We start from the raw sequence: 57,671 nt of genomic DNA on the forward strand, positions 1-57,671 counted from the left end.
CTCCAGCAGCGAAGCGATGCGTCTGCCCACAGCGCTGCGTCCGGCCGTCAGCAGCGCCACGCCGACCGCGAACAGCGTCGCGATGACCCCGGCGGCGACCGCCAGCTGCACCGTCGGCCAGAGTTGCGAGTGCAGCACACTACTGACCGACTGACGCATGACGTAGGACGTGCCCAGGTCGCCGTGCAACAGGCGCGCGATGAAATCCAGATATTGCTCGGGCAGGGACTTGTCGAGCCCCCATTCAGCCGCGATGGCCTCGCGCAAGCCGGGGTATTCATTGTCGCCAGCGAGGATGTCGGCAATCTTGCCGGGCAAAGAGTGAAGCGCCACGAAGGCGGCGCTCACGCTCAACCAGAGCACCAGCAGGCTGCTGCCCAACCGGACCAGCACGTTTCGCCACATAAGGAAGATCCATCCCAAAGTCTCGTCAAGGTCATGACGAGGGTTGATGATTATTCAATAAATGAATATTGGGAGGATCCTATATGCAGGAAAGTCAGGACGTCCAAGTCCGTTTAAGCATATTTTTAGAATGAGAAACGAGGACGCCAGACGTCAAGGCAGGGACTTTGACGATTCTGGCGTCCTCTTCAGGAGGGCTTCGGTGAGCAGAAAGGGTGGATCAAGGCGCTGCGGGTCGCAGCGCCTGGCCAATCGGTTACAGGGCTTCCAGCGTCTTCAGCAGCACCCGGACCTTGGTCATGGATTCCTGGTATTCGGCTTCCCACTGCGAGTCGGCCACGATGCCGCCGCCACCCCAGCAGGCGATCTGACCGTCTTGAGCCAGCAGGCTGCGGATGGCGATCGAACTGTCCATCTCGCCGCGCACGTCCAGGTACATCAGTGAGCCGCAGTACAGCGCGCGGCGGGTGGGCTCCAGTTCATCGATGATCTGCATTGACCGGATCTTCGGCGCGCCGGTGATCGAGCCTCCCGGAAAGCTGCCTGCGATCAGGTCCAGCGCGTCGTGGGCATCGGCCAGTTCGCCCGTCACGGCGCTGACCAGATGGTGCACGTTGGGGTAGGTTTCCAGGCTGAACAACTCCGGTACTTTCACCGAGCCAATGCGGCAACTGCGGCCCAGATCGTTACGCAGCAGGTCGACGATCATCAGGTTTTCCGCACGGTCTTTCGGGCTGCGCAGCAGCTCTTGCGCGTAAGCGGCATCTTCGGCGGCGTCCCGGCCCCGTGGCCGCGTGCCCTTGATGGGGCGCGTTTCGACCTGACGCTGGCTGACCCTGACGAAGCGTTCGGGCGACAGGCTCAGCACCGCATTACCCTCCGGCAACGCGAGGTAACCGGCGAATGGCGTCGGGCAGGCCTTGCGCAGCGCGCCGTAGGCCGACCAGGGATCGCCCTGGTACGCGGCCCGAAAGCGTTGCGCGAAATTCACCTGATAACAGTCGCCCGCCTGAATGTAGGCGTGAATGCGCTCGATGGCACGACGATACTGATCGGCGTCGATATCGGCCGCAAACCGGGCGCTCAGCTTGAATGAAGCATCGTGTTCAGCCGCAGGGCCGGTAAACAGGCCGATCAGTCGCTGGCGCTCGGCGGCATCGAGGGCCGGATGGAAGACCAACTGGCTGGTGCGCGTCTGGTGATCGCTTATCAGCGCCCACGGGTAAAGACCGAGCCGGGCGCCTGGCAGATGCAGGTCATCGCTGGCGAGCGCCGGAAGCGGTTCGAGCAAACGGCCAAAATCATAGGCGAGATAGCCGATCAGGCCACCTGCGAATGGCAGCGGGCTGGAGTCTGGCAACGCCGCGTCTCCCAAGCCTGCCAGTGCGGTGCGCAGGCGCTGGAGAAAGGCGTCACCGTTCTCACCGTCGGTGGGCACGAACGTCTCCAGCGGCCAGGCACTGAGGATATCGAAGCGCCCGCGATCGGCCTCGGGGCGCCCGCTGTCGAGCAGCACGGCGCCGGGAGCATGCCGGATCAACGCAAAATAACCGGTCGGATCGACCTGATAAGTGATCGGGTATAAGGAACAGGTTTGCATGTGTGGCAGATCAGTCGTGGTGCGCGGAGGGCGATTGTAGTCCTGCGGCGGTTGCAGTCCTAGGGGCTTGTCGGCGCCCGGCAGGCGGAGGGCGCCTGCCGGGCACTGTCCTCAGACGTGCCCGAACAGATCCTGAACGAACTTCACGCGTTGCTCGGGGCTTTCATGACGACCTTCAGCCGCCAGTTGCTCCAGGCGTTGCTCGACAGCGACGGTGCGGTGGGTCAGGCCGCAGTCGTTGGCGATCTGGATGTTCAGCCCCGGACGGGCATTCAGTTCGAGAATCAAGGGGCCGCGCTCCTGATCGAGCACCATGTCCACCCCGATGTAGCCCAGACCGCACAGCTCGTAGCATTCCGCCGCAAGCTTCATGAAACCGTCCCAGTTGGGCAGTTGCACGCCGTCCACCGCATTGGTGGTGTCAGGGTGCTTGCTGATGATGTTGTTCAGCCAGGTACCACGCAGGGTCAGGCCCGTCGCCAGATCGACGCCCACACCGATGGCGCCCTGGTGCAGGTTGGCCTTGCCGCCGGACTGGCGGGTGGGCAAGCGCAACATGGCCATGACCGGGTAGCCCATCAGCACGATGACGCGAATGTCCGGAACGCCTTCGTAGCTGATGCTTTTGAAGATCTGGTCGGGGGTGACGCGGTATTCGATCAGCGCCCGGTCGCGGTGTCCCCCCAGCGAGTACAGGCCGGTGAGAATGCTGGAGATCTGATGCTCGATTTCATCGTGACTGATGATCCGCCCGGACACCGTACGAAAGCGCTCTTCGAAGCGGTCGGCGATGACCAGAATGCCGTCGCCGCCAGCGCCTTTTGCCGGTTTGATCACGAAGTCGCTGCGACCACCGATGATCTCGTCGAGCTTGTCGATTTCCTTTTCGGTGGAAATGATGCCGTACATCTCGGGCACGTGAATGCCCGCAGCGATCGCCCGCTCCTTGGTGATGATCTTGTCATCGACGATGGGGTAGAGGCTGCGCTTGTTGTACTTGAGCACGTAGTCGGCATTGCGCCGGTTGATGCCCATGATCCCTTTGGCTTCCAGTGCTTTCCAGGTTTTCCACCAGCCGATCATCTGACGTTTTCCCGTTCGGCGTCTTCCTTGAGAAAGGCCTTGAAGCGGATCAACTCGGTCAGTCGATAGCCGCGATAACGCCCCATCGCCAGCATGAAGCCCACCAGAATCAGCAGGATGGCCGGGAAGGTAAAGACGAAATAGATGAACTCCGGCACGCTCATGATGATGTGGGCCAGAGACGCTGCGAACAGCGTGCCGATGGCGACTTTCATCGCGTGGCCGCCGCCGCGCTCTTCCCAGGTGATCGACAGGCGTTCGATGGTCATGGTCAGAATCACCATCGGGAACAGCGCCACCGACAGGCCGCGCTCGAGCCCCAGCTTGTGGCTGAACAGGCTGATGGCCGCGATCAGCACGACGACGAAGGTCAGCACCACCGACAATCGTGGGAGCATCTGCAGCTTCAGGTGTTCCAGGTACGAACGCAGCGAAAGGCCCAGTGCGGTGATGATGGTGAACAGGACGATGCCGAACCCCAGCTGGGTTTCGCGAAAGGCCAGGGCGATCAGCACCGGCGTGAAGGTGCCCAGTGTCTGCAGGCCGATGAGGTTGCGCAGAATCAGGATGACCAGTACGCCGATGGGGATCATGACCATGATCATGAAGGTCTGCTGAGTCTGCAGGGGCAGGCCGTAAAGCGAGTATTCGAGGAAGTCGGCGTCAGTGCTTTCGTCGGTCAGCTTGGCCAGCCGGATGGCGTTCATTTCGCTGTTGTTCAGGCTGAAATTGACCGTGGCTTTCTTGCCGCCTTCCACCGTGATCAGGTTGTCGTCGCCGATCCACCACAGCAGGCGGTCCTGAGGCAGGCCGGCCTCGCCGGTTTCCGGGTTGAAATACAGCCAGTCCTTGCCATTGAAACTGCGCAACCAGAGTTCCGGGGTCTGCGGCTGGTCCGCCACCAGACGGATTGTGTGGACTTTCTCTACCGGGACGTGGGCAATGGACAGCAGGATTTCGGTGATGCGCGCCTTGTTCTGCACCGAGGTGTCGCCTGCCAGCAGCAGCTTGACGTTGTCGTCACTCAGATTGTTGACACGCTTGATGGCTTCGCTGACGAAGGTTTCGACGTCGGCCGAATGCTGGCGGATCGGCGCGAGCAGGGCGTCGGCGGCAATCTTCTCAGGCCCTTCGACGGCGATGCTGTCGCGAAAGATCGGCCCTTTGACCTTGGCTTTTTCGCCGCTGTAGCGCTTGGTCAGCACCAGGCGATAGTAAAGCGTCTGGTTGCCGGTGGCGCGTCGGGCCGACCAGGTCACCTTGCGGTTGCCGTCGGCGCGGTTGACGTTCACGCCGTAATTATTGGAGATGAAGCTCTCGTTGAGGCTGATGTAGTCGCGCGACAGTGGCGGCACGTACATCTGGATTTTCACGGAGTCCTTGGGATTGGCGATGAACTCGACTTTGGCGTCGATGTTCCAGAGGTCGTCGGTTTCGTCTTCGGTCACCGGGATGCCGAGCACCAATATCTGATAGGCCGTGATCGCAATGCCCAGTGTCACGAGGGTCGCGATCAGGATTTTCAGATGGAGGGTAAGAGAGCGCATGTCGTTACTCTGCGGTTTGAGCATCAGTGACGCAGGCAGGCTTGCCGGCTGCGTATTTCAGGCTTGGGTCGACCAGTGCATTGAAGTGCCTGAGGGCGTCGGCGCCAATCAAAAGCGGATATTGGAATGCACTTCGGTCGGTCAAGTTCACTTCTATGTTTCGTAAAGCAGCGCCCATGCACACATCCAGGCTGATGACCGGCCTTGAGGTGTACTTCTTCTCGTCATCGGGGTCGATGTCGCCGGCGCGGCGCTTGATCTTGCTGACCCGCGCCAGTGGTCGCTCGATGGGGTGCTCATGAGCGTCGTCGATGGCCAGATAAAAACGCACCCACGATTCTCCGTTGCGCTTGAAGCGCTTGATGTCGCGGGCACTGAGGGAGGCGGTTTTTGCACCAGTGTCCAGTTTGGCGGCCACTTGCAGGTCGATGTCGGCCAGCTCGGCGTACTCGTTCAGGCCGTAGACGGTCTTGTCGGCGGCAAGGCTCAGACCCGGCAGGTACAGGCATAAAAGGAAGAGAAGAGGGTGACGGCTCATAGGTCCTGGCACGATGAAGGTAAACGAGGAGCGGATTGAACGTCGGCTCGGGGTTCTGATTGGGCTCAGGGCCGCGGCCTGCAACGACGTCGTGTGCTGCGTGCAATGGCAGGCGGTGCGGTCGGCATTCTAGCATGATGGTTTCATGGCGCCAGTGAAGGGGCTTGCGGACGAGATGGGTAGGAAGGGACGACATATGCTGTGGTTATTAGACGATTGTCGACAATCCATAAAATCACTTTGACGATAGGGTGCTTATTCGCTAGCTTTGGCGCCATTCATTCAAAAGGTGTCGACAATGTCAGATGCGCTCGAGGTCGTCACGGAATCTTCGCTGGACACGGAAACGCTGTCGGAGAACGTCTTCCGGCGCATTCAGGCGGCCATCGTCAGGGGCGACATTGCGCCGGGCAGCAAGATTTCCGAGCCTGAGCTGGCGCGCACTTACGGCATCAGTCGCGGGCCATTGCGCGAAGCGATTCACCGGCTGGAAGGGCAGCGCCTGCTGGTGCGTGTTCCCCATGTCGGCGCACGCGTTGTTTCGTTGAGCCATGCCGAACTGGTGGAGCTCTACGAAATCCGCGAATCCCTCGAAGGCATGGCGTGCCGACTCGCTGCGCAGCGCATGACCGCCGAGGAGGTCGACGAGCTGCGTCGGGTGCTGGAGACCCACGAACGCGACAGCGCTTTTCAGGCCGGTGTCGGCTATTACCAGCAGGAAGGGGATTTCGATTTCCATTACCGGATCATCCAGGGCGCACGCAACAGCACCCTGACGCAGATGCTGTGCGGCGAGCTGTATCAGCTGGTGCGGATGTACCGCATCCAGTTCTCGACGACGCCCAATCGTCCGCGACAGGCATTCACCGAGCACCATCGCATTCTCGACGCCATCGCCGACCGAGACGGCGAGCTGGCTGAACTGTTGATGCGCCGCCATATCGGCGCCTCCAAACGCAACATCGAACAGCACTATCAAGCGGCTACCGCCCGAGGTGAACAATGACTTCAAGAACGACTCCCGGCCAACGCTTCCGTGACGCCGTTGCCAGCGAGCATCCGCTGCAAGTGGTTGGCGCGATCAACGCCAATCATGCGCTGCTGGCCCAACGCGCGGGCTTCAAGGCGATTTATCTGTCCGGCGGCGGGGTCGCTGCAGGTTCGCTGGGGTTGCCGGACCTGGGGATCACCGGGCTTGATGACGTGCTCACCGATGTGCGCCGGATCACCGACGTCTGTGATCTGCCCCTGCTGGTGGACGTGGACACCGGTTTCGGAGCGTCGGCGTTCAACGTCGCGCGCACAGTGAAATCGATGATCAAATTCGGCGCCGCGGCGATGCACATCGAGGACCAGGTCGGCGCCAAGCGTTGCGGACATCGTCCCGGCAAGGAAATCGTGTCGCAGCAGGAGATGGTCGATCGCATCAAGGCTGCCGTGGATGCGCGCACCGACGACAGCTTCGTGATCATGGCGCGTACCGATGCGCTGGCCGTTGAAGGGCTGGAGTCGGCGCTGGACCGTGCTGCGGCATGCATCGAAGCGGGCGCCGACATGGTCTTCCCCGAAGCCATCACCGAGCTTGAGATGTACAAACTGTTCGCCTCACGGGTCAAGGCGCCGATTCTGGCGAACATCACCGAATTCGGTTCGACACCGCTGTTCACCACCGACGAGCTGAAGTCGGCTGAAGTGGCGCTGGTGCTCTATCCGCTGTCGGCTTTCCGGGCCATGAACAAAGCCGCGGAAAACGTCTACAACGCGATCCGTCGCGACGGCACGCAGAAGAATGTCGTCGACACCATGCAAACCCGCATGGAGCTGTATGAGCGCATCGACTATCACGCGTTCGAGCAGAAGCTCGATGCACTGTTTGCGCAGAAGAAGGGCTGAATGTATGTCCCGTTTCTGTAGGCGTGAGCTTGCTCGCAATGGCGGTTGTTCAGTTGGCATCCATGTCACCTGGCGAGACCCCAAAGCGAGCAAGCTCACTCCTGCAAGGGACCGTGATCATCAGCACCGAATTGCCGATTCCCTGAACAACTACAAGACTGGAGACAGCAATGGCTGAAGGAAAAGTATTGAGTGGCGCTGGCCTGCGTGGCCAGGTTGCCGGACAGACTGCCCTGTCCACCGTGGGTCAGGCCGGAGCCGGGCTGACGTATCGCGGCTACGACGTTCGCGAGCTGGCCGCGGATGCGCGTTTCGAGGAAGTCGCCTGGCTGCTGCTGTACGGTGAATTGCCGACCCGCGCCGAGCTCGACGGTTATCTGAAAAAACTGCAGGGCCTGCGCGATCTGCCCCAGGCACTCAAGGAAGTGCTGGAGCGCATTCCCGCCAATACCCACCCGATGGATGTCATGCGCACCGGTTGCTCGATGCTGGGAACGCTGGAGCCTGAAACCGGCTTCGATCAGCAGCGCGAGGCGACTGACCGGCTGCTGGCCGCGTTTCCGGCGATCATGTGCTACTGGTATCGCTTCAGTCACGATGGCAAGCGCATCGACTGCGTCACCGATGAGGTCTCCATCGCCGGCCACTTCCTTAAACTCTTGCTGGACAAGAGCCCGAGCGAACTGCACCGCAAGGTCATGGACGTTTCGCTGATTCTGTACGCAGAGCACGAATTCAACGCCTCGACGTTCACCGCGCGGGTGTGCGCTTCGACGCTGTCGGACCTGTTTTCCTGCATCACCGCAGCCATCGGCACGCTGCGCGGCCCGCTGCATGGCGGCGCGAACGAAGCGGCGATGGACATGATCGAGAAGTTCTCGTCTGCCGAGGAGGCGACCCAAGGCACGCTGTCGATGCTGCAGCGCAAGGACAAGATCATGGGCTTCGGCCACGCGATCTATAAGGACAACGACCCGCGCAACGAGGTGATCAAGGGCTGGGCGAAGCAGCTCGCCGATGAAGTGGGCGACACCGTTCTGTTTCCGGTCTCCGAGGCCATTGACAAGACCATGTGGGAGCAGAAGAAGCTGTTCCCCAACGCTGATTTCTACCACGCCTCGGCCTATCACTTCATGGGCATCCCGACCAAGCTGTTCACGCCGATTTTCGTCTGCTCACGCCTCACCGGCTGGGCGTCCCACGTGTTCGAGCAGCGTGCCAACAACCGCATCATCCGCCCGAGCGCCGAATACATTGGCGTCGAACAGCGCAAGTTCGTGCCAATCGAACAACGCTGAGAATGGTGCAAGCGCCTGCCTCGACCCTACAGAGGGCGGCATCAGGCTTCCGCCCTTTGAAACAAACCGTGACCGAGTCCTGACAATGAACACTGAATATCGCAAACAGCTGCCCGGCACCTCGCTCGACTTTTTCGACGCCCGCGAGGCGGTCGATGCGATCAGGCCAGGCGCCTACGCCACATTGCCTTACACCTCCCGCGTGCTCGCCGAAAACCTGGTGCGGCGCTGCGCCCCGGCGACCCTCGACGCCTCGCTCAGCCAACTGATAGAACGTCGTCGCGATCTGGACTTTCCCTGGTTTCCGGCGCGCGTGGTGTGCCACGACATCCTCGGTCAGACCGCGCTGGTGGACCTCGCCGGGCTGCGTGACGCCATCGCCGACAAGGGTGGCGACCCGGCCCAGGTCAATCCAGTGGTGCCGGTGCAGTTGATCGTCGATCATTCGCTGGCGGTCGAATGCGGCGGTTATGACCCGGATGCGTTCAGCAAGAACCGGGCGATCGAAGACCGTCGCAATGAAGACCGCTTTCACTTCATCAACTGGACCAAGCAGGCGTTCAAGAACGTCGAAGTGATCCCGCCGGGCAACGGCATCATGCACCAGATCAATCTGGAGCGGATGTCGCCGGTGATCCAGACCCTCAATGGCGTCGCGTTCCCGGATACGCTGGTCGGCACCGACAGTCACACGCCCCACGTCGACGCGCTGGGCGTGATCGCCATCGGCGTCGGAGGGCTGGAAGCGGAGAACGTCATGCTCGGGCGCGCCTCCTGGATGCGCCTGCCGGACATCATCGGTGTCGAACTGAGCGGCCGCCCTCAGCCAGGCATTACCGCCACTGACGTGGTGCTGGCGCTGACCGAATACCTGCGTCAACAGAAAGTCGTGGGGGCCTACCTCGAGTTCTACGGGGAAGGTGCCCACGCATTGACCCTGGGCGACCGCGCCACCATTTCCAACATGGCGCCGGAGTACGGCGCAACCGCGGCGATGTTTTCCATCGATCAGCAGACCATCGACTACCTCAGGCTCACCGGTCGTGACGAGGCGCAGGTCAGGCTGGTCGAGACCTACGCCAGAGAAACCGGGCTGTGGGCCGATGCCCTGAGCAGCGCCGAGTACGAACGCGTGCTGCATTTCGATCTTTCCAGTGCCGTGCGCAACATGGCCGGGCCGTCCAATCCCCATGCCCGCGTTGCCACCGCGGACCTTGCCGCCAAAGGCATCGCCAGCGCCTGGGAACAGACCCCGGGGCTGATGCCGGATGGAGCCGTGATCATCGCCGCCATCACCAGCTGCACCAATACCAGCAATCCGCGCAACGTCATCGCCGCCGGTCTGCTGGCACGCAATGCCAACCGGCTGGGGCTGACCCGCAAACCCTGGGTGAAGTCGTCGCTGGCGCCAGGTTCCAAGACCGTGGCGCTGTACCTGGACGAAGCGGGGCTCACTGCCGAACTCGAGCAGTTGGGCTTCGGCGTCGTGGCCTTCGCCTGCACGACCTGCAACGGCATGTCCGGTGCGCTGGATCCGGTGATTCAGCAGGAAATCATCGACCGTGATCTCTACGCGACCGCCGTGCTGTCGGGCAACCGTAACTTCGACGGGCGCATTCATCCTTACGCCAAACAGGCGTTTCTCGCCTCACCGCCACTGGTGGTGGCCTACGCGATTGCGGGGACTATTCGCTTCGATATCGAGAAAGATGTGCTGGGTGTCGGCGCCAATGGCGAAGAAATCCGCTTGAAGGACATCTGGCCAACCGACGAAGAAATCGACGCGGTGGTCAAGGCCTCGGTCAAGCCTGAGCAGTTCCGTCAGGTCTACATCCCGATGTTTGCCATCCACGAAGACACCGGTCCGAAAGTCGAGCCGTTGTATGACTGGCGGCCGATGAGCACCTATATCCGTCGTCCGCCGTACTGGGAAGGCGCGCTGGCCGGCGAGCGTACACTGCAGGGCATGCGGCCGCTGGCAGTCTTGCCGGACAACATCACCACCGATCACCTGTCGCCATCCAACGCGATCATGCTCGACAGCGCGGCGGGCGAGTACCTGGCGAAAATGGGCCTGCCCGAGGAGGACTTCAACTCCTACGCCACTCACCGGGGCGATCACCTGACCGCGCAACGCGCGACGTTCGCCAACCCGAAACTGTTCAATGAAATGGTGGTGGAAGGCGGCAAGGTCCGGCAGGGCTCGCTGGCACGCATCGAGCCTGAGGGCAAGGTCACGCGGATGTGGGAGGCCATCGAAACCTACATGGAGCGCAAGCAGCCGCTGATCATCGTGGCCGGTGCCGACTACGGTCAGGGCTCCTCGCGGGACTGGGCGGCCAAGGGCGTACGGCTGGCAGGCGTCGAGGCGATAGTCGCCGAAGGTTTCGAACGTATCCATCGCACCAACCTGGTCGGAATGGGCGTGTTGCCGCTGGAGTTCAAGCCGGGCACCAATCGCACCACGCTGAACATCGACGGCAGCGAAACCTTCGATGTAATCGGGGAGCGCACGCCGCGTGCCACCTTGACGCTGGTGATTCATCGCAAGAGCGGTGAGCGCCTGGAAGTGCCGGTCACTTGTCGTCTGGACACCGGCGAGGAAGTCTCGATCTACGAAGCGGGCGGTGTGTTGCAGCGTTTCGCCCAGGATTTCCTCGAATCTTCCGCGGTGGCCTGACCGGATTGCCGACATCCCCCGAGGCGATGTCGGCGGCCTTTATATAGGAAAAAAGTTCATGGCTCATACAGCGCAAATCAGGATACCCGCGACGTACCTGCGCGGCGGCACCAGCAAAGGCGTGTTCTTCCGGCTGCAAGACCTGCCCGAGGCGGCTCAGGTGCCCGGCCCGGCCCGCGATGCCTTGTTGCTGCGAGTGATTGGCAGTCCCGACCCATACGCCAAACAGATCGACGGCATGGGCGGCGCGACGTCGAGCACCAGCAAAACGGTGATCCTGTCCAGAAGCACGAAGCCTGATCACGACGTCGATTACCTGTTCGGTCAGGTGTCGATAGACAAGCCTTTCGTCGACTGGAGCGGCAATTGCGGCAACCTGTCGGCCGCGGTCGGCCCCTTCGCGATCAGTAACGGCCTGGTCGATGCAGCACGCGTGCCGCAAAACGGCGTGGCCATCGTGAGGATCTGGCAGGCAAACATCGGCAAGACGATCATTGCCCACGTGCCGGTCACTGAGGGCGCGGTGCAGGAAACCGGCGATTTCGAGCTGGACGGCGTGACCTTTCCGGCGGCTGAAGTGCAGTTGGAATTCATGGACCCTGCGGCGGAAGAAGAGGGCGGCGGTGGTTCGATGTTCCCCACGGGTAATCTGGTCGACGATCTTGAGGTGCCAGGCCTGGGCACGTTCAAGGCGACGATGATCAACGCGGGGATTCCAACGATCTTCGTCAATGCCAGTGACATCGGCTACACCGGCACTGAGTTGCAGGACGCGATCAACGCTGATCCTGACGCCCTGGCCAGGTTCGAAACCATCCGCGCCTACGGGGCTGTGCGCATGGGGCTGATCGGCCATGTCGATGAAGCCGCCAGACGGCAACACACGCCCAAGGTCGCGTTCGTGGCGCCGCCCAGGGATTACCTGTCCTCCAGCGGCAAGGCAGTGACGAAGCAGGACACCGACCTGCTGGTGCGGGCGATGTCGATGGGCAAGTTGCACCACGCAATGATGGGCACCGCAGCGGTGGCGATCGGCACCGCGGCCGCCATCCCCGGGACGCTGGTCAACCTGGCCGCCGGTGGCGGCGAACGCGGCGCCGTGCGTTTCGGGCACCCGTCCGGCACCTTGCGCGTTGGCGCCGAAGCGGCGCTGGCCGAGGGTCAATGGCAGGTGAAGAAAGCCATCATGAGCCGCAGCGCGCGGGTGTTGATGGAGGGGTGGGTTCGCGTGCCAGGCGATAGCTTCTGAGTTTTGCTTTTTTTGCAGGGCGCGCTTGCCCGCGAAAGCGTTCTGTCAATCACAAATGCGTGACTGACACGACGCATTCGCGGGTAAGCGCGCTCCCAAGATTTGGAAAGAGCTATTTAAACCGTCGCTCGACGCCTTTCTCCACCAGCACCTTCGCCGAGATTTCTTCGACCGAAAAATGGGTGGAATTGATGTTAGGAATGTTTTCCCGGCGGAACAGGTTCTCCACTTCACGCACTTCGAATTCGCACTGGGCGAAGCTCGAATAGCGGCTGTTGGGTTTGCGTTCGTGGCGGATCGCGGTCAGGCGGTCCGGGTCGATGGTCAGGCCGAACAGCTTGTTGCGGTGCTGCTTGAGCGCGGCCGGCAACTGCAGGCGCTCCATGTCGTCTTCGGTGAGCGGGTAGTTGGCCGCGCGAATGCCGAATTGCATGGCCATGTATAGACAGGTAGGCGTCTTGCCGCAGCGCGACACGCCCACCAGAATGATGTCTGCCTTGTCGTAATAATGGGTTCTGGCACCGTCGTCGTTGTCCAGCGCGAAGTTCACCGCCTCGATCCGCTCCATGTAATTGGAGTTGTGACCGATGGAGTGAGATTTGCCCACCGAATAGGAAGAGTGTGAACTAAGCTCCTGCTCCAGCGGGGCCAGGAACGTCGAGAAGATGTCGATCATGAAGCCGTCGGAGGTCGCCAGGATCTCGCGGATGTCCTGATTGACGATGGTGTCGAAGATGATCGGACGCACCTCATCCTTCTCGGCCGCCTTGTTGATCTGCTGGACCATGGCCCGGGCCTTCTCGACGCTGTCGATATAGGGCCTCGTGAACTTGTTGAACGTTATGTTTTCAAACTGCGCTAGCAGGCTCTGGCCAAGGGTTTCGGCAGTGATGCCGGTGCCGTCGGAGATAAAGAAAGCGGATCGTTTCATTTGCGCCCTGGGCCTTAAGCTGGTGACGATTCTTGGATATCATAGGCGGGCTTGCGAGCCATGACTGGCCGCATTCTACCTTTTTTCAGGGTACTGTTTTCAAAGGTACGGATGTCAAAGGTACAGATGTTCAGGATCCAGACCACCCGTGCGCAGAATCCGCTTTTCCTGTGGTTCCAGCACCAAAGCTTTTCCCAACAACAAATCGGTTAGTGGAGAGATCACCTTGGTAGAGTACGTAGTTTCCCTCGATAAGCTCGGCAAACATGATGTTGAGCACGTGGGGGGCAAGAACGCATCCCTCGGCGAGATGATCAGCAACCTGGCGGGCGCAGGCGTTTCCGTTCCCGGTGGCTTCGCCACTACAGCTCAGGCCTATCGTGATTTTCTTGAGCAGAGTGGTCTGAACGATCAGATTCACAAGGCACTCGATGCCCTTGATGTCGACGACGTCAACGCGCTGGCAAAGACCGGTGCGCAGATTCGTCAGTGGATCATGGAGGCCGAATTCCCCGAGAAGCTCAATGCCGAAATCCGTACCGCCTTCGCCGAATTGTCGGCGGGCAACCCGGACATCGCCGTTGCCGTGCGTTCTTCCGCCACCGCAGAAGACCTGCCGGACGCCTCGTTCGCCGGCCAGCAGGAAACCTTCCTGAACATTCGCGGCGTCGACAACGTGATCCGCGCGGCGAAAGAAGTATTCGCCTCGCTGTTCAACGACCGCGCCATTTCCTACCGCGTGCATCAGGGCTTCGATCACAAGCTGGTCGCCCTGTCTGCCGGCGTGCAGCGCATGGTGCGCTCCGAAACCGGCACTGCCGGCGTGATGTTCACGCTGGACACCGAATCGGGTTTCCGTGACGTGGTATTCATCACCGGCGCCTACGGCCTGGGCGAAACCGTCGTTCAGGGCGCGGTGAACCCTGACGAGTTCTACGTTCACAAGAACACCCTTGAAGCCGGTCGTCCCGCGATCCTGCGCCGCAACCTGGGCAGTAAGGCGATCAAGATGATCTACGGCGAAGAAGCCAAGGCCGGCAAATCGGTCAAGGTCATCGACGTCGACGCCGTCGACCGTGCGCGTTTCTGCCTGACCGATGAAGAAGTCAGCAACCTGGCGCGCCAGGCAATGATCATCGAAAAACACTACCAGTGCCCGATGGACATCGAATGGGCCAAAGACGGTGACGACGGCAAGCTTTACATCGTTCAGGCCCGTCCTGAAACCGTGAAGAGCCGCACCTCGGCCAACGTCATGGAACGCTACCTGCTCAAAGAGAAAGGCACCGTTCTGGCGGAAGGTCGCGCCATCGGTCAGCGCATCGGCGCCGGCAAGGTACGCATCATCAAGGACGTGTCCGAGATGGACAAGGTTCAGGCCGGCGATGTGCTGGTCTCCGACATGACCGACCCGGACTGGGAACCGGTGATGAAACGCGCCAGCGCCATCGTCACCAACCGTGGCGGGCGCACCTGCCACGCGGCGATCATCGCCCGTGAACTGGGCATTCCCGCCGTCGTCGGCTGCGGCAATGCCACAGAGCTGTTGAAAGACGGCCAGGGCGTCACCGTGTCCTGCGCCGAAGGCGACACCGGTTACATCTTCGAAGGCGAGTTGGGCTTCGACATCAAGCAGAACTCCGTCGACGCCATGCCTGAACTGCCGTTCAAGATCATGATGAACGTTGGCAACCCTGACCGTGCCTTCGACTTCGCTCAGCTGCCAAACGCCGGCATTGGCCTGGCGCGTCTGGAATTCATCATTAACCGCATGATCGGCGTGCACCCCAAAGCGCTGCTGAACTACCCGAACCTGCCGCTGGACATCAAGGAAAGCGTCGACAAGCGCATTGCCGGGTACAACGATCCGGTCGGGTTCTATGTCGAGAAGCTGGTGGAAGGGATCAGTACGCTGGCCGCAGCGTTCGCGCCGAAGAAAGTCATCGTGCGTCTGTCGGACTTCAAGTCCAACGAGTACGCCAACCTGATCGGCGGCAAGCTCTACGAGCCGGAAGAAGAGAACCCGATGCTGGGCTTCCGCGGTGCGTCGCGTTACATCAGCGAAAACTTCCGCGACTGCTTCGAACTCGAGTGCCGCGCCCTCAAGCGCGTGCGCAACGAGATGGGCCTGACCAACGTCGAGATCATGGTGCCGTTCGTGCGCACCCTGGGCGAGGCCAGTCAGGTGGTCGATCTGCTGGCCGAAAATGGTCTGGCCCGTGGCGACAACGGTCTGCGCGTCATCATGATGTGCGAATTGCCATCCAACGCCCTGATGGCCGAGGAGTTCCTCGAGTTCTTCGACGGTTTCTCCATCGGTTCCAACGACCTGACCCAGTTGACCCTGGGCCTGGATCGCGACTCCGGGATCATCGCGCACCTGTTCGATGAGCGTAACCCGGCGGTCAAGAAGCTGTTGTCCAACGCCATTCAGGCCTGTAACAAGGCTGGCAAGTACATCGGCATCTGCGGTCAGGGCCCGTCCGACCACCCGGATCTGGCGCGCTGGCTGATGGAGCAGGGCATCGAAAGCGTTTCGCTCAACCCCGACTCGGTGCTGGAGACCTGGTTCTTCCTCTCCGAAGAGGAAGCTCCAACGTGATGTAAATCGAGTAAGATGCTGGCCCGTTTTGCCGGGCCGGTTTCTTGAAAAGGGCGGTCTTGATGAGTCCGCCCTTTTTCATGCCCTTTTTTTACCTGACAGGTTCAGCCCGCGGACAGCCCTGGCGTGCTATTGCGGGCGTGACCTTCTCCGAATCAAGCAAGAGCAATATGCAAAGCAGCAGTCACCTCTTTCCAGTGGCCCTGATCAGCGCCGAACGACGCGGCGATCTGATCGAGGACGTTTATCGCCTCAAACCCGGCAACAGCATGGATTTCACGGTCGAGCTGGCCGTGACGCGTCTGGGTCTGGTCGCCGATCCGGATGTGCGCGGCGTGCCCGTGATCCTGCTGCACGGCAGTTTCTCCAACCGGCGCTTCTGGTATTCGCCCAAAGGCATCGGTCTGGGCGCCTACCTGGCGCGGGCAGGATACGACGTGTGGATCCCCGAGATGCGCGGGCATGGCCTGTCGGCGCGCAACGAAGCGTACCGGCATAACCGCGTCGCCGATTACGCGCGCTACGACTTGCCCGCCATCGCCGCCTTCGTCGCCGAGCAAAGTGGTCAGACGCCGCACTGGATCGGCCACTCGATGGGTGGCACGACGTTGGCGGCCGCGCTGGGCGGGCATTACATCGGCGTCGATCAGGTTGCGTCTGCCGCATTGTTCGGCAGTCAGATTACTCGCAGCTACTGGCCGCTGAAAGTGCCGCCCATGCAATGGGGCGCGCGGCTGTTGCTCAAACGCTTCGAGCACGTCTCGGGGCCGCGTTTCAAGCGCGGGCCCGAAGACGAGCCGATGGGTGTCGTGCTGGAGAACATGCGTTGGCATGGCCTGTTCGGGCGCTTCGGTGACAAGAAGGAAGACTGGTGGTCAGGCCTTCGTCATGTGCAGGTCCCGCTGCTTTGCGTGGCCGGGGCAGGTGATCATCAGGATCCGGAGTGGGCCTGTCGCGAGTTGTTCGAGCAGTTCGGCTCGCCCGACAAGACATTTCTGAGCCTGGGGCGCGCGCACGATTTCAGCGAGGATTTCGGTCATGTGCAGATGCTGGTCAGCAAAGCGGCGCAGGCTCAGGTCTGGCCGCGCGTGGCGGACTGGCTGAGCCGCAACGTTCCGCAGGCGCAGGCTGAATCAACGCTGAACGTTTCGCTGACTTCCTGAATCCTGACGAGCAAAGCGTTTCTATACGCGGGCGTTGCCGCTAAGCTACCTCCAGTTGAGTGGTTATACGGCGTGATTCGGGACAAAAACTCGTCGGTCAGGTTTTTGTTCTATATAAGGAAGCATTGTGGGCCTGGCCGCGGTCACAGCAGCGTGCCGGTCGAACCCGCTGCGATGGCAATCCTTGAGAACCAAGCCCTTCACTGACAGGAGTTACCCCATGCACTACATCACTCCGGATTTGTGCGACGCCTATCCTGATCTCGTTCAGGTGGTTGAGCCGATGTTCAGCAACTTTGGTGGTCGCGATTCATTCGGGGGCGAGATCGTCACCCTCAAATGTTTCGAAGACAACTCACTGGTGCGTGAGCAGGCCGAACAGGATGGCACGGGCAAGGTGCTGGTGGTCGATGGTGGAGGCTCGCTGCGCTGCGCGCTGTTGGGCGACATGCTGGCGGAAAAAGCCGCCAGAAACGGCTGGGAAGGCATGGTCATCTATGGCTGCGTGCGCGATGTGGATGTACTGGCACAGACCGATCTGGGTGTGCAGGCGCTGGCCAGCCATCCGCTCAAGACCGACAAGCGCGGGCTGGGCGATCTGAACAAAGTGGTGACGTTCGGTGGCGTCACGTTCCGCCCCGGCGAATACCTGTATGCCGACAACAACGGCATCATCGTATCGCCCAGCCCATTGAAAATGCCGGACTGACCGGCGTGCTCGTTCAACGCATGGCAAGGACAGTGAATGTTCGATGAAACAAACGCGCAGTGGGGGCTGGTGCATGCCCTGGTGCTGGATGGAAAAGGCGGGGCGCGTTCTATCGCACGAACCGAACTGGATTGCCTGCAACTGGAGCCACAGGAAAGCGTGTGGCTTCACTGGGACCGCAGTCACCCGCAGACCCAGACGTGGCTGCGTACCGCCAGCGGTCTGAGCGAGTTCGTCTGCGACCTGATGCTCGAGGAGAACACCCGGCCGCGACTGTTGCCATTGCCGAACAATGAGTTGCTGCTGTTTTTGCGTGGCGTGAACCTCAACCCCGGCGCCGAGCCTGAAGACATGGTCTCGGTGCGCATCTTTGCCGCCGCCCAGCAGGTCATTTCGCTGCGGCTTCGCTCGCTGCGCGCCACCGATGAACTGATCGACCTGCTCAATGAAGGCAAAGGGCCGAGAACCGCTTCCGAACTGCTGGTTTATCTGGCCCAGCTGCTCACTGACAAGGTCCAGGCCGTCGTCAGCGAACTGACCGAACTGGTCGATGACATGGAAGAGCGCATCGATGCCGACGAGCGGTACATGCCGGAACATGGCAACATGGTGCACATCCGCCGAAGGGCTGCGGGCATGCGTCGCTTTCTGGCGCCGCAGCGCGAGATTTACGCCCAGCTCACGCGGAGCAAGATTCCCTGGTTCGTCGAAGATGACGCGGACTACTGGAACGAGTTGAACAACAGCCTCACACGTTACCTCGAAGAACTGGAACTGACCCGCGAGCGAGTGGGGCTGGTGCTCGAGGCCGAAGACAGGCGCTTGAACGAGCGCATGAACCGCACGATGTACCGCTTCGGAATCATCACCGGCATCTTCCTGCCGATGAGTTTTCTGACCGGCTTGCTGGGCATTAACGTCGGCGGCATTCCGGGCTCGGACAATCCTTACGGATTTCTGTTTGCCTGTGCATTGATGGTCGTCGTCGCGCTGGGGCAAATGTGGCTGTTCAAACGGCTGCGCTGGGTGTGAGGCATAAAAAAGCTGCGCCGTCCTGCATCGAGTGTGTGACTCATGCAGACTGGCCTGCGTCTTCCAGTGACATTACGTGAGGTGCCTATGCACGACCCGTTTGAAGAATCACTGCGAGACATGCTCAATTCTTCGTCCTCCAGCCGGGACGATGACGCGGTTCTGGGACGCGTGTTGAAAACCGCGAACCGCCAGGTCGGAGCAGGTGACCTGTTCGGCCTGCTTGGTCGCTGCACCCAGGCATTGATGATTGCCGTGAATAACGGCTCGGCTCACGTTTCACCTGTTTCCCGTCGCAAGACGATTGCCGGTACTGCTTTCTCCGGTGCTAAAGACAAGGCTGACTGAATATGGAATTGGATCTCTGGACACAGAGCCTGGTTACCGCAATGACTGCGTTGTGGACCAAAGTCGCGAACTTCATCCCGAATCTTTTCGGCGCGCTGGTGGTGGTTCTTCTGGGTTTCGTCGTGGCAAAACTGCTCGACACCCTGTTGTCTAAGCTGTTGGCAAAACTGGGTCTGGATCGCCTGATGGGCGGCACCGGCCTGACTAAACTGATCAGTCGCGCGGGCATTCAGGTCCCGATTTCGACGTTGATCGGCAAGATCGTCTACTGGTTTGTGCTGTTGATTTTTCTGGTTTCAGCGGCAGAATCGCTGGGGCTTGAGCGCGTATCTGCGACACTGGACATGCTCGCGCTGTACTTGCCGAAAGTGTTCGGCGCGGCGCTGGTGCTGCTGGTGGGCGTACTGCTCGCGCAGTTGGTCAATGGCATCGTGCGCGGCGCTGCTGAAGGCGTCGGGTTGGACTATTCGGCGGGCCTTGGGCGTATTGCCCAGTGGCTGGTCATTATCATCAGTATTTCCGTGGCCATCAGCCAGCTGGAGGTCAAGACTGACCTGCTGAATCACGTGATCGTGATCGGATTGATTACCGTTGGTCTGGCCGTTGCGCTGGCGATGGGCCTGGGCAGTCGTGAAATCGCGAGCCAGATTCTGGCGGGTATTTATGTGCGGGAGCTGTATCAGGTAGGGCAACAGGTGCGTATTGGAGAGGTCGAAGGGCAGATCGAAGAGATTGGCACGGTGAAGACCACCCTGCTGACCGATGAAGGCGAGTTGGTGTCATTGTCCAACCGGATCCTTCTCGAGCAGCGAGTGAGCAGCCGCTGAACCGGCAAATCTGCTAATGTATGCCGCCGCAAAATCCCGGGACGCTCGGGACGCGGCGGACATTTATCCGACTGTCGGCACGACTTGTTTTGAATAAACCCCAATCGCTCTCTCTGCGTTACGACCCCCGCGAGCTCTCTGACGAGGAGTTGGTCGCGCGCTCGCACGCCGAGCTGTTCCATGTAACGCGCGCCTACGAAGAGCTGATGCGGCGCTACCAGCGGACACTTTTTAACGTCTGCGCGCGCTATTTAGGGAACGATCGCGATGCTGACGATGTCTGTCAGGAGGTGATGCTTAAGGTGTTGTATGGATTGAAAAATTTCGAGGGAAAATCGAAATTCAAGACCTGGCTTTACAGCATCACCTACAACGAATGCATCACGCAGTACAGGAAGGAGCGGCGAAAGCGTAGATTGATGGACGCTTTGAGCCTGGACCCTCTCGAGGAAGCGTCAGAAGAAAAGGCGCCAAAACCCGAAGAGAAGGGCGGACTCGATCGCTGGCTCGTGCATGTGAACCCGATCGACAGGGAGATTCTGGTGCTTCGATTCGTCGCAGAGCTGGAATTTCAGGAGATCGCAGACATAATGCATATGGGCCTGAGTGCCACGAAAATGCGTTACAAACGGGCACTCGATAAATTACGTGAGAAATTTGCAGGCGTTACCGAAACTTAACTCGGAGCAAATATCTCTAACGGGCAGGCAAGTTCTGATAGACTTGCCGATGAGTTGTCCCTCGATAAGTGGGACTGCTTTACAATCACCAGATGGGGATTTAACGGATGAAACTGAAAAACACCTTGGGCTTGGCCATTGGTACTATTGTTGCCGCAACTTCGTTCGGCGCGCTGGCACAAGGCCAAGGCGCAGTCGAAATCGAAGGCTTCGCCAAGAAAGAACAGTTCGACAGCGCTCGTAATTTCAAGAATGACGGCAACCTGTTCGGCGGTTCTGTTGGCTACTTCCTGACCGACGACGTTGAATTGCGTCTGGGCTATGACGAAGTGCACAACGTCCGTAGCGACGATGGCAAGAACATCAAGGGCGCGAACACCGCTCTGGACGCTCTGTACCACTTCAACAACCCGGGCGACATGCTGCGTCCGTACGTCTCGGCTGGTTTCTCCGATCAGAGCATCGGTCAGAACGGCAGCGGCGGTCGTAACCGTTCCACCTTCGCCAACATCGGCGGCGGTGCCAAGCTGTACTTCACCGACAACTTCTACGCCCGTGCTGGCGTTGAAGCTCAGTACAACATCGACCAGGGCGACACCGAGTGGGCGCCTAGCGTCGGTATCGGTGTGAACTTCGGCGGCGGCTCCAAGAAAGTCGAAGCAGCACCAGCCCCAGTTGCTGAAGTGTGCTCCGACAGCGACAACGACGGCGTTTGCGACAACGTCGACAAGTGCCCTGACACCCCGGCCAACGTTACCGTTGACGCCAACGGTTGCCCGGCTGTTGCTGAAGTCGTTCGTGTTGAGCTGGACGTGAAATTCGACTTCGACAAGTCGGTCGTCAAGCCAAACAGCTACGGTGACATCAAAAACCTGGCTGACTTCATGAAGCAGTACCCACAGACCACCACCACTGTTGAAGGTCACACTGACTCCGTCGGTCCTGACGCTTACAACCAGAAACTGTCCGAGCGTCGTGCAAACGCCGTTAAGCAAGTTCTGGTTAACCAGTACGGTGTTGGCGCTAACCGCGTAAACTCGGTTGGCTACGGCGAATCCCGCCCAGTTGCTGACAACGCAACTGAAGCTGGCCGCGCTGTTAACCGTCGCGTAGAAGCACAAGTAGAAGCTCAAGCTAAGTAATTAGCCCTCGCTTCACGAAAAACCCGGCTCAGGCCGGGTTTTTCTTTTTCCGAGTTTCGTAAAAGCTGTTGCGTTGGATCGACAGTGTTGTAAGTCCAACTGCTCTAGATCAACGCTCTCGGCGTTCACTGCCCTTATTCAGGGGTGGGTCAGGACGATGCGCGGATGTAAGCCTCGCCTATCGGCCCGACGCTCTCCTCAGCAAGCAAACGGTCCGCTGTCAGTGCTTGAGCAACCACACCCACAGCAGCATATTCAGCAACAGCGATAACAGCGCCACGGTGCGCCAGACCTTGACGGGTTCGCGTTCCAGCAATGGTTTGGGCCGAGGGCTGGCAGTCGCAAGTTCGCCATCACGCAGTTCCAGCAGCCAATGCTCGGCGGTCTCGAAACGTTTCTCGGGATTGGCCTGAAGGGCCCGATCCAGATGATTCTCCAGCCAGAAGGGGATGTCCGGGCGATAGCGGCTGACGGGCACTGGATGACCGAAGCGACGGTGCTGAAAGGCCTCGATTTCGCCGTATGGATAGTGTCCGGTAAGCAAGAAGTACAACGTCACGCTTGCCGCATACAGATCAAGCGCCGCAGACGGTTCCGCGTTCTCGAACGCTTCCGGGGCAATGTAGCTGGGTGTGCCAGGCACTTCGCCCTCGACGCGGACGGATAGCCCTGGGCAATACGCCAGGCCGAAGTCCAGGATGCGCAGGCCCGCGCTCTCTTCGAGCAACAGATTCTCCGGCTTTATATCCCGATGGACGATGTTTCGACGGTGCAGCAGCGCGACTGCCCCGAACAGGTCCCGGGCCAGACTGAGCCAGCGCGACACTTCCATCGGGCCTTGTTGCCCCCAGGTTTGCGCCAGCGTCTGACCCGGGTATTCGCGCATAACGTAATACAGGTGCTGCCTGTCGGGCAGTGGATGAACGTCCGGAAAAAAACGTCCCGCGACCCGGCGCAGAAACCACTCTTCGAGCAGCAGCGCCTGGCCGGCATTGTCCTCGTCAACGCGGCGCTGCGGCAGGGTCTTGAGCAGCCAGCGTTGCTGCTGGCTGTCACGCACGCGATAAATCAGCGATTGCCGCGAATCGCCCAGCCGCTCCTCAATGTGCCAGCCCTCAAAGAACTGGCCCGGTTTCAGGGTGGGCGGCGCTGGCCATTGCTGCAGTTGAAGCAGGGTATCGCCCAATCCGTCACTGCCCAGTCGGTCGACCTGGATCAGCAGGGCGGTGGCATTGTCCGGGCTGCCGGCAAGGTGCGCGGCGCTGACCAGCGTGCGCGCGGCCATGTCGAGGTCATCCTGCTCGCGGAGAATCGAGGCAATCCGCTGATCATTCAGCGTGGACCACACGCCATCGCTGAGCAGCAACAGCCGCTCGCCTTCGCGCAGTTCGCCGTCCAGATAATCCATGACCACGAATTGATCCAGGCCCAGCGCGCGCTTGAGAACATGCTGCATGTCGGGTTGCTCCCAGACATGATCTTCAGTGATGCGCTGCAGATGGCCCTGATGCCACCGGTAAACCCGGCAGTCACCGACGTGGGCGAGGGTGAAGCGCCGACCGCGCAGCACCAGCGCGCTGACCGTGGTCATCAGCCCGTTGGCCAGCAACCAGCGATTTTGCGCCAGCAACAGACGGTCCAGCGCCTGGGCGATGCCCCAGGTTTCCGGGGTCGCGTAGTAATCCAGCGCGAGCGCCTGCAGGGTCGAACGCGAGGCCAGGCCGCCGTCTGCGCACTGGCTGACGCCGTCAGCGAGGGCGAACAGATAACCCTTGCTGGCGGCGAGGGCCGGAACCGGCGTCACCACCCGGGTGGCGTCCTGGTTTTCCGACCGCGGACCGCGGCTGCTGAACTCCGCGCAGCGTACTGTCAGACCACTGCGGGCGGCGTCGAGGGCGACAGGCTGGTTCATCTCAGGCGGCCTCTGATCACACCCGTGCGGCGGTCACGGCCGCCGATCCCCAAGTCGTTCTCCAGCGGCGCTTGACGTTCATCAGGCCGAACCAGGCGAGAACGCCGAGCAGGGCAAACAGCCACAGGCCCAACTGGTAGTCGCCGGTGTTCTGCTTGATCGCGCCCAGGCCCGCGGCGAGCAGGAAACCGCCGATGCCACCGGCCATGCCGATGAGGCCGGTCATCACGCCGATCTCTTTGTGAAAGCGCTGCGGCACCAGTTGGAACACCGCGCCATTGCCAGCGCCCAGACCGAGCATCGCGGCAACGAACAAGGCCAGCGCCGCCCATGAACTCGGCAGGTGGAAGCCCACGGCCGCAATGCAGATCGCTGCGACCGCGTACATGCCCGACAAGGTTCGAATGCCACCAAAGCGGTCGGCCAGTGCGCCGCCCAGCGGACGCATCAGGCTGCCGCCGAAGACGCACGCCGCGGTGTAATAGCCGGCCGTGACCGGGCTCAGGCCGTACTGATCGTTGAAGTAGCCGGGCAGGGCGCTGGCCAGGCCGATGAAGCCACCGAAGGTCACGCTGTAAAAGAACATGAACCACCAGCTGTCGCGATCGCCCAGGGCCTTGAAGTAATCCTTCATGGATTTGGTTTTGGGCCGCTGCGGGGCATTTTTCGCCATCAGCGAGAACGCGATGAGGGTCAGCAGCAGTGGCAACGCGGCGAAGCCGAACACGTTGCTCCAGCCGAAAGCTGCCGCCAGCGCCGGCGCGATCAGGGCGGCGAAGACGGTGCCCGAGTTGCCGGCACCGGCGATGCCCATGGCTTTGCCCTGATGCTGCGGCGGGTACCACTGCGAGGCGAGCGGCAAGGCAACGGCGAACGACGCGCCAGCCATGCCGAGGAACACGCCCAGCAACAACGCTTGCTCGTAACTGTGAACACCCAGCTGCCAGGCGCAGAGCAGGGCCAGAATGACGATCACCTGGCCAATGATCCCGGCGGTCTTCGGCGAAAGCTGGTCTGCCAGCATGCCCATCAGGAAACGCAGGAACGCGCCCGCCAGAATCGGCGTTGCGACCATCAGGCCGCGTTGCTGGGTGGTCAGCTGCAGGTCGGTGGCGATCTGCACCGCCAGCGGGCCAAGCAGGTACCAGACCATGAAGCTCAGGTCGAAATACAGGAACGCTGCGAACAGCGTCGGTTTGTGGCCGGCTTTCCAGAAGCTTGTATTCATCTCATACCTCATCTGCAGAATATCGTTGCCGGTGCGGGCGATACGTGCACCGCTACGGGTCAGGTCATGCAGGTGAAGCACCGGCTCGGCGCTCCACCCGGCCCATTGCTACGGGCCAAAAACGAAAAAACGTCGCAACCCGGTCCGCTTGCGCGAAGGGGTGTGCGACGTCTTTGTCGTGAGTGGGGCAACCGCCATTGGCTACCTGTAAGGTCTGTAAAGCAAGGAGCGGGCCAGCCGTCAGCCCAGTAGCTCACTCATGGCAATGATCTGCTCGGCGACCTGAATCAGTTTCTGTTGCCGGCTCATGGCCTGGCGCCGCATGAGGGTGTAGGCCTCTTCCTCGTTGCAGTGCTTCATTTTCATCAGCAGGCCTTTGGCGGTTTCGATGCGTTTGCGCTCCGCCAGTTGCTGATCGCGGGCATGCAGTTGCGCCCGCAGGTCCTGATCGCTTTCGAAGCGCGCCATGGCCACGTCCAGAATCGGCTGCAGGCGCTGTGCGTGAATGCCTTCGACGATGTAGGCGCTGACCCCGGATTTGATCGCCTGACGCATGACGCCGGGGTCATGCTCATCGGTGAACATGACGATGGGCCGGGGCAGGTCGCGGGTCACCAGCACCACTTGCTCCATGACGTCGCGGCCGGGCGACTCCGTGTCGATGAGGATCACGTCCGGGCGCACCGCCTGCACCCGCTCAGGCAGGTCGATGATCAGGCCGGATTCGTCGATCACCTCGAAACCCGCTTCCACAAGTGCGGCTTTCAGGCGACCGACTTTCTTGGCGGTGTCGTTGATCAGCAGGATACGCAGCATGCCGGCATCCTCCTCAAAGGTCCGCGACGACAGGCGCGGCGTCTGCCAGCGCATGCAGCTTGAAGCTGCGTGCGTAGCCGGCCGGGTCACTGCCATCCCAGATTTTGCCGTCGATCAGTTGACTGCTGCGCATGGGCGAGTCCGGGACATCGATACCCAGCGCCGTGGCCGCCTCGCGATACACATCGAGCTGCTGGACCGTTTTCGCGACGCCCAGATAGTCCGGGTCTTCGCGAAGCAGGCCCCAGCGGCGAAACTGGGTCATGAACCACATGCCATCGGAGAGGTAGGGCAGGTTGACCTGACCCTGGCGGTGGAAGCTGACGGCATGACGATCGGTCCAGCGATTGCCCAGGCCGTCGTCATACTCGCCCACCAGCCTGGGTTCGATGGCCTCGACCGGCGCGTTGACGTATTCGGCGGCGCTGAGCAACTGCGCCGTGCTGCGTCGATTGTCCATGTTCTGTTCAATGAAGCGACTGGCCTCCAGCACCGCCATGACCAGCGCTCGGGCGGTGTTGGGGTACTGCTGGACGAACTCCAGGCTGCAACCCAGGACTTTTTCCGGATGATCCGGCCAGATCGCCTGTGTGGTGGCGAGGGTAAAGCCCAGGTGCTGGCTCACCGCACTGGCGCCCCACGGTTCGCCGACACAGAAACCGTCGATCCGGCCCGCTTGCAGGTGTTCGACCATCTGCGGCGGTGGGACCACCACGCTGTCGACGTCGCGCAACGGATGAATGCCCTGACTCGCCAGCCAGTAGTACAACCACAAAGCGTGGTTACCGGTGGGGAACGTCTGGGCGAAGGTCAGTTTTGAATCGCTTTGGTGCGTACGCCGGTCCAGTGCCTCAGGAGTGATCACGCCTGCGTCCTGCAAGGCCCGGGACAGATTGATGCTTTGGCCGTTCTGATTCAGCCCCATCAACACGGCCATGTCCCTGGCCTGGCTGCCGAGGCCCAGGTGCGCGGCGTAGACCAGCCCATACAGGCTGTGTGCGGCATGCAGTTGGCCGCTGACCAGTCTGTCCCGCAGGCTGGCCCAGGAGGGTTGCCGATGCAGGTTGATGTTCAGGCCATAAGGCTGGGCGAATCCCTGGGTCGCGGCGACCACCAGTGAGGCGCTGTCGGTCAGCGCCATGAAGCCCACGTCGACGCTGTTCAGTTCCGGAGCGTCGCTGCCATTGACCCAGGCCAGCGCGGTGTTGATCGGATCATTCATGCTTTGGGTTCCGCCTGAGACCGGCCGCGCACCAGGGCGCGGCCCAATCTCCAAAAAAAACGTCGCATCGCCCAGGCCTTGACCGGGGCGATAACGACGTCGTTGTCAGGCGCCTCATTCCGCCGTTGGAGCGAGGCAAGTACAGGCCCTGAAGCAATCGATATGCCAGTGATCGGCGAAACACCCGGCAAAGTTCTCCAGATGCCTCGCGCATCGACGGCGTGGACGTCTATAATCGGCCGCTGACTTCAGCCGCAATCGAGCCGCGCCCGCCCATGTATAACCTGGCCCGCCAGTTACTGTTCAAACTCTCTCCGGAAACCTCCCACGATCTGTCCCTGGACCTGATCGGCGCGGGCGGTCGTCTGGGCCTCAACGGCCTGTTCAACAAGGCGCCCGCGCAATTGCCGGTAACGGTAATGGGCCTGCAGTTCCCCAATCCGGTGGGGCTGGCGGCGGGGCTGGACAAGAACGGCGCGGCCATCGACGGCTTTGCCCAGCTCGGCTTCGGTTTCATCGAAATCGGTACCGTGACTCCGCGTCCGCAGCCCGGCAACCCGAAACCGCGGATTTTCCGCCTGCCTCACGCCGAGGCGATCATCAACCGCATGGGCTTCAACAACCTGGGCGTCGATCACCTGATCAGCCGGGTTCAGGCGGCCCGATACAACGGCGTGCTGGGCATCAACATCGGCAAGAACTTTGACACACCGGTCGAGCGGGCGGTGGATGACTACCTCATCTGCCTGGACAAGGTCTACGCCCATGCCAGCTACATCACCGTCAACGTCAGTTCACCGAACACGCCCGGCCTGCGCAGCCTGCAATTCGGCGACTCGCTCAAGCAATTGCTCGAAGCGTTGCGCGTGCGTCAGGAAACATTGACCCAGGCCCACGGCAAGCGCGTGCCACTGGCGATCAAGATTGCGCCAGACATGAGCGACGAAGAAACCGTACTGGTTGCCAGCGCGTTGCTGGAGTCGGGGATGGACGCGGTCATCGCGACCAACACCACCCTCAGCCGCCAGGGCGTTGAAGGCCTGCCTCACGGTGACGAGGCGGGCGGTCTGTCGGGCGCACCGGTGCGCGAGAAGAGCACGCACATCGTCAAGGTGCTGGCCTCCGAGCTGGGCGGCAAGTTGCCGATCATCGCAGCGGGCGGGATCACTGAAGGCAAGCATGCGGCCGAGAAGATCGCGGCGGGCGCGAGTCTGGTGCAGGTTTATTCCGGTTTCATCTACAAGGGCCCGGCGCTGATTCGCGAATCGGTGGACGCGATTGCGGCGATGGCTCGGTAAGTGTCTCAGGATGTTCGCGGGCGGGAAGTCCGGATATGAGAGAGGGGTTCCGTAAGGAACCCCTCCTGGGCTTAAGCCCGCCGCCCGGATGGGGCGCGCATGGTTAATTGAAGTCGAATCGGTTTGTCGAAGAAACTTTTAGTCGGATTGTCCTTTGGTTGTGACTTGACTGATGTTGAGTGTCAGCCGACCGCGTGAAGTTCGTTGAGTCTGTGGATACCCGCAGTGCCGGTCATACCGTCCCAGTTGTCGCCGCGTCCTTCTCGCCAGCCATTGATCCAGGCTTGGCGCACTGACGGTAGAGTAAAGGGGCAAAGCTCACGGGATTTACCAGTTACGCCGTATTGATATCCGCGCGAAAATGCTCTTTCCAACGGATCACGCTTAAGTCTTCTCATAGGGTGTTGCCCTCGTTTGTTGACTGTTATGTCCCTGGAGACCTCATGTCGAGGTCAGGCAGAAATCTTCTGCCTTTGAATGCCCGCTGCCGGCGTCACGGGCGTGGTGCCGTCGTCGTTGCGGCGACGGCCTGAGGTGATTTCTAACCAATGCCCGGGATGCTGTGAATGACCGTTTTGTCATAAGAACGTAACCATTGAGGCATTAAGACCATAAGCAACGACGTATCTGGCGTTGCATTTTTCTGCCAGGGCCCCTGGAACGTGGCCTGCAGGCGGCAGCGCAAGTGTTTCTCAATGCCAACTGCTGGCGGTTTGCAGTCAGGCATCAATCGACGAAGGGTCGGCGATGTGACTTTTTATTGCCGCCGTTGTCGTGCTGAATAGTGGTTTTTTAATATCAGATGTCGGCTGGTTTCTGGCCGACGGACTGTCGCCACCGAAATGCATCGGGGCGATGGATGGGCACAATGTATGTGCCGTGCAGGCGATCTCCACGAAAGACGTCTGTTTGAATCGGGCCGGACAATGCGTTGTCCTGCCACTCATAGCCAAGGCTCTGGAATACTCATGTCGGACCGTTACGAACTTTTCCTCACCTGTCCCAAAGGCCTTGAAGGCCTGCTCGCTGAGGAAGCCACTGCCCTTGGCCTCCAGGAAACCCGCGAACACACCTCGACCATCCGCGGCAGCGCTGACATGGAAACCGCCTATCGGCTGTGCCTGTGGTCGCGTCTGGCCAACCGGGTATTGCTGGTGCTCAAGCGCTTCCCGATGAAAGACGCCGAGGACCTCTACCACGGCGTGCACGACATCGAGTGGGCCGATCATCTGGAGCCGGACGGCACGCTGGCGGTCGAGTTCAGCGGCCATGGTTCGGGCATCGACAACACTCACTTCGGCGCCCTGAAGGTCAAGGACGCCATCGTCGACCGCCTGCGCACCTCCGACGGTTTGCGCCCTTCGATCGACAAGCTCAACCCGGACCTGCGCGTGCATTTGCGTCTGGACCGAGGCGAGGCGATTCTGTCGCTGGACCTCTCCGGCCACAGCCTGCACCAGCGCGGCTATCGTTTGCAGCAGGGCGCGGCGCCGTTGAAGGAGAACCTGGCGGCGGCCATTCTGATCCGTTCCGGCTGGCCACGAATGGCCGCCGAAGGTGGCGCACTGGCCGACCCGATGTGCGGCATCGGCACCTTCCTGGTGGAAGCGGCGATGATTGCCGCCGATATCGCACCTAACCTCAAGCGCGAGCGCTGGGGTTTCTCTGCCTGGCTGGGCCACGTGCCGGCGCTGTGGCGCAAACTGCATGACGAGGCACTCGCCCGCGCCGAGGCGGGTCTCGCGAAGCCGCCGTTGTGGATTCGTGGTTATGAAGCCGACCCACGGCTGATTCAACCCGGTCGCAACAACGTCGAGCGCGCCGGTCTGTCTGACTGGATCAAGATCTATCAGGGCGAAGTCGCGACCTTCGAGCCGCGCCCGGACCAGAACCAGAAAGGCCTGGTGATCTGCAACCCGCCGTACGGTGAGCGTCTGGGCGACGAGGCAAGCCTGTTGTACCTCTATCAGAACCTCGGCGAACGCCTGCGTCAGGCCTGCCTGAACTGGGAAGCGGCGGTGTTCACCGGTGCGCCGGATCTGGGCAAACGCATGGGCATCCGCAGCCACAAGCAATACGCGTTCTGGAACGGCGCGCTGCCGTGCAAGCTGCTGTTGATCAAAGTGCTGCCGGATCAGTTCGTCACCGGCGAGCGCCGTACGCCCGAGCAACGCCAGGCTGAGCGTGAGCAGGCGGCGTACGACCAGACGCCGGACGAGCCGCCAGCGCGCCAGTTCAACAAGAACGGCAACCCGATCAAGCCTGCTCCGGCGCCTGCACCGGTCATCGAGCAGCCGCGCTTGAGTGAGGGCGGGCAGATGTTCGCCAATCGCCTGCAGAAGAACCTCAAGGCGCTGGGTAAATGGGTCAAGCGCGAAGGCATCGATTGCTACCGCGTCTATGATGCCGACATGCCGGAATACGCCATGGCCATCGACCTTTATCACGACTGGGTGCATGTGCAGGAATACGCGGCGCCCAAATCCATCGATCCGGAAAAAGCCTCGATTCGCATGTTCGACGCGCTGGCAGCCATTCCTCAGGCGCTGAACATCGACAAGAGCCGGGTGGTGGTCAAGCGTCGCGAGCGCCAGAGCGGCACCAGACAGTACGAGCGGCAGAGTGCGCAGGGCCAGTTCCAGGAAGTCAACGAGGGCGGGATCAAGCTGCTGGTCAACCTCACCGATTACCTGGACACCGGGCTGTTTCTCGACCATCGCCCGATGCGCATGCGCATCCAGCGGGAAGCGGCGGGCAAGCGTTTTCTGAACCTGTTCTGCTACACCGCGACCGCCAGCGTGCATGCCGCCAAGGGCGGAGCACGCAGCACCACCAGTGTCGATCTGTCGAAGACGTATCTGGACTGGGCGCGGCGCAACCTGTCGCTCAACGGTTTCTCCGACAAGAACCGGCTGGAGCAGGGCGACGTGATGGCGTGGCTCGAGACCAGCCGCGACGAGTACGACCTGATCTTCATCGACCCGCCGACCTTTTCCAACTCCAAGCGCATGGAGGGTGTGTTCGACGTGCAGCGCGATCAGGTGCAGTTGATCGATCTGGCGATGGCGCGCCTGGCCAGCGGCGGCGTGCTGTATTTCTCCAACAACTTCCGAAAGTTCCAGCTCGAAGAGAACCTCACCGAGCGCTATGCCGTCGAGGAGATCACTCAGCAGACCATTGACCCGGATTTCGCCCGCAACAGCAAGATCCACCGCGCGTGGAAGATTACCGCACGCTGAATCGATTGCGCTGAAAACAAGGCGTCATTGTCGCCCGATGACGCCATGTTCCGGTGTTGACAGAGCGACACGCTGCACTAGGCAAACTAATGGCGAATAGCTATAAGTGAAGCTCGGACACGTGTCGCGGCAACCGCTGTGGCGTCATGAGTTTTTTTATATGTCGTCTAACCGGGCAAGCGTCAAGATTCTCGGCTTGATCAGTGAGGACACCTCTTCGTGGGCGGTTGCCGTGCTCGTCTTTTCTGCGGGCGCGTTATTGACGGGGCTCGTGGCGTTGATGAACGTCGAGTTGTATCACCGTCAATTGCAACAGCGCTTCGAACTGCTGGCCAGCGAGCGCGTCAGTCGGATTCAGGACCGCCTCGACGGGCAGATTCGTCGTCTCGACAGCCTGCGCCGTTTCTTCGTGTATTCCGATGCGGTTTCGCAGGAAGAATTCGACGGTTTCGCGCGCCCGTTGCTGGTTTTCACCCAAGCCTATTCCTGGGCGCCCCGTATAGAGAGCAGCGAACGTCAGCCCTTTGAACAGGCCGCGCGCGCAGCCGGCCAACCCGAATTTACCGTGCGCGAACTCGACACTGCCCAAGGGTGGAAGGATGCAGAGCCGCGCCCGGTCTATTTCCCGGTGCGCTTTACCCAAAGCCGCAGCACGGTGGCGGTGCCGCTGGGCTTCGATGTCAATTCCGAGGCGGTGCGCCGGGCGACGCTGGATCGGGCACAGCAAACCGGCAGCATGGCGGCGACCGCGCGCATGGATCTGGTCGGGCTGGAGGCGCAGAACCGTACCGGCATCTTGCTGGTCGCACCGGTGTTGTCGCGGGCTCGTGCCGGAGGCGATCCGGCGGGCGGGCTGCAGGGCTTTCTGCTCGCGGTGATCAGCATGCGCACAATGATGACCGAAGGGTTGCCGTCTTCCGATCAGGACAACCTGACGCTCAGCCTCGTGGACATGACGACGCCACAGGCGCCCGAATCCTTGTTCCAGTCTGCCAGTATCGCCGCCGTCAGTGGCCTGCAACTGAGTAAATCGATGAGTTTCGCTGGCCGCAGCTACCGGCTGGATATCCGTCCCACACCGGTGTTCATCAACGCCAACCCTTCCTCCACCGACAGCCTGGTGATCCTCGGGGCGCTGCTCAGTTTCATGCTCAGTGCGTTGCTCTATTCATTAATCAGCCAGCGTCAGCGCGCGCTGCGCATGGTCGAGCAAAGCACCGGGCAACTGCGACAACGCGAACTGCAATTGCGCAGGGCTCACGGGCAACTGCGCAACGTGCTCGATGCGGCGACGCAGGTGGCGATCATCGCCACGGATCTGGACGGCCTGATCACGACCTTCAACATCGGTGCGGAAAAAATGCTGGGTTACAGCAGCGCGCAGGTCTGCGGCCATCTGACGTTGCGCCAGTTGCACCTGCCCGGCGAGCTTGCAGAGCATGCCGATGAACTGAACCTGCGTTACGGCCGCGAAGTGAAGACGTGCGAAGCGATGCTCGTCGAAGCCTTCGAGGAACACGGGCATCAGACCCACGACTGGACGTTCGTGCGGCAGGATGGCAGCCATCTGCAGGTAAACATGCAGGTCAGCCCGGTGCTCGATGAACAGGATCAGTGGATCGGTTATCTGGCGGTGTGCCTGGACATCACCGAACGCAAGCGCGTCGAGGAAGAACTGCGCACGATGTCCGTCACCGATGCGCTGACCGGGGTCTATAACCGGCGCTATTTTCAGGAGCGGCTGCAGGCTGAACTGCTCCGTGCGGAGCGTCATGGTGGCGTGTTCGCGGTGGTCATGCTGGACATCGATCATTTCAAATGCATCAACGATCAATTGGGGCATGCGGTCGGCGACCATGTGCTGCAGGCGATCTGCAACCGGTTGTGTCATCGCTTGCGCCGCAGTGACGTGTTCTGTCGCCTGGGCGGTGAGGAGTTCATGGTGTTGTGCCCGGACACCGATGGCGATCAGGCCTATGGCCTGGCCAGTGAGTTGTGGGCGGCGCTGCGGTCCGAGCCGGTCGACGGCGTGGGCAGGGTGACGGCCAGTTTCGGCATTGCCAGTTGGCGCAAAGGCGAGGGCGGTGATGCGTTGCTGCTGCGCGCGGACTCGGGCGTCTATGCGGCGAAGATGGGCGGGCGGGACCGGATCGAGCCGGAGCTGGCCTGACGTCCCGGGCAGGGTGTCGATTCGCCAAGGGAGGCTGCCCAAGGGCGGCAGCCTCCAGTCCGACAACGCGCGGTCAGGCGCTCATCGTTGGCGGCAGCTCCATCAGTTTGTCGAGGGTGATCGGCAGGTCGCGGATGCGTTTGCCGGTGGCATGGGACACCGCGTTGGCGACCGCGGCCGCCAGCCCGGTGATGCCGATTTCACCGATGCCCCGGGCGCCGAACTCGTTGAGTTCGTAATCCGGATAATCGAGCAGAATCACATCGATTTCAGGCTGGTCGGCATGCACCGGCACCACGTATTCGGCGTAATTGTTGTTGACCGGCATGCCGTCGCGCTCATCGAAATCGGTGGCTTCGAACAGCGCCATGCCGACGCCCATGACAATCGCCCCCTCGACCTGATTGAGCGAGGTCTTGTGGTTGATGACCTTGCCGACGTCGATGGCGCTGACCACCCGCGCGACCCGCAGCCGGGAAATGCCCGGGTCCCAGCGCACCTCGACGAAATGCACGCCAAACGACCGGAAGGAATGTTTGCTGGTGTCGTTCATGCCGGTTTTGGCTTCGCCGAAGGCGCTCGACTGTTTCTGCGCTTTGAGCACATCGGCGATGGCGAATGACTTCTCGCCGCTTTTGATCTGCCCTTGCTCGAAACTCACCTGATCGGGTTTGCTGCCGGCGAACACACCCTTGGGCGCCGTGGAGAAGGCTTTCAGCTGGTCGATGGCCTGGCGCGTGGCTTCAGCGATGGCGGGCAGCACGCTTGCCGTTGCCCAGGAACCGCCGGATACCGGCGCGGGCGGGAACGATGAGTTGCCCAGTTCGACTTCGATATTGTCGAGCGCAATCCCGGTGAGGCTGCTGACCACTTGCGCGATGATGGTGTACGTGCCGGTGCCGATGTCCTGAACGCCGCAGATGGCGTAGGCCGTTCCGTCTGCGCGCAACAGCACCTGCGCCTCCGCCGGCGTGCGGTAAGCGTCCCAATTACAGGCCGCCATGCCGTAACCGATGATCTCGGTGCCGTCTTTCATCGAACCGGGCCTGGGATCGCGCTGGCTCCAGCCGAAGCGCTCGGCGGCCTTGTCGATGCACTCCTGCAAATGATTGCTCGACCATGGCAGGTTCTGGCTTTCGTCGTGCTCGGAGACATTGAGCTTGCGGAACGCCAGCGGGTCCATGCCGATCTTGTCGGCCATTTCATCCATTGCCGATTCCAGTGCGAACAGCCCGGGCGCGGCACCCGGGGCGCGCATCGACGTAGGCGTGCCGCGGTTGACCTCGATGGTCTTGTGCGTGACCAGCACGTTGGCGCAGCTGTAGAGACTCTTGGTCGAGGTGCCGCAGTTTTCCTTGTACGGATCGGTGAACGACGTCGTGTTGATCGACTCGTGCCGTACCGAGACCAGCTTGCCCTTGTCATCGGTGGCCAGGCGCATGCGCTGGCGGGTTTCCGGGCGGTGCCCGGTGGTGGTGAACATCTGTGCACGGGGCACTACCACTTGCACGGGTCGGTCGAGAACTCTGGCGGCGCCGCAGGCCGCAACCGAGTGCGGCCAGATCCACAGTTTGCTGCCGAAACCCGAGCCAATGAACGGCGCGCGCACTTCGACTTTCTCCGGCATCAGGCCGAAAATCTTCGCCAGTGAATTGCGATGCGCCACCACCCCCTGGGAAGCTTCGTAGACGATCAGTTTGCCGTTGTCCCACTGCGCGACGGTGGCGTGCATTTCCATCGGGTTGTGGGTTTCCACTGGCGTCGAGTACGTGGCGTCGATGCTGTGGGCGGCGCCGTCGAAGGCTGCGCCGGCATCGCCCCGGCTGTGGTTCGGGCTGCCGTCTTGCAACTGGCCGGCTTTGAGGCCCTGCTCAAGGTTGGCGACGGCGGAGCTCTTGCTGTAGCTGACCTTGATCTTGTACGCCGCCGCCCGGGCGTGCTCGAACGTGTCGGCGACGACCAGCGCAACGAATTGCCCGGCGTAGTAAACCGTGTCGTCTTCAAAGGGCAGACGGCTTTCGTCGGACTTGGCGGCTTTCAGAATCTGCGCGAACGACATCGGCAGGGCCGAGTTGTGGTATAGCGAGGGGAAGTTGCCGTGGTGGAAAATCTCCAGCACGCCCGGCGATTTGCGCGCCGCGTCCAGATCCAGCGCGGTGATCTTGCCGCTGGCGACGGTGCTGAACACGCCGTAGCCGTAAGCCATGTTTTTCAGATGATGGTCGGAGGCGTACATCGCCGTGCCGGTGACTTTGCGTCGCCCGTCGATACGGCGAGGGGCCGATCCTATCATTGCGTCAGTCATGTGCGGATGCTCCATTCATAGGGCGGGCAATCAAGCGGTCAGGCTGCCGAGATTGCGCACGATAGCCTGCTGCCCCAGGGCAATCTTGTAAGCGTTGTGGCGGTAAGGGCGGGCGCCTTGCATTGCGATGGCGGCGGCCTTTTCCATGTTCTGCGGCGTCAGGGTCGCGCCTTTGAGCGCACGCTCCGCTTCCTGTGCGCGCCAGGGGCGGGTGCCGACGCCGCCCAGTGCGATCCGCGCGTCACGTACGGTGTCGCCGTCCATGACCAGAATCACCGCGCTGGACGCCAGTGCGAACTGGTACGAGGCCCGGTCACGCAGTTTCAGATACCCCGACTTGCTGCCCGCCAGCGGCGCATCGAGCACCACGTGGGTGATCAACTCGTCGTCTTGCAGGGCGTGTTCCTTCCAGGGCGTGGCACCCGGCAGCAGATGAAAATCGAGAAAGTCGATGCTGCGCTTGCCCTTGGGACCCTGGACCTCGACCCGGGCGCCAATCGCCGCCATGGCCACGCACATGTCCGAAGGGTGAGTGGCAATGCACTGATCGCTGGTCCCGAGCACGGCGTGCACGCTGCGGTTGTGGCCGTCGATGGCCGCGCATCCCGAGCCCGGCTCGCGCTTGTTGCAAGCCGAATGACCGTCGCGGAAATAGTTGCACCTCACCCGTTGCATGACGTTGCCGGCGGTGGTCGCCTTGTTGCGCAGCTGCGTGGTCGCGCCGGACAGCAGCGCCTGCGACAGCACCGGATAATGCTCGACGATATGCGGGTGATGCGCCAAGGCACTGTTGGTGACCAGCGCGCCAATGCGCACGCTGCCATCTTTCTGCACCTCGATCTGCTTGAAGGACAGGTGATTGACGTCGATCACCTGATCGGCGGGCATCACGTCCAGCTTCACCAGATCGAGGAGGGTGGTGCCGCCGGCGAGAAAGAAGGCGGTCTGGCTTTTCGCGTGGGTGGCCACCGCCTGCTCGACGCTGCCGGCGCGTACGTAATCGAGGGCTCTCATCAGGTCACCTCCTGCAACTTGATCCGCGCGCTCTGTATCGCGCTGAGGATGTTCTTGTACGCGCCGCAGCGGCAGATGTTGCCGCTCATGGCTTCACGGACGCTGTGATCATCGCTGCCGATGTTCTTGTCCTGCAGCATCGCGACGGCGCTCATGATCTGGCCCGAGGTGCAATAACCGCACTGGTACGCGTCGTGTTCCCAGAAGGCTTCCTGCACAGGGTGCAGCTTGCCATTGCTGGCCAGGCCTTCGATGGTGGTGATCTCGTCGCCTTCGTGCATCGCGGCCAGTGACAGGCATGAATTGATCGAAGTGCCGTTGACGTGCACGGTGCACGCGCCGCACTGGCCGTGGTCGCAGCCCTTTTTGGTGCCGGTGAGTTGCAAGCGGTCACGCAATACGTCGAGCAAGGCGGCATTGGCCGGAAGGTTCAAGGTGTGCGTCTGGCCATTGACCTTGAGGGTCATGCGCCGTTCGTCTTTGGCCGGTGGGGCGGTGTCATCGGGGACGGCGGCCTGGGCTTCCAGGGCCTGGGTCCACATTGGGGCGGTGGCGGCGGCAAGGCCGGAGACGCCAATCGATTTCAGAAAGTTTCGGCGCGAAGGCGCGGTGAAGGACTTGAGGTCCGATTCTGTTTCTTTTTTATCAGGCTGATCGGTCATGGACGGGTTCCTCGTCAGCATTGAACCAGGTCTGCGGCCGACGGTGGGCAGCGCGCAGTCACGAACGGCAGTGGATGCTTCAAGCCGCCAACGATAACCAATCATCGGCCTGAGCATTCTTTTGAATATCTACATACACTTTCGAATTATTTTCATTAATGCGCGTGACGGCTGCGGACAGTGGTCGCACGTGAAGTGTCGCGTCAGGAAAAACGCGGCCTGCGGGGCAGGGCCGCAGGTGTGTGACCTGCGCTGATAGGATTGGTTGCGGGTTTTTCGCCGGCTGCAGAACACAGATTGTTACGAAAGGGCCGGGTCGGCGCGCAGCCGGCGCCGGCCCGGTGACGCGTCGATCAGGCGGCTGACGCTTCTTCCTTGAGCGTGGCCATGTCGATGACGAAACGGTACTTCACATCGCTTTTGAGCATGCGCTCGTAGGCTTCGTTGATGTCCTTCATCTTGATCATCTCGATGTCCGAGACGATGCCGTGGCGGGCACAGAAATCCAGCATCTCCTGGGTTTCCTGAATCCCGCCGATGAGCGAACCGGCCAGACTGCGGCGCTTGAAGATCAGGTTGATCACCGACGGCGACGGGTGCGCATGATCCGGAACACCGACCAGGGTCATGGTGCCGTCGCGCTTGAGCAGGTTGAGGAACGCATCCAGATCGTGGGGCGCTGCAACGGTGTTGAGGATGAAGTCCAGGCTGTTGACCTGAGTGGCCATTTCATCAGGATTCTTCGACACGATCACTTCATCGGCGCCCAATCGCAGCCCGTCTTCACGCTTGTTCGGCGAGGTGGTGAACAGCACCACGTGAGCGCCCATCGCGTGGGCGATCTTGACCGCCATGTGGCCCAGACCGCCGAGGCCGACCACGCCGATGTGGTTTCTTTCATTCCGTGGGCAATCTGCCGATAACGGACAGACAGTCACGTGAAATGTCGTGAAATCCCGTTTTTTCGTCGTTAATAGGCAGCAAAAACGAATATGGCGCTTGCAACCATCTGTCAGACCCCATGAAGATAGCCCAGTCTCACGCTGGCAATGGAGCGCCTATGAATTCTCATGTCTCGACCCCCACCGGGTGCTCGTCATTCACTGTCGGGCAAGCGTGTGACCCTGTTAGCGAAAGGGTGGAAGTTGCGCCGTCCATGATTGACGAAAACTCTCTGGAAACACTGTTGCGGGCAGCCAGGCTGGCGGCTCCGGATCTGAGCTGGGCCGCCTATCGCGCCAACCAGCACATGCACCTGCTCGGGCAGGGCGATGCATCGACCGAGTGGCCGGCACACATTCCCCGCGAGGGCTTCGATGCATTCTGCCGTGATCACGGCCTGCAACGATGGGTGACGGGGCACGGCGAGGCGCCACTGGGCTGGCTGCTGACGCCGGAGCGCGAAGCGGGCAACCCTCTGCTGGCGCAATTGGCGGGCAAGCTGGGTCTGCGTCTGCAGACCGACGCGCTGGCGCGGGCCCAGGCCACTCAGCGGGTGCTGTACCAGATCACCTACCTTGCCAGCTCGACCCGTGACCGCTCGGCCTTCCTGCAAGGCGTTCACGAGCAGCTGTCGACCCTGATCGACGCCGAAAACTTCTATCTGGCGCTGTACGAAAGCCACAGCGGCAAGATCACTTATCCGTACTACATCGACATCACCGACGTCGACGCGCTGGAGGCCGAAACCCAGGAGTTTCTCGATCCGGAACGGCTGTCCATGACCGGCTACGTGCTGACCACCGAGCAACCGCTGTTCGTCGATTCCGCCGCCATCGAACGGGCGCAGGCGCTGGACAAATTTCACTGCGTTGGGCATCGCCCCGAATTCTGGATGGGGGCGCCGCTGAAAAACGCATCCGACGACGTGTTCGGCATGCTGGCAATGCAGGTCTATGACCTGGAGCGGGTCTACAGCGTCGAGGATCAGGAGTTGTTTCTGGTGGTGGCGCGCCACGTGGCGATGGCCCTGGACCGGATCCTGCACCGCGCCCAGCTGGAAGAGACCGTGGCTCGGCGGACGCTGGAGTTGTCGCGGCTCAACGATGCACTGCGCAGCGAAGTGGCCGACCGCGAGCGCGCCGAGCACCTGCAAAGCGCGTTGTTCCAGATCGCCGAGTTGTCCAGTCAACCGGGCGACATGGCCGATTTGTTCAAGAGCCTGCACGGCATCGTCGGCGAGCTGCTGTTCGCCCTTAACTTCTACATCGCGCTGTTCGACGACGCCACGGGCGAAGTGACCTTTCCCTATTATGTCGACGAGCGTCTGGTGGTGCGGCCGAACCCGCGCCGGGGTGAGCGCGGATTCACCGAGTACGTGATTCGCCAGCGCCGTCCCTGCCTGATCGACAGCGTCGAAGCGCGGCGCCTGGAGACCAATGGCGAAATCACCATCCAGAATGAAATCAACCGTTCCTATTCCTGGCTGGGCATCCCGTTGTTCGAGGGCGATGTCGTGCGCGGCGTTCTCGCGGTGCAGAGTTATTCGGCCGACGTCAGCTATTCGCTGCGCGATCAGGAGCTGCTGACCTTCGTATCCCGGCACATCGACACCGCGTTGTCCCGTCGCAGCGCCGCGGAGGCCGTGCATACCGCCAACCTGCGCCTGGAGGCGCGGGTTCAGGATCGCACGCGCGAGCTCGATTTCGCCAACGCCAAGCTGCAGCACGAGAACGCCCATGACTCGCTGACCGGGCTGCCCAATCGCAGCCATCTGCAACAGCGTCTGCAGATTGCCTGGGAGCAGTTCTGCAACAACGGCGAAGAGCTGGTGGTGATGTTCATTGACCTTGACCGCTTCAAGATGGTCAACGACAGCCTCGGCCATCATTCCGGTGATCAGTTGCTGATCCAGGCGGCCGATCGTCTGCGCAGCTGCATGCGCGAAAGCGACCTGCTGGCGCGGCTGGGCGGCGATGAGTTTGCGGTCCTGGCCTATTCCGCGCCACCGGACGTTACCGTGGCCATCGCCGAGCGCATTCTGCTGGCGTTCGACGTGCCGTTCTATATCGACGGCCATGCGGTATTTTCCTCCTGCAGCATTGGCGTGGTCGGCGCCGATCGGCAATTTCATAACGAGCCTGCGGACCTTCTGCGCGACGCCGACACGGCCATGTACCGGGTCAAGAATGCGGGGCGCGACAGCTACGCGGTGTTCAACCAGGAAGTGCGCCGCGAAGTGTCCGACCAGATGGAGCAGGAAACCGCGCTGCGTAACGCGCTCAAGCGCACCGACGAGTTGCTGCCGTATTTCCAGCCGATCGTCGACGTGGCCACTGGCAGGATCCTCGCCCTGGAAGCGCTGATCCGCTGGCGTCAGGCCGACGGCCGGGTGATCGCGCCCGGGCATTTCCTGCCGGCTCTGGAAGGGCTGCGGCTGATCGGCCGGCTGGATTTCTACATGCTCCAGCAAGTGGTCGCGATGCTGGCGCAACCCGATCACGCGCACTGGCCGACCGTTCACGTGAACTGCTCCAGTTACAGCATCAGCCGCCCCGAGTTCGCCGGCGAGGTGCTGGGCCTGCTCAGTCAGCATGGCGTCGCGCCGTCGCGCATCTGTCTTGAACTCACCGAAGGTGCGCTGGTGGCGGAGCCAGAGCTGGCGCGCCAGGCCATGAAGCATCTGGCCGATAACGGCGTATCGGTGGTGCTCGATGATTTCGGCGCAGGCTTCTCGTCACTCAGCTACGTGCATCAGTACCATTTCAGCGGCCTGAAGATCGACAAGTCCTTCACCCTGGAGTTGACCACCAGCTCTCGCAGCCGGGCGATCGTCCGCGCCATCGTGCGCATGGCTGAGTCGCTGGGGCTGACCGTGGTCGCCGAAGGCGTCGAGGACGCGGCAACCTTGCAGTTGCTGCGCGAAATGGGCGCCGGGCAGGCGCAGGGTTATTACTTCTCGATGCCGGTGCCGCAGGACAAACTGGACCTCAGCACGCTGCAATGACACCCGCTGTCCGGCCTGTATGGGTGAGGGCCGCGAGGTGACTTGCGGTGTGCACAGACACCGTGCTGCCGTTCGCTTGGCAAGTCTGGAGGCGGGCTTCTCGGAACTCCGCCGTGTCGCCCGAACGCCGTTCCGGCTGATGGGCGAAGCGCGTGAAGAGCCGGCGGGCGGCCTCAGGGCTGGACGCTTTCCAGTCCTGTACGCCCTTGTTAGACTCCCGACCATGTCAGATTCCAACGCTCAAAAACCCGATGCACCGGCCATGCCGACCTTCGCTTTCTGCCCGGTCATCACCGCGCTCGAAGTGATCGGCGAGCGCTGGGTCATCCTCATCCTGCGCGATCTGCTGCGTAACCCCACACGGCGGTTTCAGGACCTGCAGGATTCGCTCAAGGGCTGCGCGCCCAGCACATTGTCCACTCGGCTGAAATCACTGGAAGCTCACGGTCTGATCGAGCGGCGCCAGTACGAGCAGCATCCGCCGCGCCTGGAATACCTGCTGACCGCCAAGGGCCGCGAGGTCGGTCCGGTGGTGGCGTCACTGCGCGACTGGGGCCTGCGATTGCAGGCCCTCGATCCACCCCAGTGACGGTCCGGGCCGATCCGAGCCTGGCACACCGCGCAATTCGTCTGCTCTTGCGCTGCCCGCACAAAGACCGGCTACGCTGATTTTGCAGCGCGACGGCATGTTCCCTGAAACATGGTTTTCCTCGACGGCTGAAATGGAGTTCTATCTTCTTGGGGGAAGACCATGCAAGGGTGTCGCTTTGTACGCCAGGCGCTGTGCGCGCTGTCGGCGATGATGTGTGTCTGTGTCACCACCGCGGCCGAGCAACAGCTGACCAGTATCGGTTCGTTGACGATGGTCGGCGGCAAGATCAAGCAGTGTTCGCTGGGCTATCGAACCTACGGCACGCTGGCCGCCGACCAGAGTAACGTGGTGCTGGTCCCGACCTGGCTGACCGGGCGTACCGCCGACCAGATCGACATGATCGGCCCGGGCAAGCTGGTCGACACTGACCGCTGGTATGTCATCGCCCTGGATGCGGTGGGCAACGGGGTGTCGTGCTCGCCCTCCAACAGCAAAAGCAATCCGCGCCTGAAGTTTCCTCAGTTCGGCATCCGGGACATGGTCAAGGCCCAGCATCGTCTGCTCGCGCTGAACCTTGGGATCGACCACGCCCACGCCATCGTCGGCATTTCCATGGGCGGCATGCAGGCGCTGCAGTGGGCTGTGATGTATCCCGATTACGCCAGCAACATCGTCACCATCGTTGCCACGCCGCAACCCACCGCCAGTGATCTTCGCGCCTGGAATGCCGAGATCGCGGCCATCGAGCGCACGCCTGGCTGGAATGGCGGCGACTACTTGCCGGGCACGGCCTTCAAGGGCCTGACGGCCTTGCACACCGAGTTTTTGTGGACGCCGGAACACGTCGCGGCCAAGGCTGTGGCGAGCAAACGGCCGAGTGCCGACACGCTCCACGGCACGCAGACCAGCCAGAGCTTCAGCGCGGTTGACTGGTACCGGCAATTGCAGGCCATGACGTCTTTCGGGCTGGCCCGCGACGGCGACATGGCGGCGTTGGCCGGGAAGATCAAGGCGCGCCTGTTGATTGTGACGTCCGAGCAGGATCGTCTGGTCGATCCGGCGCCTTCCAAGGCATTGGCGGCACAGACGCGGGCGAAACTGTTGGTGCTGGACAACGACTGTGGGCACATGGCGCCGGCCTGTGAGCCGGGCAAGGTCGATCGTGCGCTCAAGGCTTTTCTCAAGTGACGATGCCCGACAACTGAGCGGCAACGCCGTGCGGCGGGCGGCCATTCCCTGCCGCTGTCGGCAAGCGGGCGCGCTCCGAACGGTCCATTCGCTTCCGCGCACCGCGCTGCAGCCCCCGTCGCGCCTGGGTTCTGGGGGATGTAACAGGATGTGGCATCTGTTTTGCTGTCAATCCGTTTACATCTACAACCCGGATAAGGAGGTGAAAGATGATTATCGGTAACAGTGCCATCCAGCACTTCGTGTCGAAGGCCGTGGCTCACACGCACCTGGACCCGACGGACAAGGATGCGTACAACACTGCAGTGGCTGGCGCCTCATCTGCCCCGGTCGCGGCGATTGCGGGCAGCACGGACAGCGCGACTCAGGGCAGTGCCGACGACAAGCAGGGCTACGACGAGTCTTTCGCCAAAATGATGGTGAACCTCAAGGCAGCGCTGGCCAACACCACCGCCTCGGTGTCGGACGACGATAAAGCGGCTGCGGCCGCGGCATTTTCGTCCAGCACTGACAAGCAGGTCGCGGCGTCGGACAGTGTCGTGAAAACCGTCTCCGACGGCATTGCCGCCAGCGACAGCGCAGCGGGTGCATCGAGCGTGGGTTCGGCCAAGGATCAGTTCCTGGCCTACATGAACCAGACCGATGCCGAAAAGGTGCGTCAGCAGCTGACCGGCGTGAGCAAGGAAGAGTACGACAACATGACGCCGGAGCAGCAGGCGGCGGTGGACAAGAAAGTTGCCGAGCTGCAAAAGCAGAAGCAGGAGCAGCAGATCGCCGAATCTGAAGTGAAAACCAGGATTGCGATGGCCAAGGCCGAAATGGCCTGAGGCGCTGCGCGTCGGTAGAAGTGCTGGGTAAAAGAACAAGGGGCAGCGGTGTAGACCGGCTGCCCTTTTTTTATCTGGACGCGGTGTATCGAAGGCTGTGGTGCCGGGAGACAGGGTGTATCCGGGATGCGATGTATCCGCGGAATGCGTCGTAGGACCGGCTTCAGCCGGGAAGAGGCCGGTGTGGTCACCCGCGATTCTGCGGCGTGACGCCCGACGCGTTCCCGGCTAAAGCCGGTCCTACGGTTTGAACGCGGTGTGCTCAGGAGGTGCGGTATATCCGGAGAGTGCGGTGTACGGGAAGCGGCGGTGTTCCCGGCAAATGCGGCGTGCCGTGGAATGCGTCGTAGGACCGGCTTCAGCCGGGAAGAGGCCGGTGTGGTCACCCGCGATTATGCGGCGTGACGCCCGACGCGTTCCCGGCTAAAGCCGGTCCTACGGTTTGAACGCGGTGTGCTCAGGAGGTGCGGTATATCCGGAGAGTGCGGTATACGGGAAGCGGCGGTCCTCCCGGCAAATGCGGCGTGCCGGTGAATGCGTCGTAGGACCGGCTTTAGCCGGGAAGAGGCCGGTGTGGTCACCCGCGATTCTGCGGCGTGACGCCCGACGCGTTCCCGGCTAAAGCCGGTCCTACGGTTTGAACGCGATGAAGGAGATGAGCAGCGCGCTACTGCACCTGATGCCGGTACGGCAGATCCGGGCCCACGCGGGTGCAGGTCACGGCCGCAGCGGCGACGGCGAAGTTGAGCATTTCGGTCAGCGTTTCGCGATCCAGCGACGGCAGGCTTGCCGGGGTGTCGAGTCCGCGCTCGGTCAGGAAGGTGATCAGCGCGGCTTGAAACGTGTCGCCGGCACCGACGGTGTCGGCTGTCTTCACGTCGCGGGCGGGCACCGACCAGTCGCCCTGTTCGCGGGTGAAGATGCTGGCACCCTCGCGCCCCCGGGTCATGATCACCAGTTGGCAGTTGTGCTGCAGCCAGCCTTTGGCGATGTCCTGGGCGGGGACATCCGGGTACAGCAACTCCAGATCTTCATCGCTGACCTTGATGATGTGGGCATGCTCGGCGAATTTCGCCACCTGGCTGCGCCACAGCTCGATGCTTGGCGCAGGGTTCAGGCGCACGTTCGGGTCGAAGGTGATCAGGCGTTGGCCGCTTTCACGTTGCACCAGCGTCAGCAAGGCATCGGCGACCGGCTGCACCACCAGCGAGAACGAGCCAACGTGCAGGCCGCGCACGTTGTCGTCCAGCGTCGGCAGTTGCTCCACGGTCAACAGGCGGTCGGCGCAACCTTCGCCACGAAAGTTGTACTGCGGCGAGCCGTCGGCGCCGACCGCGACCATCGACAGCGTGGTGGGGGCGTCGAAATGCAGCAGGAAATCGTCGCGGACACCTTCGGCTTCCAGCACGGCCGCCAGGCGCTTGCCAAGGAAGTCGGTGGAAATCCCGGCAAAGAAACCGGCCTCCACACCGAGCCTGCGCAGACCCACCGCAACGTTGAACGGTGAGCCTCCGGCGATGGCCTGATAGCCGATTTTATTGAGTTGCGCGCTCGTGTCCGGTTGACTGAAAAAGTCGAACAATGCTTCGCCACAGACCAGGTACATAGTTGCTCCGTTAGGGCAGACGCCTGTGCGTCAGAGGCCCTGCAATTGATTGCGATAATGCTGATACACCGTCTGGTACGCCGCCACGTGTTCAGCCACGGGCCGGGTTTCGCTGGCCGGGTCGAGGCTGACGCAGCGTTCGCACAGTGCCTGTAACGACTCGTTGGCGCCATCGGCCTGCGAGTGGCACCAGGCGGCCTGAATGGCGGCGCCCAGCGCGGCGGCTTCGCTGCCGGTGGTGCAGACGACCGGGGTGTCCATGATATCAGCGACGATCTGCCGCCAGATCGCGCTCTTGGCGCCACCGCCTATCAGGCGGATGTTCGCGCTCCGGATGCCGCTGTCACGCAGCAGGTCCAGGCCGTAACGCAGACCGAACGTCGTGCCTTCGACCACGGCGCGGCATAGGTTGGCCTGGTTCAGATTGGTGCTGTCCAGCCCGACGATGCTGCCCGTGGCGTGGGGCAGGGCAGGCACGCGCTCGCCGTTGAGGAACGGCAGCATCAGCACACCCTGCGCACCGATCGGTGCCGACGCGACGGCGGCGTTGAAGGCTCCGATGTCCAGGTTGAACAACTCGCGTACCGCGCTGGTTGCGTTGGTCAGGTTCATCGTGCAAATCAACGGCAACCAGCCGCCGGACGAGGAACAGAAGGTTGCCACCGATGGCTGCTCGCTGACATTGCCTGCGTCGGCATAGGCGTAAACCGTTCCCGACGACCCGAGGCTCATGGTGATCAGGCCGGGCGCGATGTTGCCGGTGCCGATCGCGCCCATCATGTTGTCGCCGCCGCCGCTCGAGACCAGCGCCCCGGGATTGAGCCCGAGGCGCTCGGCAATCGCCGGCAGGATCCTGCCGACCGGCTGGTGGGACTCGATCAGCTCCGGCAGTGCGTTGACCAGGCGGCCGCTGGGGTCGATGTGCTGCAGGATGTCGGTGTCCCACTGACGGGTGCGGACGTTGAAATAGCCGGTGCCCGACGCGTCGCCATATTCACTGGCGCAACGGCCCGTGAGCCAGTAATTGAGAAATTCGTGGGGCAGCAGAATCTTGTCGATTCGCGCAAACAGCTCGGGAAACTGCTCTTTGGTCCACAGCAGTTTGGACACGGTGTAGCCGGGCGCGATGGCGATGCCCAGACGTTCAAGCGAGCCTGCTTCGCCGCCGAGGTAGTCGAGCAGCCGGTCATTCTCCGGCGCCGATTCAGTGTCGCACCACAACTTTGCCGGGCGCAGCACCTGGCCCCGTTCGTCGATCATCACCAGGCCGTGCTGCTGCCCGGAGACACCGATGCCCTTGATCTCGGCACCGGAAATGCCGGCCTGTTTCAACGCCGCCGCCGTGGCCTGCTCAAACGCGTCGAGCCACTCCTGCACTTCCTGCTCGCGGCGCCCATTGGCACCGCTGATCATGTGATGAGCGCCCGAGCCTTCGCCCAGAACCTTGCCGCTGCTGGCGTCAAGGACAATCGCCTTGGTGCCTTGGGTGCCGCAATCGATGCCAAGAAACATGTGCCACCTCAGACGGTTTTCGCCAACAGGTTTTCCAGGGTTTTGCTGACGCCCAGCGCTTTCAGGCTGTTCAGGTTGTGCTCGAAGGCAGCGACGAATTCGGCAGATTTCGGAATTGCCGCGCCGAAGATTTCTTCGACTTCCAGCAGGCGTTGAGTGACCAGCACATCGTCGGCCACCAGCGCTTTGCAGAAATCGGCGCGAGGATCGACCACCTTGTACTCGACGCCGTTCTCACCTTTGAAATCGCGATTCTGGTTGCCTTGCAGGTACAACGCCCAGGCGGCGACCACCAGCGAGGCCCGTTCCAGGTTGCCCTGATCGACGATCAAGCGGTTGATGGTCGGCACGGTGAATTTCGGGAATTTCGACGAGCCGTCCGAGCACACGCGTTCGAGCTGGTCGGCGATGGCCTGATTGGAGAAGCGGTCGATCAGGGTCTGTTTGTACTCGGTGAGGTCGATGCCTGGAACCGGTGCGAGTTGCGGCGTCACATCCAGGTCCATGTAGGTGCGGATGTAGTCGACGAACAGCGGGTCGTTCATGGTTTCGTGGACGAAGCGATAGCCCTTCAGCGCGCCGAGGTAGGTCAGCGCCAGGTGACTGCCGTTGAGCAGCTTGATCTTCATTTCTTCATACGGCGTCACGTCGTCGGTGAACTGTACGCCGACTTTTTCCCACGCCGGACGGCCGTTGACGAACTTGTCTTCCAGCACCCACTGCACGAACGGTTCGCACACCACCGGCCAGGCATCGTCGATGCCCTTTTCGTCATGCAGCTGCAGGCGATGGGCCGTGCTGGTCATGGGCGTGATGCGGTCGACCATGGCGTTGGGGAAGCTGACGTTCTCGGCGATCCAGTCATGCAGATCGACATCGCGTTCTTTGGCGAAGGCCAGCAGCGCTTTGCGGGTGACCGCGCCGTTGTGCGGCAGGTTATCGCAGGACATCAGCGTGAACGCCGGTGTGCCTTGTGCACGGCGTTTGGCGAGCGCCGCGCACAGATAGCCGAACACGGTTTTCGGCGTCGCGGGGTGCTGAAGATCGTGCTGAATCTGCGGCAGGTGAGTCATGAACTCGCCGGTGCTGTCGTCGATGCAGTAGCCGCCTTCGGTGATGGTCAGCGAGACAATGCGGATGTCGGGGCTGGCAAGCTTGTCGATCAGCGCCAGGTCGTTGTCGGTGGACATCAGCATCTGGCTCATCGAGCCGATGATGCGGGTTTCGGTGTCCGGCGTATCGCCCAGCTCGAACAGCGTGTAGAGAAAATCCTGGCCCTTGAGCGCCTCGAAATTGGCGCGGTCTTCTTCGCGCAGGCTGACGCCGCAAATGGCCCAGTCCAGCCCTTCGCCGCTCTTGTCGTTGGCACCGAGCGACATCAGCGCATCGGTGTAAAACGCCTGGTGGGCGCGGTGAAAACCACCGACGCCAATGTGCGCGATGCCCTGGCGACGGTCTTCAAGGGCGTAGGCGGGCAGGGCAATGCCCGGGCCAAGGTTCGACAGATTCTGCTTGTTCAGTTTCATGATGAGTTCTCGAATTCCTGATGCGGTAGATCTCGACTCAGGCGGCAGCCTGCAGGACTTTGCCGATGACCTGGCCCTGAGCGTCGAACAAGTGGCAATGCGCGCTATCCAGATGCAGGTTCAACGTTTCGCCGTACTGGCTGGCCATGTCGCCACGGATGCGCATGGTCAGCGCCTCGCCGGAGGCGGTGCGCACGTGGCAGAACGTGTCGCTGCCCAGACGCTCGCTGACGTCAGCCACGACTTGCAACTGACAGTCACCGGCGTTGGCCAGCTCCAGATGTTCGGGACGGATGCCCAGGGTCACGGCGTCGCCGACACGTTGCTGAGCGTTGGTGAATGGCAGATTGATGCGGGCGCCGGCGTCGAGGGTGACTTCGCAGCCCGTGGCGTCGACCCGGCTGACCTTGCCCTTGAGGAAGCCCATTTTCGGCGTACCGAGGAAACCGGCGACGAACAGGTTGGCCGGATGGTGATACAGCTCCAGCGGCGAGCCGACCTGTTCCACCCGGCCGCCGTTGAGCACGACCACTTTGTCGGCCAGGGTCATGGCTTCGACCTGATCGTGGGTCACGTAAATCATCGTCGCTTCCAGCTCTTTATGCAGGCGCGACAGCTCCAGGCGCGTCTGCACCCGCAGCGCCGCATCGAGGTTGGACAGCGGTTCGTCGAACAGAAAGATCTTTGGATTACGCACGATGGCGCGGCCGATCGCCACGCGCTGACGCTGCCCGCCCGAGAGCTGTTTGGGTTTGCGTTCCAGCAGCGGGCCGAGTTCGAGAATGCGCGCGGCCTCGGCGACCTTTTTCTCGACCTCGGCTTTTGGCGTGCCTGCAAGGTCGAGGGCAAACGACAAATTCTTGCCCACGGTCATGTGCGGGTAGAGCGCGTACGTCTGGAACACCATTGCCAGATCGCGTTTGGCCGGCGTGACTTGAGTGATCTCGCGACCATCGAGCTCAATGCTGCCGCTGGTGACGTCTTCAAGGCCGGCGATCAGGCGCAGCAGCGTGGATTTGCCACAGCCGGACGGACCGACGAAGACCACGAATTCGCGGTCCTTGACGTCCAGGTCGATGCCTTTGATGATCTGGTGGCCGTCGAAGCCTTTTTGCAGATTTCTGATTGTCAGGTTAGCCATGTGGGGCTCCGGTTTTGTTCTTCAGACAACTTAAACGTGGCCTGTAGGAGTGAGCTTGCTCGCGAATGCGGTGTGTCAGGCGTTGCATTCGTTGCCGATGTACTGCTATCGCGAGCAAGCTCACTCCTACAGGGTTCAGGGATCGTTCCCACGCTCTGCGTGGGAATGCAGCCATGACGCTCCGCGTCAGCCGCTGGACGCAGAGCGTCCGTGCCAAAGGGTTACCACGCGGAGCGTGGGAACCATCAGTTGGCGGATTACTTGACGGCACCAAACGACAAGCCGCGGACCAGTTGTTTCTGGCTGATCCAGCCAAAGATCAGAATCGGCGCACAGGCCAGGGTCGACACCGCTGAGAGCTTGGCCCAGAACAGACCTTCAGGGCTCGAATACGAAGCGATCAGCGCCGTCAGTGGCGCGGCGTTGGACGAGGTCAGGTTGAGCGACCAGAACGCCTCGTTCCAGCACAGGATCAGTGAAAGCAGGGCGGTCGAGGCCAGGCCGCCTTTGCAGATCGGAATCAGCACCTTGAAGATTTCCTGACGAGTGCTCGCGCCATCCAGCCGGGATGCCTCGAGGATTTCCCCGGGAATGTCCTTGAAGTAGGTGTAAATCATCCAGACCACGATCGGCAGGTTGATCAGCGTATAGATCACGATCAGCGCGATGCGCGAGTCCAGCAGGCCGAAGCTCTTGGCCAGCAGGTAGATCGGCATCAGCACGCCCACTGGCGGCAGCATCTTGGTGGACAGCATCCACAGCAGCGTGCTCTTGGTGCGCTTGGTCTCGAAGAACGCCATCGAATAGGCCGCCGGCACCGAGATCAGCAGGCACAGGATCGTCGCGCTGAATGAGATCAGCACCGAGTTCCAGGCAAAGTGGAAGTAGTCGCTGCGCTCCTGAATGTGCAGGTAGTTTTCCAGCGTGGGCGTGAACATGAACTGCGGCGGCGTGGCGAACGCATCGATCTCGGTCTTGAAGCTGGTCAGGACCATCCAAAAGATCGGGAAGAAAATCAGCGCCGCGATCACCCACGACAAGGTGCCGAGCAGCACGCTCTGCAGGCGGCGGGATTGTTTGAGCGTCATCATGACCTTGCCCTCAAGACTTGTCGGTGAGGTTTTTGCCGATCATCCGCACTAGGATGATCGCGGCAATGTTGGCAATGACCACGGCAATCAAGCCGCCCGCCGATGCCATGCCCACGTCGAATTGCAGCAGCGCCTGGTTGTAGATCAGGTACGCGAGGTTGGTCGAAGCGAAGCCCGGACCGCCGTTGGTGGTGGTGTAGATTTCCGCGAAGACCGACAGCAGGAAGATCGTCTCGATCATCACCACCACCGCGATCGGACGCGCCAGGTGGGGCAGGGTCAGGTGCCAGAAAATGGCGATCGGGCCGGCACCGTCCAGCCGCGCCGCTTCTTTCTGTTCCTGGTCCAGCGACTGCATCGCGGTCATCAGAATCAGGATCGCGAACGGCAGCCACTGCCAGGACACGATGATGATGATCGAGAGCATCGGGTAGTTGGCCAGCCAGTCCACCGGCTGGGCGCCGAACAGCTTCCAGACCGCGGCGAGAATCCCGGAGACCGGGTGAAAAATAAGGTTTTTCCAGATCAGCGCACTGACCGTCGGCATGATGAAAAACGGCGAGATGAGCAGCACCCGGACAATGCCGCGTCCCAGAAACTCACTGGCCTCCAGCAGCGCCGAGATCAGCACACCGAGAATCACGCTGATCGCCAGCACGCTGCCCACCAGCAGCAACGTGTTCATCGCACCCGGAAAAAAGCCTGAATCGGTGACGAAATACTCGAAGTTCTCAAGGCCGACGAATTCGTTCTCGCCCGGGTTGAGCAGGTTGTAGCGGATGAGCGAGAAGTAGATGGTCATGCCCAGCGGGACGACCATCCAGACCAGCAGCAACAGCACCGATGGGCTGACCAGAAACCAGCCAGGCTTGGTGACGCTGCCTTTTTGTTGGCCTTGATCGCCGGCCGAGGCCGTGCGAGGGGGAAGGGTTGAGGTGTTCATGATGACTCCGAACCAGGGCAGTAGCTGAGCGGGGCAGCAGGGAGCAATCCCTGCTGCTGCCTTGAAACAGACGGGATCAACCCTTTTTCGGGTAACCCGCGCGCTTCATGTCACGCTCGGTCGCGCTTTGTGCCTGGGTCAGCGCAGCGTCCACCGTGGTCGAGCCCACCAGTGCCGCCGAGAATTGCTGACCGACGTTGGTGCCGATCTGCTGGAACTCGGGGATGGTCACCAGCTGAATGCCGACGTAAGGGACAGGCTTGAGCGTCGGCGCTTTAGGCGTCACGGCCTTGAGCGATTCCAGCGTGATGTCGGCAAATGGTGCGGCCTTTTTGTACGCGTCGGTGTAGGTCGATGCGCGCGTTCCTGGCGGAACGTTCGACACGCCGTCTTTCTCGGCCACCAGCGCTGCGTACTCTTTGGACGTGGCCCACTCGGTGAACGCCCGTGCGTCCTTGTCGTTCTTGGCGCTGGTTGGAATCGCCAGGGCCCACGAGTACAGCCAGGCCGAGCCCTTGTCGGTGACTTCGTGCGGCGCGTAGGTGAAGCCTACGTTGTCAGCCACTTTGCTCTGGGATTTGTCGGTGACGAAGGAACCCGCGACGCTGGCGTCGACCCAGATGGCGCACTTGCCGCTGTTGAACAACGCCAGGTTCTCGTTGAAACCGTTGCTGGACGCGCCAGGAGGACCGTTCTTCTTCATCACGTTGACGTAGAAGTTCAGCGCGTTCTTCCATTCTGGCTGGTCGAACTGCGGCTTCCACTGCTCATCGAACCAGCGTGCGCCGAACGAGTTGGCCACCGTGCTGATCAGGGCCATGTTCTCGCCCCAGCCAGCCTTGCCCCGCAGGCAGATGCCGTACTGTTCCTTGGACTTGTCGGTGAGTTTGTCGGCGAACTCGGAGATCTGCGTCCAGGTCGGGCGTTCCGGCATGGTCAGTCCGGCGGCCTTGAAAAGATCCTTGCGGTAATAGGTGATGGAGCTTTCGGCGTAGAACGGCAGTGCGAAGAGTTTGCCATCAACGGAAAGGCCATCGCGTACCGATGGAAAGACGTCGTCAAGCGCGTAGGAGGCCGGAAGATTATCCATTTCCTTCAACCAGCCTTTGGCGCCCCAGAGTGATGCTTCGTACATGCCGATGGTCAAGACGTCGAACTGACCGCCCTTGGTCGCGATGTCGGTGGTCAGCCGCTGACGCAGGACGTTCTCTTCCAGGACGACCCACTTGAGCTTGATATCGGGATGCTGTTCTTCGAAGGTTTTCGACAGCCGCTGCATGCGGATCATGTCGCTGTTGTTGACGGTGGCGATGGTCACGTCACCCGCCGTGGCGCTGGTGCAGAGGGTGAGGCCGAGCGTGAGACAGGTGCTGCCAAGCAGAACTTTTGCAGAGGTCTTCATTTATCACTCCTCTTCCGCGCCCAGGTGGACGACAGAAGCTTGGTTATTGTTTTTGTTCCTTCCGGAGGTCAGGAAGAATGTCAGTTGATTACAACGGTCTGCCCGGACGATGACAAATCCTGCGACACACTCGAACTGATACTTTTTTGCACTGAGAGTTCAGGCGACGACGCTGTAAAACTGCGTTCCGGCACGGGGCGGCGCAGTTCCAGCGTAGTAGATGAGAGCGGGAAGGGGGTGAATCAGTACAGGTTTTGTTCGGTCAGGCGCTGCACGGCGAGGCGCCGGTAATGGGAGGGCGTCATGCCTTTGAGTTTCTGGAAGCGCCGGTTGAAGTTGGAGATATTGTTGAACCCGGACTCGAAACACACGTCGGTCACCGGTTTGTCGCCGTCGGCGAGCAGCTCGCAGGATTTGCTGATGCGCAGCCGGTTGACGAATTCCACGAAGCAGCGGCCGGTCGCCTGCTTGAACACCCGTGAGAAATACGTCGGCTTCATGCCCAGGTAGTCGGCCACTTCTTCGAGCGGCAATTCGCGGGCATAGTGCGTGAAGATGTAGTCCACCGCCTTGTTGGTGCGCTCTACGGCATGATCGTCCGACAGCTGCGAGGCGGTCGTCCCGGACAGCAGCTGGAAGTCGTCACTGGCGGCCAGCAACTCCAGCAGGATGAAAAAGTGACCCAGGCGGGTCATGCCCGTGGAGTCGGCGATCTTCTGCATCAGCCGGGTGGCCTGGCGGATCGTGCGCTTGCAGCGAAACTCGATGCCGTACTGCGCCCGTTCGAGCAACGGCGCCAGAGACTTGAGTTCGGCAAACACCTGGTTGCCGCTCTCCAGCAGCTCTTCGGTGAAGTTCACCAGCATGTCGCGCTTGGGCACGACCTCATCCTCTTCGATCTGGCTGATCCAGTTGTGAGGCAGGTTGGGCCCGGTGAGAAAGAGCGTTTCGGGGTAGAAGTTACCGATGTAATCGCCGACGAACACCTTGCCGGAACTGGCCACGATCAAATGCAGCTCGTATTCCTTGTGAAAATGCCAGCGCACCAGCGGACAAGGAAAGCCATGCTCCCGGTAGATGATGGACAGCCCGTTGTGGTCGTCCATCAGTTCGTAGGAAGGATCGGTGATTCTTGTTGTTTTTGTCATGGTGTTGCCGGTTCGTTAGGAAGCACGGAAGGTAATGTGCACCATTCGAAGCGCAGAATACAGCCACTGCGCCTCAGACAAACACCACCTCGACGCGGCCTTCACGGCGCGAGCGTGGTGCCGCCTTGATTACGATCTGTACGTCGCGCCCAAGTCGGGCCAGGCAGTCAATCATCTTTGACTCGCTGATGCCGCGAAACTTGCCCCTGAGCATTTCGGAGACCTTGGGCTGCGGGAGGCCAAGGATTTCTGCCGCCTGAACCTGAGTCAGATGGCGGGCTTTGAGAATACTGCCGATTTTGGCGGCCAGCTGCGCCTTGACGAGCATCTCCTTCGCATTGGCGATACCGAGGTCGGCATAGACGTTTGCACTGCCTTTTTCAATTTCAGTCATTGTGCAGCCCCTTCCAGTGGGATTGAGCAGACGCCAGCCTGGTCTTGATCAAAGCGATATCATGTTGAGGCGTCTGAATGTTTCTGGTGGATTTTTTCTGGAAACAATGCAGAACGTAAACCGCGTCACCCACGCGTAACGTGTAGACCGCTCTGAATGTATCTCCATGGAAGTCCTCGACTACTTCGAGTACGCCCGCGTGGCCGAATCCCTTGAGCGGTTTGCTGTTCGGATGCTTACCGCCGAGCTGGGCAAGGTACAGCGCGTAGCCGAAGGAGTCCCGCACTGTTGCAGGCATCTCCATCAAGTCTTTTCGGCTGCTGGCTACCCAGTAAACCGGTTTTTCAGGTCCGTCTGACATGGCAGAAATTATACCTTTGTGGGTATAGCGTCAAACCACTGTCTGATGACAATGGCGCAGGCCGATCACTATCAAGAGCAATCTCGGCAAGCGCCATCGCGGGACTGTAACCGGATGAGATGGACGTGCTGTTGGCGCCGCGCGCCAGCGGACCGGAAAACTCGCCGCCTTACATCTTGCGGTTCTTCGCCTCGATCCATTGCGACATGTATTGCGTGCTCTTGTGCAGGTGATGGCGGAGCATGGCGCCGGTGAAATTTGCGCTGCGGTGGGCGGGCAGGTTGGCGCGCAGCTGGTCGATGCGCTCGATCAGCGTTTTGCAGTGTTGTTCATGGCGAAAACGCGCCTCCAGCACCTGCCAGCCTTCACGTTGTGCCAGTTCCCAGCGCGCCTGATCGGTATACAGGCGAACCGCTTCATCGGCCAGGCGCTGCGCGTCAGTGGCGACGGCGCCGGGGAAGGGCAGCTCGCCGTGCATGGCTTCGGCGCCAATGGGCGTGGTGACAGTCGGGGTGCCGCAGACCATGGCGTCGATCACCTTGCCTTTAATGCCGGCGCCAAAGCGCAGCGGCGCCAGCGAGACACGGGCGGCGGACATCACTTCGAGGGCGTCCTCGACCCAGTTCATGATGTGAAAGCCTTGCGCGGCGTTGTGCAGCGCGGCCGCCTTGGGCGGGGTGTAGGCGCCGTAGACGTGCAATTGCGCGTTCGGCAGTTGCGCGCGAATCAGCGGCCAGAGGGTGTGCTTGAGCCAGAGCACCGCGTCCCAGTTCGGCGCATGACGGAAGTTGCCGATGGTCAGGAAATGCGCGCGCTCGTCGAATCCCTTGCCGTGATCCGGCACCTCGCGCACCAGCAGCGGGGCCCACAGCAGCAGTGCGGGCGACAACCCGAACCGGCGGGTCAGCAACTCGATCTCCACGTCGGACACCATCAGGCTGAGGTCGCTGCGATAGATCGCGGCGATCTCGCGCTGGGCGATATCGCTCTCGGCCATGAGCCCGAAAAGCGCGTCGTCGGCCAGTTCGAAATAGCCTGACAGGTCGGCATCGGGCTTGCCTTGCAGCAGATCCTTGACCCGCTGATGACGGGCGTGACGCATGCTCTGCAGATCGGACGTCTCAAGGACGCGCACGGCCTGCGGGCAATGTTTCTCCACGCGCCAGCCGAACTGCTCCTCCATCAGGAACTGGTCGAACAACACGACATCCGGTTGAAGGTCGGCGATGAAGCGGTCGAAGCTGCTGTCGTTGAGAGCAATGGCGACCTCGCGGATGCCCATCGCGGCGAGATCGGCCTTGTGTTCGCCCTCGGTCGCGGGGCTGGCGAAGGTGATTTCCCAGCCCCGTTCCAGAAAGCAATCGATCAGTTGCATGACATGCCCGCTGGCAGCCGACGAGCGTGGTTCAGGCCATACGTAGCCGATGATCAGCAGGTGCGCGGCAGGCGTTATTTCAGTGGCCAAGGATGCTTTTCACCTTGTCGCGCAATTGGTCGATCGAGAAAGGTTTGCCGATCGAGTGCATGCCGTCCGGCACGTCAATGGTCTCGGCGTAACCGCTGGCGAACAGTACCGGCAAGTCCGGGCGTTCGTTTCTGGCTTTTCTGGCAAGGTCGATGCCGTCGATGTCCGGCAGTCCTTTGTCGGTCATCATCAGCGCGATGACCTGCGCCTTGTCTTGCACGAAGGCCATGGCCTCGGCGCCATCGGCCGCTTCGAGCACGCTGTATTCCAGCTCTTCAAGAACGTCGACGATCAACATCCGTACGATGTTGTCGTCTTCAACCACCAGAATCGTGCTGGCTGGGTTGGACATGAAAAATTCCTTAAAAATGACAAGGTCTCGACTGGACATAAAGCGCCCGGTCCGTTGAATAACGAGGCCTGCAATTGTGACAACATCCTGACGTCAAAAACACAATTCAAACGGATGTTCTAGCGTCTACGGATCACTCAAACGTATAGTACGCGTAGTTTCATTCCACCGCTAAAGTCAGAAAATTCAACCTTGTATGTCAGAAGCTGGAGTTTTTTGCTGAACATTCCGGCAAACTCCGTCGTTTAGACGAATCCGCCCGAGCCCTTGCGATGATCCAAACCTCTGCCGTCGATGAGCAACGTTTCCGCAAACTTCTAAGCCGCAACGTCACTTTACCCCTTGGGGTGGGCGTCCTCAGCGCCGTTTTCTTTGTCGTCCTGATCACTTATCTGCTGTCGGCCATCCAGTGGGTGGAGCACACCGATCGGGTCATCAACAACATCAACCGTTCGCTGAAGCTCTCGGTGGACATGGAAACCGGCATGCGTGGCTTCCTGCTCACGGGTGACGAACGTTTCCTCGATCCGTACGAAGTGGCCAAGCCGAGCATTCTCACCGAGCTCAACGGGCTGGAAGAACTG

General features: G+C 61.3%; 47 protein-coding genes and 1 pseudogene (2 of these 48 cut by a window edge). 21 read left to right on the forward strand and 27 right to left on the reverse strand.

Annotation, left to right across the window (positions count from 1 at the left end; translation table 11 throughout):
• From AAGQ88_RS12160 to AAGQ88_RS12180, 5 genes are all read right to left on the reverse strand, one after another.
• Positions 1–405, reverse strand: the start of a protein-coding gene (locus tag AAGQ88_RS12160) for an ABC transporter permease (protein ID WP_342655493.1). The gene continues 513 nt to the left of window position 1, outside the view; 405 of the gene's 918 nt are visible here — the first part of the coding sequence; the start codon lies at positions 403–405; its stop codon lies beyond the left edge, outside the window.
• Between the two features lie 256 nt (positions 406–661).
• Complete coding sequence (gene pabB / locus AAGQ88_RS12165) at positions 662–2,005, reverse strand: aminodeoxychorismate synthase component I (RefSeq protein ID WP_342655494.1); 1,344 nt, start codon at positions 2,003–2,005, stop codon at positions 662–664.
• A gap of 111 nt (positions 2,006–2,116) precedes the next feature.
• Complete coding sequence (locus AAGQ88_RS12170) at positions 2,117–3,085, reverse strand: alpha-L-glutamate ligase-like protein (protein WP_177182068.1); 969 nt, start codon at positions 3,083–3,085, stop codon at positions 2,117–2,119.
• Positions 3,085–4,635, reverse strand: coding sequence for an inactive transglutaminase family protein (locus AAGQ88_RS12175; RefSeq protein WP_285423996.1), 1,551 nt, complete (start codon positions 4,633–4,635; stop codon positions 3,085–3,087). The genes AAGQ88_RS12170 and AAGQ88_RS12175 overlap by 1 nt, the downstream gene beginning before the upstream one ends.
• A 4-nt stretch (positions 4,636–4,639) precedes the next feature.
• On the reverse strand, positions 4,640–5,173 hold the full coding sequence (locus AAGQ88_RS12180; protein ID WP_285423995.1) for an ATP-dependent zinc protease: 534 nt from the start codon (positions 5,171–5,173) through the stop codon (positions 4,640–4,642).
• A 298-nt stretch (positions 5,174–5,471) separates the two neighbouring features.
• Here AAGQ88_RS12180 and AAGQ88_RS12185 point away from each other — a divergent pair, with 298 nt between their 5' ends.
• The 5 genes from AAGQ88_RS12185 (at position 5,472) to prpF (ending at position 12,293) form a co-directional block, all read left to right on the forward strand.
• Complete coding sequence (locus tag AAGQ88_RS12185; RefSeq protein WP_285423994.1) at positions 5,472–6,179, forward strand: GntR family transcriptional regulator; 708 nt, start codon at positions 5,472–5,474, stop codon at positions 6,177–6,179.
• Positions 6,176–7,066 carry a methylisocitrate lyase gene (prpB, locus tag AAGQ88_RS12190; RefSeq protein WP_093458378.1) on the forward strand — a complete coding sequence of 297 codons (891 nt, stop codon included), beginning with the start codon at positions 6,176–6,178 and terminating at the stop codon, positions 7,064–7,066. Before AAGQ88_RS12185 ends, prpB begins: the two co-directional genes overlap by 4 nt.
• A gap of 170 nt (positions 7,067–7,236) precedes the next feature.
• Entirely contained in the window at positions 7,237–8,364 is a 1,128-nt protein-coding gene (prpC, locus tag AAGQ88_RS12195; RefSeq protein WP_342655495.1) for a 2-methylcitrate synthase, read from the forward strand.
• Between the two features lie 85 nt (positions 8,365–8,449).
• On the forward strand, positions 8,450–11,044 hold the full coding sequence (gene acnD / locus AAGQ88_RS12200; RefSeq protein WP_342655496.1) for a Fe/S-dependent 2-methylisocitrate dehydratase AcnD: 2,595 nt from the start codon (positions 8,450–8,452) through the stop codon (positions 11,042–11,044).
• A 58-nt stretch (positions 11,045–11,102) separates the two neighbouring features.
• Positions 11,103–12,293: a 2-methylaconitate cis-trans isomerase PrpF gene (gene prpF, locus AAGQ88_RS12205; RefSeq protein WP_342655497.1), complete on the forward strand. Its 1,191-nt coding sequence runs from the start codon at positions 11,103–11,105 to the stop codon at positions 12,291–12,293.
• A gap of 112 nt (positions 12,294–12,405) precedes the next feature.
• On the opposite strand, the gene AAGQ88_RS12210 is transcribed toward prpF, so the two are convergent.
• Positions 12,406–13,224 (reverse strand): pyruvate, water dikinase regulatory protein, encoded by an 819-nt coding sequence (locus tag AAGQ88_RS12210; RefSeq protein ID WP_081566090.1) that lies wholly within the window; start codon positions 13,222–13,224, stop codon positions 12,406–12,408.
• A gap of 226 nt (positions 13,225–13,450) precedes the next feature.
• On the opposite strand from AAGQ88_RS12210, the gene ppsA reads away from it, so the two are divergent.
• From ppsA to AAGQ88_RS12250, 8 genes are all read left to right on the forward strand, one after another.
• On the forward strand, positions 13,451–15,826 hold the full coding sequence (gene ppsA, locus AAGQ88_RS12215) for a phosphoenolpyruvate synthase (RefSeq protein WP_342655498.1): 2,376 nt from the start codon (positions 13,451–13,453) through the stop codon (positions 15,824–15,826).
• A gap of 170 nt (positions 15,827–15,996) precedes the next feature.
• Positions 15,997–16,989, forward strand: coding sequence for an alpha/beta fold hydrolase (locus tag AAGQ88_RS12220; protein ID WP_342655499.1), 993 nt, complete (start codon positions 15,997–15,999; stop codon positions 16,987–16,989).
• 220 nt (positions 16,990–17,209) lie between these two features.
• Positions 17,210–17,698 carry a ribonuclease E activity regulator RraA gene (gene rraA / locus AAGQ88_RS12225; protein WP_093458384.1) on the forward strand — a complete coding sequence of 163 codons (489 nt, stop codon included), beginning with the start codon at positions 17,210–17,212 and terminating at the stop codon, positions 17,696–17,698.
• Between the two features lie 36 nt (positions 17,699–17,734).
• A complete protein-coding gene (locus AAGQ88_RS12230; RefSeq protein ID WP_285423989.1) occupies positions 17,735–18,730 on the forward strand; it encodes a zinc transporter ZntB in 996 nt (331 codons plus the stop codon).
• Positions 18,731–18,817: 87 nt separating this feature from the next.
• Positions 18,818–19,078 carry a CrfX protein gene (locus AAGQ88_RS12235; protein WP_342655500.1) on the forward strand — a complete coding sequence of 87 codons (261 nt, stop codon included), beginning with the start codon at positions 18,818–18,820 and terminating at the stop codon, positions 19,076–19,078.
• A gap of 2 nt (positions 19,079–19,080) precedes the next feature.
• Positions 19,081–19,905, forward strand: a complete 825-nt coding sequence (locus AAGQ88_RS12240; protein WP_093458387.1) for a mechanosensitive ion channel domain-containing protein — start codon at positions 19,081–19,083, stop codon at positions 19,903–19,905.
• A gap of 89 nt (positions 19,906–19,994) precedes the next feature.
• Positions 19,995–20,585 (forward strand): RNA polymerase sigma factor SigX, encoded by a 591-nt coding sequence (gene sigX / locus AAGQ88_RS12245; RefSeq protein WP_093458388.1) that lies wholly within the window; start codon positions 19,995–19,997, stop codon positions 20,583–20,585.
• Between the two features lie 107 nt (positions 20,586–20,692).
• Positions 20,693–21,727 (forward strand): OmpA family protein, encoded by a 1,035-nt coding sequence (locus AAGQ88_RS12250; RefSeq protein WP_074749765.1) that lies wholly within the window; start codon positions 20,693–20,695, stop codon positions 21,725–21,727.
• Between the two features lie 220 nt (positions 21,728–21,947).
• Here AAGQ88_RS12250 and AAGQ88_RS12255 read toward each other — a convergent pair whose 3' ends face one another.
• The 4 genes from AAGQ88_RS12255 to AAGQ88_RS12270 all read right to left on the reverse strand — a co-directional run bounded on the left by AAGQ88_RS12255 (position 21,948) and on the right by AAGQ88_RS12270 (position 26,905).
• On the reverse strand, positions 21,948–23,639 hold the full coding sequence (locus AAGQ88_RS12255) for a bifunctional protein-serine/threonine kinase/phosphatase (protein ID WP_342655501.1): 1,692 nt from the start codon (positions 23,637–23,639) through the stop codon (positions 21,948–21,950).
• Between the two features lie 16 nt (positions 23,640–23,655).
• Positions 23,656–24,867, reverse strand: coding sequence for a nitrate/nitrite transporter (locus AAGQ88_RS12260; RefSeq protein ID WP_342655502.1), 1,212 nt, complete (start codon positions 24,865–24,867; stop codon positions 23,656–23,658).
• 240 nt (positions 24,868–25,107) lie between these two features.
• Positions 25,108–25,683, reverse strand: a complete 576-nt coding sequence (locus tag AAGQ88_RS12265) for an ANTAR domain-containing protein (RefSeq protein ID WP_093458390.1) — start codon at positions 25,681–25,683, stop codon at positions 25,108–25,110.
• Between the two features lie 13 nt (positions 25,684–25,696).
• Positions 25,697–26,905 carry a CmpA/NrtA family ABC transporter substrate-binding protein gene (locus AAGQ88_RS12270; protein WP_342655503.1) on the reverse strand — a complete coding sequence of 403 codons (1,209 nt, stop codon included), beginning with the start codon at positions 26,903–26,905 and terminating at the stop codon, positions 25,697–25,699.
• A gap of 275 nt (positions 26,906–27,180) precedes the next feature.
• Between AAGQ88_RS12270 and AAGQ88_RS12275 the strand changes: the two genes are divergently transcribed.
• Positions 27,181–28,203, forward strand: coding sequence for a quinone-dependent dihydroorotate dehydrogenase (locus tag AAGQ88_RS12275; protein ID WP_342655504.1), 1,023 nt, complete (start codon positions 27,181–27,183; stop codon positions 28,201–28,203).
• A gap of 182 nt (positions 28,204–28,385) precedes the next feature.
• Here the strand turns inward: AAGQ88_RS12275 and rmf are convergent, their stop codons facing one another.
• The gene (gene rmf, locus AAGQ88_RS12280; protein ID WP_010223328.1) at positions 28,386–28,601 is read right to left on the reverse strand and encodes a ribosome modulation factor; all 216 of its coding nucleotides are present in this window, start codon (positions 28,599–28,601) and stop codon (positions 28,386–28,388) included.
• Between the two features lie 570 nt (positions 28,602–29,171).
• On the opposite strand from rmf, the gene rlmKL reads away from it, so the two are divergent.
• Both rlmKL and AAGQ88_RS12290 read left to right on the forward strand, forming a co-directional pair.
• Entirely contained in the window at positions 29,172–31,442 is a 2,271-nt protein-coding gene (gene rlmKL, locus AAGQ88_RS12285) for a bifunctional 23S rRNA (guanine(2069)-N(7))-methyltransferase RlmK/23S rRNA (guanine(2445)-N(2))-methyltransferase RlmL (RefSeq protein WP_342655505.1), read from the forward strand.
• A gap of 160 nt (positions 31,443–31,602) precedes the next feature.
• Positions 31,603–33,612, forward strand: coding sequence for a diguanylate cyclase (locus AAGQ88_RS12290; RefSeq protein WP_342655506.1), 2,010 nt, complete (start codon positions 31,603–31,605; stop codon positions 33,610–33,612).
• A 73-nt stretch (positions 33,613–33,685) separates the two neighbouring features.
• On the opposite strand, the gene AAGQ88_RS12295 is transcribed toward AAGQ88_RS12290, so the two are convergent.
• From AAGQ88_RS12295 to AAGQ88_RS12310, 4 genes and pseudogenes are all read right to left on the reverse strand, one after another.
• On the reverse strand, positions 33,686–35,917 hold the full coding sequence (locus AAGQ88_RS12295; protein ID WP_342655507.1) for a xanthine dehydrogenase family protein molybdopterin-binding subunit: 2,232 nt from the start codon (positions 35,915–35,917) through the stop codon (positions 33,686–33,688).
• Positions 35,918–35,947: 30 nt separating this feature from the next.
• Positions 35,948–36,931 (reverse strand): xanthine dehydrogenase family protein subunit M, encoded by a 984-nt coding sequence (locus AAGQ88_RS12300; RefSeq protein WP_342655508.1) that lies wholly within the window; start codon positions 36,929–36,931, stop codon positions 35,948–35,950.
• Entirely contained in the window at positions 36,931–37,593 is a 663-nt protein-coding gene (locus tag AAGQ88_RS12305) for a (2Fe-2S)-binding protein (protein ID WP_093458397.1), read from the reverse strand. The genes AAGQ88_RS12300 and AAGQ88_RS12305 overlap by 1 nt, the downstream gene beginning before the upstream one ends.
• Positions 37,594–37,946: 353 nt before the next feature.
• Positions 37,947–38,480, reverse strand: a pseudogene (locus AAGQ88_RS12310) (zinc-binding dehydrogenase); the annotation flags it as partial.
• Between the two features lie 269 nt (positions 38,481–38,749).
• Between AAGQ88_RS12310 and AAGQ88_RS12315 the strand changes: the two are divergent.
• The 4 genes from AAGQ88_RS12315 (at position 38,750) to AAGQ88_RS12330 (ending at position 44,146) form a co-directional block, all read left to right on the forward strand.
• Positions 38,750–41,539 (forward strand): EAL domain-containing protein, encoded by a 2,790-nt coding sequence (locus AAGQ88_RS12315; protein ID WP_342655509.1) that lies wholly within the window; start codon positions 38,750–38,752, stop codon positions 41,537–41,539.
• Between the two features lie 223 nt (positions 41,540–41,762).
• The gene (locus AAGQ88_RS12320; RefSeq protein WP_285423977.1) at positions 41,763–42,128 is read left to right on the forward strand and encodes a helix-turn-helix domain-containing protein; all 366 of its coding nucleotides are present in this window, start codon (positions 41,763–41,765) and stop codon (positions 42,126–42,128) included.
• Positions 42,129–42,290: 162 nt separating this feature from the next.
• Positions 42,291–43,319: an alpha/beta fold hydrolase gene (locus tag AAGQ88_RS12325; protein ID WP_342655510.1), complete on the forward strand. Its 1,029-nt coding sequence runs from the start codon at positions 42,291–42,293 to the stop codon at positions 43,317–43,319.
• A gap of 209 nt (positions 43,320–43,528) precedes the next feature.
• Positions 43,529–44,146 (forward strand): hypothetical protein, encoded by a 618-nt coding sequence (locus tag AAGQ88_RS12330; protein ID WP_342655511.1) that lies wholly within the window; start codon positions 43,529–43,531, stop codon positions 44,144–44,146.
• 667 nt (positions 44,147–44,813) lie between these two features.
• Here AAGQ88_RS12330 and AAGQ88_RS12335 read toward each other — a convergent pair.
• The 12 genes from AAGQ88_RS12335 to AAGQ88_RS12390 form a co-directional block, all read right to left on the reverse strand.
• Complete coding sequence (locus AAGQ88_RS12335) at positions 44,814–45,752, reverse strand: carbohydrate kinase (protein ID WP_342655512.1); 939 nt, start codon at positions 45,750–45,752, stop codon at positions 44,814–44,816.
• Positions 45,753–45,782: 30 nt separating this feature from the next.
• A complete protein-coding gene (gene xylB, locus AAGQ88_RS12340) occupies positions 45,783–47,264 on the reverse strand; it encodes a xylulokinase (RefSeq protein WP_342655513.1) in 1,482 nt (493 codons plus the stop codon).
• An 8-nt stretch (positions 47,265–47,272) separates the two neighbouring features.
• Positions 47,273–48,790, reverse strand: coding sequence for a mannitol dehydrogenase family protein (locus AAGQ88_RS12345; RefSeq protein ID WP_342655514.1), 1,518 nt, complete (start codon positions 48,788–48,790; stop codon positions 47,273–47,275).
• Between the two features lie 37 nt (positions 48,791–48,827).
• Positions 48,828–49,931 carry a sn-glycerol-3-phosphate ABC transporter ATP-binding protein UgpC gene (ugpC, locus tag AAGQ88_RS12350; RefSeq protein WP_342655515.1) on the reverse strand — a complete coding sequence of 368 codons (1,104 nt, stop codon included), beginning with the start codon at positions 49,929–49,931 and terminating at the stop codon, positions 48,828–48,830.
• Between the two features lie 257 nt (positions 49,932–50,188).
• Complete coding sequence (locus AAGQ88_RS12355) at positions 50,189–51,022, reverse strand: carbohydrate ABC transporter permease (RefSeq protein WP_342655516.1); 834 nt, start codon at positions 51,020–51,022, stop codon at positions 50,189–50,191.
• Positions 51,023–51,032: 10 nt separating this feature from the next.
• Complete coding sequence (locus AAGQ88_RS12360; protein ID WP_285423969.1) at positions 51,033–51,965, reverse strand: sugar ABC transporter permease; 933 nt, start codon at positions 51,963–51,965, stop codon at positions 51,033–51,035.
• 76 nt (positions 51,966–52,041) lie between these two features.
• Positions 52,042–53,367, reverse strand: a complete 1,326-nt coding sequence (locus AAGQ88_RS12365; RefSeq protein WP_342655517.1) for a sugar ABC transporter substrate-binding protein — start codon at positions 53,365–53,367, stop codon at positions 52,042–52,044.
• Positions 53,368–53,609: 242 nt separating this feature from the next.
• Complete coding sequence (locus tag AAGQ88_RS12370) at positions 53,610–54,515, reverse strand: AraC family transcriptional regulator (RefSeq protein ID WP_285423967.1); 906 nt, start codon at positions 54,513–54,515, stop codon at positions 53,610–53,612.
• A 73-nt stretch (positions 54,516–54,588) separates the two neighbouring features.
• A complete protein-coding gene (locus AAGQ88_RS12375) occupies positions 54,589–54,909 on the reverse strand; it encodes a helix-turn-helix transcriptional regulator (RefSeq protein WP_342655518.1) in 321 nt (106 codons plus the stop codon).
• Entirely contained in the window at positions 54,902–55,207 is a 306-nt protein-coding gene (locus AAGQ88_RS12380; RefSeq protein WP_342655791.1) for a type II toxin-antitoxin system RelE/ParE family toxin, read from the reverse strand. The genes AAGQ88_RS12375 and AAGQ88_RS12380 overlap by 8 nt, the downstream gene beginning before the upstream one ends.
• Before the next feature lie 232 nt (positions 55,208–55,439).
• Positions 55,440–56,645: a glycosyltransferase family 4 protein gene (locus tag AAGQ88_RS12385; RefSeq protein ID WP_342655792.1), complete on the reverse strand. Its 1,206-nt coding sequence runs from the start codon at positions 56,643–56,645 to the stop codon at positions 55,440–55,442.
• Positions 56,646–56,724: 79 nt separating this feature from the next.
• The gene (locus AAGQ88_RS12390) at positions 56,725–57,087 is read right to left on the reverse strand and encodes a response regulator (RefSeq protein WP_285423966.1); all 363 of its coding nucleotides are present in this window, start codon (positions 57,085–57,087) and stop codon (positions 56,725–56,727) included.
• 272 nt (positions 57,088–57,359) lie between these two features.
• Here AAGQ88_RS12390 and AAGQ88_RS12395 point away from each other — a divergent pair, with 272 nt between their 5' ends.
• Positions 57,360–57,671, forward strand: partial view of a response regulator gene (locus AAGQ88_RS12395; RefSeq protein ID WP_285423965.1) — the start only. It continues 3,186 nt past the right edge of the window; the window shows 312 of its 3,498 coding nt (coding positions 1–312); it begins with the start codon at positions 57,360–57,362; its stop codon lies off the right edge, out of view.

It is taken from the genome of Pseudomonas sp. F3-2 (genome assembly GCF_038804275.1).
Taxonomy (GTDB): domain Bacteria; phylum Pseudomonadota; class Gammaproteobacteria; order Pseudomonadales; family Pseudomonadaceae; genus Aquipseudomonas.

What these genes read in the sequence shown, in the direction of transcription:
- pabB (WP_342655494.1), bottom strand. Translation starts at nt 2,005, where the DNA reads ATGCAAACCTGTTCCTTATACCCGATCACTTATCAGGTCGATCCGACC.
- AAGQ88_RS12175 (WP_285423996.1), bottom strand. Translation starts at nt 4,635, where the DNA reads ATGCGCTCTCTTACCCTCCATCTGAAAATCCTGATCGCGACCCTCGTG.
- AAGQ88_RS12180 (WP_285423995.1), bottom strand. Translation starts at nt 5,173, where the DNA reads ATGAGCCGTCACCCTCTTCTCTTCCTTTTATGCCTGTACCTGCCGGGT.
- AAGQ88_RS12185 (WP_285423994.1), top strand. Translation starts at nt 5,472, where the DNA reads ATGTCAGATGCGCTCGAGGTCGTCACGGAATCTTCGCTGGACACGGAA.
- prpB (WP_093458378.1), top strand. Translation starts at nt 6,176, where the DNA reads ATGACTTCAAGAACGACTCCCGGCCAACGCTTCCGTGACGCCGTTGCC.
- prpC (WP_342655495.1), top strand. Translation starts at nt 7,237, where the DNA reads ATGGCTGAAGGAAAAGTATTGAGTGGCGCTGGCCTGCGTGGCCAGGTT.
- acnD (WP_342655496.1), top strand. Translation starts at nt 8,450, where the DNA reads ATGAACACTGAATATCGCAAACAGCTGCCCGGCACCTCGCTCGACTTT.
- prpF (WP_342655497.1), top strand. Translation starts at nt 11,103, where the DNA reads ATGGCTCATACAGCGCAAATCAGGATACCCGCGACGTACCTGCGCGGC.
- AAGQ88_RS12210 (WP_081566090.1), bottom strand. Translation starts at nt 13,224, where the DNA reads ATGAAACGATCCGCTTTCTTTATCTCCGACGGCACCGGCATCACTGCC.
- AAGQ88_RS12220 (WP_342655499.1), top strand. Translation starts at nt 15,997, where the DNA reads ATGCAAAGCAGCAGTCACCTCTTTCCAGTGGCCCTGATCAGCGCCGAA.
- rraA (WP_093458384.1), top strand. Translation starts at nt 17,210, where the DNA reads ATGCACTACATCACTCCGGATTTGTGCGACGCCTATCCTGATCTCGTT.
- AAGQ88_RS12230 (WP_285423989.1), top strand. Translation starts at nt 17,735, where the DNA reads ATGTTCGATGAAACAAACGCGCAGTGGGGGCTGGTGCATGCCCTGGTG.
- AAGQ88_RS12235 (WP_342655500.1), top strand. Translation starts at nt 18,818, where the DNA reads ATGCACGACCCGTTTGAAGAATCACTGCGAGACATGCTCAATTCTTCG.
- AAGQ88_RS12240 (WP_093458387.1), top strand. Translation starts at nt 19,081, where the DNA reads ATGGAATTGGATCTCTGGACACAGAGCCTGGTTACCGCAATGACTGCG.
- AAGQ88_RS12250 (WP_074749765.1), top strand. Translation starts at nt 20,693, where the DNA reads ATGAAACTGAAAAACACCTTGGGCTTGGCCATTGGTACTATTGTTGCC.
- AAGQ88_RS12255 (WP_342655501.1), bottom strand. Translation starts at nt 23,639, where the DNA reads ATGAACCAGCCTGTCGCCCTCGACGCCGCCCGCAGTGGTCTGACAGTA.
- AAGQ88_RS12260 (WP_342655502.1), bottom strand. Translation starts at nt 24,867, where the DNA reads ATGAATACAAGCTTCTGGAAAGCCGGCCACAAACCGACGCTGTTCGCA.
- AAGQ88_RS12265 (WP_093458390.1), bottom strand. Translation starts at nt 25,683, where the DNA reads ATGCTGCGTATCCTGCTGATCAACGACACCGCCAAGAAAGTCGGTCGC.
- AAGQ88_RS12270 (WP_342655503.1), bottom strand. Translation starts at nt 26,905, where the DNA reads ATGAATGATCCGATCAACACCGCGCTGGCCTGGGTCAATGGCAGCGAC.
- AAGQ88_RS12275 (WP_342655504.1), top strand. Translation starts at nt 27,181, where the DNA reads ATGTATAACCTGGCCCGCCAGTTACTGTTCAAACTCTCTCCGGAAACC.
- rmf (WP_010223328.1), bottom strand. Translation starts at nt 28,601, where the DNA reads ATGAGAAGACTTAAGCGTGATCCGTTGGAAAGAGCATTTTCGCGCGGA.
- rlmKL (WP_342655505.1), top strand. Translation starts at nt 29,172, where the DNA reads ATGTCGGACCGTTACGAACTTTTCCTCACCTGTCCCAAAGGCCTTGAA.
- AAGQ88_RS12290 (WP_342655506.1), top strand. Translation starts at nt 31,603, where the DNA reads ATGTCGTCTAACCGGGCAAGCGTCAAGATTCTCGGCTTGATCAGTGAG.
- AAGQ88_RS12295 (WP_342655507.1), bottom strand. Translation starts at nt 35,917, where the DNA reads ATGACTGACGCAATGATAGGATCGGCCCCTCGCCGTATCGACGGGCGA.
- AAGQ88_RS12300 (WP_342655508.1), bottom strand. Translation starts at nt 36,931, where the DNA reads ATGAGAGCCCTCGATTACGTACGCGCCGGCAGCGTCGAGCAGGCGGTG.
- AAGQ88_RS12305 (WP_093458397.1), bottom strand. Translation starts at nt 37,593, where the DNA reads ATGACCGATCAGCCTGATAAAAAAGAAACAGAATCGGACCTCAAGTCC.
- AAGQ88_RS12315 (WP_342655509.1), top strand. Translation starts at nt 38,750, where the DNA reads ATGATTGACGAAAACTCTCTGGAAACACTGTTGCGGGCAGCCAGGCTG.
- AAGQ88_RS12320 (WP_285423977.1), top strand. Translation starts at nt 41,763, where the DNA reads ATGTCAGATTCCAACGCTCAAAAACCCGATGCACCGGCCATGCCGACC.
- AAGQ88_RS12325 (WP_342655510.1), top strand. Translation starts at nt 42,291, where the DNA reads ATGCAAGGGTGTCGCTTTGTACGCCAGGCGCTGTGCGCGCTGTCGGCG.
- AAGQ88_RS12330 (WP_342655511.1), top strand. Translation starts at nt 43,529, where the DNA reads ATGATTATCGGTAACAGTGCCATCCAGCACTTCGTGTCGAAGGCCGTG.
- AAGQ88_RS12335 (WP_342655512.1), bottom strand. Translation starts at nt 45,752, where the DNA reads ATGTACCTGGTCTGTGGCGAAGCATTGTTCGACTTTTTCAGTCAACCG.
- xylB (WP_342655513.1), bottom strand. Translation starts at nt 47,264, where the DNA reads ATGTTTCTTGGCATCGATTGCGGCACCCAAGGCACCAAGGCGATTGTC.
- AAGQ88_RS12345 (WP_342655514.1), bottom strand. Translation starts at nt 48,790, where the DNA reads ATGAAACTGAACAAGCAGAATCTGTCGAACCTTGGCCCGGGCATTGCC.
- ugpC (WP_342655515.1), bottom strand. Translation starts at nt 49,931, where the DNA reads ATGGCTAACCTGACAATCAGAAATCTGCAAAAAGGCTTCGACGGCCAC.
- AAGQ88_RS12355 (WP_342655516.1), bottom strand. Translation starts at nt 51,022, where the DNA reads ATGATGACGCTCAAACAATCCCGCCGCCTGCAGAGCGTGCTGCTCGGC.
- AAGQ88_RS12360 (WP_285423969.1), bottom strand. Translation starts at nt 51,965, where the DNA reads ATGAACACCTCAACCCTTCCCCCTCGCACGGCCTCGGCCGGCGATCAA.
- AAGQ88_RS12365 (WP_342655517.1), bottom strand. Translation starts at nt 53,367, where the DNA reads ATGAAGACCTCTGCAAAAGTTCTGCTTGGCAGCACCTGTCTCACGCTC.
- AAGQ88_RS12370 (WP_285423967.1), bottom strand. Translation starts at nt 54,515, where the DNA reads ATGACAAAAACAACAAGAATCACCGATCCTTCCTACGAACTGATGGAC.
- AAGQ88_RS12375 (WP_342655518.1), bottom strand. Translation starts at nt 54,909, where the DNA reads ATGACTGAAATTGAAAAAGGCAGTGCAAACGTCTATGCCGACCTCGGT.
- AAGQ88_RS12380 (WP_342655791.1), bottom strand. Translation starts at nt 55,207, where the DNA reads ATGCCTGCAACAGTGCGGGACTCCTTCGGCTACGCGCTGTACCTTGCC.
- AAGQ88_RS12385 (WP_342655792.1), bottom strand. Translation starts at nt 56,645, where the DNA reads ATGCAACTGATCGATTGCTTTCTGGAACGGGGCTGGGAAATCACCTTC.
- AAGQ88_RS12390 (WP_285423966.1), bottom strand. Translation starts at nt 57,087, where the DNA reads ATGTCCAACCCAGCCAGCACGATTCTGGTGGTTGAAGACGACAACATC.